Genomic DNA, 57218 nt, shown 5'->3' with positions numbered 1-57218 from the left:
GGGCATGAGCGAAATGAATGAACTGCCAGAAGAATATGTTCAATACCTTGAAACTCTGGATGAGCGTCACTCGGCAATGGTGCTTCCTGTCATGCTCGAATCGGTGGCAGAAGGTATGCATGGTGTACATGTCCGTGGATTAGGGCACCACTCGGAACAAGCTCTCGTTGATGAGACAGTTCCTTTTGGTAAGGTCAAGATCACGACGATTTGAACCATTCAGCCGTCAAATTTGACGCTAATAGTTCAAGGAAGGAAACCATAGTGATTCCCTTCCAAGAGCAACGCTTCGAAGGCGCGACGCTGCCAGCTGATCTTGTATGGGAAGCATTGCCAGATGATTGTTGGCGCCTGCGTAGCCCCGGGTTTGAGATGAATAGTGGGCTGATCGTTGGCACTCGTAGCTCTTTGCTCGTTGATACTGGCTCCGGGCCTCGTGAAGCAGCGGCCATCCACCGTGCGGTTAGACGCATTACCGATACGCACCTGATTATTGCTAATACTCATGCTCACGGTGACCATTTTCTAGGCAACGACTACTTTCGTGCGCAAGGTGTTACCGACTTTTACGCGGGCACGCTCGCGATCGAACACATGGAACAAACCGAGTCTCAACAGCGCGAACTAGTAGCAAGCATCGAGCCAGAAATGGCCGCCGGTGAAGGTGAATGCACGAGGCTTCATATTCCAGAGCATCGCGTGGGAAGCGCACCGGTGAGAATCAATCTTGGGGACAAATTTGTCACTCTTCAACAACTGGGCAACGCACATAGTCCGGGAGATATCAGTGTCCATACCGGACGAGTGCTTTTTGCTGGAGACGTAATCGAACAAGGTGGTCCACCAAACTTTGAAGATTCAATACCCCTACGCTGGGTAGCTGTCTTGGATGAACTTGTCACCGGTGAGGCGCTAGACACCGTATATGTTCCGGGACATGGTGGAACCGTTGACCGTGACTTTGTGCTCCACCAACGCGATCAAATACGTGAGGCGATTACCACCTGCCGCAAAATAGCAGCTGTACAAAAACCCGGCTCCGAGCCAACCGATCATGAACTACGTGTGTTGCCCTTCGGTCCCGTTGAATCACGAAACTTGTATCAAAGAGTGCATGCCACCTGACCTTGGAATGTCATCTTTGCGAATCTGCGTAGGATAAAGCAATGGGTGAAGAAAATTTCAGGGTTCGCGACAAGGCACTGAAAATCTATTCACCCTCATTGCTCTACGGTCTGGGGCTGGGCGCCGTTGCCCCGATCATCGCCATAGCCGCGCGAGAACGTGGTGCAGATATTGCCACAGCGGCACTGATCGTGACCCTCGTCGGTGTGGGCTCATTGATCTCCAATGTCCCCGCGGCGTTGCTAATCTCTCGCATTGGTGAACGCTTCGCCATGGTCATCGCTGCTGGTTGGGCAACAGTCGGAATGAGCGTTGGACTGTTTCCCTCAAGTCTTACCCTCTTTGCAGTGGGTGTGACCATGTTGGGCATGGCAGGTGCCGTCTTCAACCTCGCCCGGCAAAGCTATCTAGCCGAAGCAATCCCACAGCAATATCGCGCTCGAGCCATGTCCACCCTGGGCGGGGTGATGCGTATCGGGGTGTTTGCCGGTCCATTTATTGCAACTCTGGCCATGAAATGGTGGGGGATTGCCGGGGCCTATTGGGTAGGCACATCATCGATGCTTATTGCGCTCGTCGTCTGTTTTGCAATCCCCGAGCTGCCCTCACGCACGCTCAGCAGCCTAGAGTACTCATCCGGTTCCTCAACGGAATCGATGATGAGTATTGCCAAAGAAAACTGGCGGGTACTGTGTGGGGTCGGACTCGGCGTTTTTTGTATTGCGGCGGTTCGTTCGACCCGACAAGTGGTATTGCCCTTGTGGGGAGACAGCTTGGGGCTGAGCGTTGAAACAATCTCCTTGGTCTACGGACTTTCCGGCGCGATTGACATGCTGATTTTCTATCCGGCTGGGAAAATTATGGATATCAAGGGTCGGGCGTGGATTGCTGTCCCATGCATGGTTTTCATGGCCTTGGCGTTGGGACTTCTACCGTTGACGACAGGAGTTGGAACATTCGCTGCGGTTGCCATGTTGCTGGGGTTTGGCAATGGAATTGGATCGGGAATTGTGATGACCCTTGGAGCAGATTATTCACCGGTTCAAGGGCGGGCAAAATTCCTAGGACTGTGGCGTCTGATGGCGGACACCGGGGTGATGAGTGGGCCCATAGTGCTTGCCGCGATGGTCGCGTTCGCAAGCCTAAGTGTGGGAATTTGGTCCATCGCTGCGGTTTCACTACTGGGCGCAGGGATCTTTGGTTATTTCATCCCGCGTTCAGCCCGGAATCTGATAGCAGAACCAAAGTGAGTGAAGAGTTTGAGTACCAAGAAACCAAGAACGAAAGCTGAACCCACAATCATGACAAGCCCGGCGCCCAAAAAAACTAGAAGCCCGGCTTCGGATACGCCGCTGACCTTTGGGTGCGGCAAGAGCAAAACCAAAATCATGCTGGCACTTACTCCTAGGGCACCAAGGGCCGCAAAGCTCGCGAGTATTCGTTGGCAGAGACCTGATTTGAGGGATTTCAGAGAATGTTCTTGATCGGTAGGGCCGTGCCAGTGACGCAACAAAAGTCCAGCTAGTAGCACCCAAAACGCCGACACCAAGTAAGCCGCAACTACATCGCTGGGGCGGTGCCATCCCAACACCAATGTTGAAGCTCCAGCGATCGCCGCGTAGCTCCATCCGATCAATGCCACGAAAGGACGTTGGGCAATTGGTGCCACCAGAAATAGTGACATCATTGCCGCTGCAGCAAAGGTTGTATGCCCGGAAGGGTACGAGTTACCCGTTGCTGCAGAAATATTTAGATCTGGGCGCTCCAAGAGCACATGTTTGAGCAGCTGAGTTGTCCCTGCAGCCCCCAGAATACTGAGTCCGGCAATGATTGGTCGGGCAAAGTCTTTCCTCCTAATCAAGGCCAGGAATAAGACGATTGCAGCAATCCCGGCGGAGACCGCTGGCATGTAATCAAGAAATGCTAAGGCGGGCTTGCGAGTTGTATCCGCTGCGAGGAACGCTTGACCACCCAGGAGTGCGGCTTCATCGATCCATTGGCCAACTCGCGAGTGCACAAAGAATAAGTAGCAAGCCCCGAATGCTGTCACCAAGGCTGCCATTGAGGCATACCAAGGAAGCAGACCGGATATTTCCCGGAGCGTTGTTCGAGGCTGGTGCGTGTAGCTCATCCTTTCAAGCGTTTCACATCTGTGCAGAAAATGGAGGCGACTGTGGTGTGAATCGCCCACAACACTCTATTGACAAATTTATTTGTCAGTGCAATTCTTGACTCATGTTAGACCTCTCAGTGATTGAAGACCCACGAGCGGCGGCCGCCACACTAGACCCGATACGCCGGAATTTCTTAACCGAACTTCGTGAGCCCGCTTCGGCAAGCATGCTAGCTACGCGACTGCGGATTCCACGTCAGAAGATTACCTACCACCTGAACCAACTCGTTGAACTTGGGCTTCTTCAAGTAGTAGAACAACGGCAAAAAGGCATCATGACCGAACGCTTGATGCAGGCAACTGCCGCTTCGTACATCATTTCCCCGGAAACCATGGGTGAGCTTTCCCCGCAATCTGGATCATTGCGTAACGAGTTCTCAGCGGTATGGATGGTGGCCCTAGCCGCACGAACCATGCGAGAAGTCGGGAAAATGATTCTTGGAGCCAGAGCCGCCAAGAAACCACTGGCAACCTTTGCGCTGGATACGGAAATAGTTTTTTCCAGCGCCAAAGACCGCGCCGAATTCAGCAAGGAACTAACCCAAAGCGTGAGCGCCTTGGCCAACAAATACCACAAGCCTGCGGAAAATGGCCGCGCCCACCGTCTGGTCATGACCCTGCATCCAACATTGAAAGAACAACTCTGATGAGCAAAGAATTTGAAATCCACCAGGACATAGATCTCCCGGGAACCCCGGAACAGGTTTGGAAAGCCGTTACCGACGATACCGCAGCATGGATGTTCCCCACCGGAGATTGGAAAGCATTCGTCAAGGTTGAAGAGTTCCCCACACATTTGGTGACCCGGATGGAAGGCCCCGATGGGTGGTTCAACCAACTTGAACACCAGCTCACCGAAGGCCACCAAGGCACTATCCTGCGTTACGTTCATTCAGGAATATTCGTTGACGACTGGGATAACCAATATGACGGTGCCTCAAAACACACGGCATTTTACCTACATACGCTGGGCCAATATCTGGCTCACTTCAACGGTAGGCCGGTAACCTTCAGCGATATTCAAGGACCTGACGCGGCCACCGCTCCGAATGCACTAGATATGTTCCTCACCTCTTTGGGACTGGAAAACGCCAAAGAGGGCGAGAGTCACAGCGTGAATCTTCCCGGAAGCGGACTTTCAGAAATTGTTGTAGATTTCCGTAATGAGAATTTTGTGGGGCTACGCACGAATTCCTCAATGATCCGAATCTTTGGACGCAACGCCTTCGGCCACCGAGTCGGTCTTACAGTTCATGATTTTGCTCCAGATGCCGATGCACAAGAAAACACCAGTCTCTGGCAGCAAGCAATCAACGAAGCCTATGCCCAGAACTAGAAAATTGGTTGGCTGCTCAACTGGCAGCCAACCAACCAAAACACTTGAGATCCGGGCCGGAGCCGCAATGAACGGGCGATAGGGTGGAACCATGTTTGAACTGCCCAGCCTTGCCGATTTGACCCAACGAGCACGCATTGTCTCGATCCCCATGAAGGTTAAATTCCGTGGGGTTGAACATCGTGAGGCATTGTTATTCGAGGGACCAACGGGTTGGGGAGAATTCTCCCCGTTCATTGAATACGGAGCAGAGGAATCCTCGGCCTGGCTGGCCTCGGCCATAGAAGCTGCATGGGCAGGATTCCCCGAGCCGGTACGTGAGCATATTCCTGTCAACGCAACGCTGCCTGCCGTGGGAGTCGAACGAGTTGCTCAGGTGCTGAGCAACTACGACTCCATTCATACAATCAAGGTCAAGGTAGCCGAACAAGGGCAAGACCTAAGCCAGGATCTTGCCCGTCTCACCGAAGTCCGCAGGCTGTACCCACAAGCCCACGTACGTATTGACGCTAACGCAGGGTGGAGCTTGGATGAAGCAAAGATAGCGATGGGGGCCCTGGCCAGATTCGGTTTGCAATATGCCGAACAGCCCGTGGCAAGCATTGAAGATTTGGCTTTGATTCGAGAATTCATTCGAACCGAGAATCTTGGAATTCTCATTGCCGCAGATGAATCGGTGCGTAAATCCGAGGACCCGTTGGCAGTTGCACGGGCCGGAGCCGCCGACCTGATCATTATCAAGGCCCAGCCCTTAGGCGGTGTGCGCAAAGCACTACAGATTGTTGCCGATGCGGGCCTTCCGGCTGTTGTCTCTTCGGCCTTGGACACCTCGATTGGTTTGCGTCAGGGTGCGGCGCTCGCGGCCGCATTGCCAGAACTACCGTATGCCTGCGGGCTTGCCACCGGATCATTACTGAGCAGCGATATCACTCACGATCCATACCTAGCAGTCAATGGAGTCTTGAACCTTCGCACTATTGCTGCGGATCCGGCCTTGCTCAAAGCGCATGCCGTAAGCGCACAGCGCCGGCAATGGTGGTTGGAACGACTAAAGGCTAGCTACCAAGTGTTGAGTCGAAAGCTTTCCTAGCCGCTCCGGTATTGATCAGCAGCAAGACAGTCTCAGGAGTTTATTCCTATTTCTGCGATGAGCTTGCGGTGACAAGATCTCGTTCAGCCGGATTACCATGTAGGGCTTCGATATCGGTATCTGTCTCAACAGACACGGGGTCCTGGCTGAATACAAAGAAACGATAAGCAAAGAATCTGAAAATCGTTCCAAGGATCAAACCAATGACTCCACCCGCAATGAAATCCGCACTAAACGAAGTGAAGCCAAGAACATAGCGGGACGTGAATTGGCAAAGAACAACGATTCCGAGCCCGACGCCGTTCATCGCTAAGAAGAGTAGGAATTCCTTCCAAGGGCGGTCAGAGCGTCGGTGCCTGAAAGTCCAATACCGGTTGGCAAACCATGAGAAGAGCGTTGCTATGCCCGTTGAAACGATTCTTGCCTTAATGGTGCTTTCGGACATTGGGCCGTGCCATAAAAGCGCGTAGATGCCGTTATCGATGAACCAACCAAGCCCACCAACAACACCAAACTTGGCGGCCTCTCGCCATAACATCAGGAACATGTTTCGAACTGTGGTGAAAAGTCGCATTGCAGCTTTCGCATGGTGGGTTATCTGCGGGTCATCAAGATTTTGAGCGGGCCCCGCATACGGCACAAACGCAATGTACCTTCGTTTAACGAAAACTGCGGGCAGAAAAGCTCAACGCCAACCTTCTCACGTTAGGCCGGTCATCGGTAAATCTTTGGTCACGACTTCTTCTTGGACCCCCCACCCGAGCCAGCACAATGATCACGTCACTGGAGCCACGTGATAAACGAACGCATTAATTTTGGCCAAATATGTCAGGAACTGGCGCATATCGGAAATAGATAGTGTGAACCACAAACCAACATACCTTTAGAGGGAGGCCCATGCAGCCCGAACTCAAACTGCTGGAGGATACCGTCAGACCCCCACAAACTGTTGAGGAGCGCTTCAGCACGTTCTATAAACAGCACTATTGGATGGTTCTCCGGTATGCCGAGCGGCGTATTAGCAGCCACGAAACGGCACGTGATCTGGCAAGCGAAACCTTCCGCGTGGCCTGGGGTAAATTCGCAGAGGCAGAACCAGCAGGACTGGCCTACCTGTACCAGACCTGCAAGAACCTCATCGGTAACGAATACCGACGCCAATTACGTGTAGCAGCACTTGAGGTCAAACTCCGGCACTGCCCCGACCGCAGCGCAGGGGACGAACACTCGGTGCAGTTGCGTGAAGCCATGCTTTCAATGCGTGAAGCCGAACGAGAGATCCTCTACCTGACCTACTGGGAAGAGCTCTCGGCCCAGCAGCTCGCCAAACTCCTAGGCTGCTCTCAAGAAGCAGCCTGGGCGCGGGTCAGCAGAGCACGGAAGTCATTGAAGCACATTCTGCGAAACGGAGGACACCATGTCTAGGAACATTCTCGACGATGAAAACATGCTGGAGAGCAGCCTACGCAAGGCCAATCCTTTCCCTAACGATAAGACTCCGGAGCTAGACGAACGTGCACTAAGAGACCTCGCCGCTATCCTCGGAGACAATTACTCCTCCACGGTCCCCGAAACAGAACCTGCTTCTGGCAATCCGCTTCCGGAAACAACCAACGTGGTGCAGCTCCAGGGACGTTCTCGTAAGTCCACGCATACCCGCCGCTGGGTACTCGGTGCCGTTGCTGCGGTTGCGGCGGGCATTTTGGTGGCAGGACCATTGGGATCCTCATTGAACGGGGCAGGCAAGGCCGTTGCTTCACCGCTGGCCCTGACCAACATCAAACCCGCGACCATGAGCACCGAAGAAGCCATTGCGGCGCTGCTTGAAGCTGCCGAGCAGCATCCAGACCCTGCCAATTTCAACCCTGGCCACCTCAAAGTTGAGCATTGGGAAGAAAACTCCTTGTTCATCCCCGACAAAGAGCAAACCTCGGAACCTTTCTACCCTGAGGATGGTTCCGAGCCCATCACCATGATCCAAGGCACAAGCGACGAACGAGTGTCCATTCCCACGGTCTCGGAAACCCTACGCGAGAAAGATCTGAGCGGAAACACCACCATCACGGTGGGTGACCCCTACTCAACGACAGGTGAGGACGTGAAGTTCGTTCCAGCGGTAGGAAACCAAATACCCGGCAGCGTAGAGACACTGAAATTCAAGGCCGGTGAGATGCAGCTATGGTTCAAGAAGGAGCCGTCCAAGGACCCTAGCCAGCTTTTCAAGCAGATCCAGAAATTTCAGAAGTCCAACAACGCGGCAGTGGGTGACGGCTCCGAAGGCTTCATACAAAGCGTGGGGTTCATGCTAACCGACTGGAAACTGAGCCAAGCTCAAAGCAAAGCGCTGCTTCAAACACTGCTGATGGTCGAAAACGTTGAGTATTTGGGAACCGCTACGGACAGATGGGAGCGGAAGACCATGGTTTTTGGGGTGAAGACCCCCACCGATAGTGGAACCAACCAAACCATGCTGATGTTCAATCCGGACACCGGACGCCCCATCGACTATGCACAGGAATTCACTGTTGACCGGGACTTTACTTTGCAGAGCTTCAATAAGCACGATTACGTGATGCGCTACCTGGCCTTCTCCGAATAGCCAGAAGCAGTTATAACTGGGGGCGGAATTAGGATGGAAGGTATGCCAGCTAATTCCGCCCCCAGTCTCACCTCCATGGATGCAGCAAGGAAACTTGTTTCAACACTGCAAACATCAGGAGTCCGCGATGTGGTGATCTGCCCAGGATCCCGCAGCGCGCCCTTGGCCTACGCGCTCGCCGAAGCCGAAGCCGTCGGAATGATGCGACTTCACGTGCGTATTGATGAACGTGCCGCAGGCTTCACCGCTCTGGGTCTAAGTCTTGCCAGCGGTGTGCCGGTACCGGTTCTCACAACATCTGGAACTGCCGTGGGGGAGTTGCTACCCGCTGTCATGGAGGCTAACCACGCCGGGGTGCAACTCGTGGTGCTGTCGGCTGATAGGCCCATTGAACTGCACGGCACTGGAGCAAATCAAACAACAAGCCAATTTGCTCTCTTCGGTACCCATGTGAGGGCAAGCGTAAATATTTCCGTAGGAATTGACCCGAGCAAGTATGCCCAGCGGGCCTTGCACGAGGCATCCGGATCTCAGTTCATAGCTCCGGGGCCCGTACAAATCAACGTGGCATTTAGAGACCCATTGATACCGGCAGACGAAGACTCTTTGCCCGATTTTGGAACCAACGTCTCATACCCAGCTGTGGCCCGGGAAACTCCCTCCACGATCCGCTGGGATGTACCAGTTGGGGTCAAAATTAGGCAAACTGTTGTCGTTGCAGGACATGGTGCCGGCGCTGAAGCTTCCGAATTTGCTCACGCGTTGGGATTACCGCTTTTTGCCGAACCTAGCTCGAACGCTCGCCACGGAGCTAACGTTATTGCTGCCTACAGAACGCTCATAACAAAGCATATGAATCGCATCGAGCGCGTAGTTCTTTTCGGCCGCCCAACCTTGAGCCGGCCAGTAGCCAAATTACTTGGCAATGCCGCAATCAAGGTAGCGCTTTGGAACCCTACCCCGGCATCATGGTTTGAAAAAGGGAAACGTACAGAGACTCTCATTGATAGTGCAACGGAGCTTTCTTCGTTCGCTGGAGTGGGGCCATCCGGCTGGCTCGAAGCATGGCAAACCCTAGATGCGCAGGCAACAAAGATTATCGATCACGCTATCGAAGCTTCCGGTGAACTCAACGGACCACTTATTGCTCAAACGGTCTGGAAACGTGCTGTAGGGAATCTTGTATTTGGTTCCTCAAACGTCATCCGGGACGCAGACTTGTGCGCGGTCCCGGGTGCTGCTGCCAGGAGTAAGGTGTTTGCCAATCGAGGGCTGGCCGGTATCGATGGAACCGTCGCTACTGCCACAGGCATTGCCCAAGTTCGGCCCGGCATCAAAACCACGGTGCTGTTGGGGGACGTGACATTCCTGCATGATGTTGGATCGATGCTACTGGGGGCCGGCGAGCCGGAACCCGATCTTGACGTGATAGTGCTCAATGATCGCGGAGGCGCAATCTTCTCGACACTTGAACATGGTGCTGTTGAGGCATCTGGACGTTATGCCAACACGGTTGAACGTCTCTTTGCTACACCACATGATGTGCGACTTGGGCCGTTAGCCGCCGCCTACGGCTGGGAATACGTGGCGGTCGGGAACCTCGCTGAGCTCAACCATACGCTCGTGGCGAAGGCTAGCCGTCGCAGGCTAATTGAAGTCGTTGTAACTCGCAATGAACTACGATCTCTGCACCAAGACATTGCCCAGAGTGTTAATTCCTTGGATTGGCCGGTAGCGGAATAAAAGCAGAGAAATCGTTTCGTGTCTGGCTTAAGAAACGTCTTGAGCCAGACACCAGTCGTCAACGCTACGTATCCTGTTGCCTGCTACCGAGATGCTAGCGGTGCCGAACCTTATCCCAAATTTGGTTCAGACCTGATCCATAGGCAAGCTCCCGGAGCTCCATCGAGTTCAAATATCAGGATCTCATTCACACCGGCGCGTACTACCGGAGCAGGCACATAGAGAGATATGCGGGGTCCTTGATCCCAGAAGCGGCCAAGACAGAAGCCATTGACCCATACGTAGCCCTTTCCCCAGCCCGTCATTTCAAGGAATCCATCAGCGGATCGCTCCGAGGTAAAGACCAGAGCATGGAACGCTGCGTCAGTTGCACTAACGTTGCTGGCGGCACCGGCCTTTTTCACTATTTCGGGCGAGGGCAATTGGGGTAGTTCGAGCGCCGTCATATTCCAACCGTGAAGTTCTTGGCGTTCATGTAATACCCCGCCAAGTATTCCCTTGCGTTCGCCTACCAATCTTCCGTAATTTACTCGGCCCATGGACTCAACTACTAGTTGATTTGTCATTCCCTCGGCCGGAACATCGAGCCCTTTTGTCTAGAGACGACTGCGAGAAAAGAAATCCTACGAGCTTCTGGCCGCTTCCAGAACTCGTAAGTTGCCTAGAAATGGGTGGGGGCGGTGGGCCAAGAAACATCGGCCCACCGCCCCCACCCATTTAGAACAAAGAACTAATCGCTGATCTCCACATGCGTTGGATCAAGTACTCGCTTGAGGAAATCCTGGGTACGAGTCTGCTGTGGGTTCCCAATGACGTCCTTAGCCCGGCCTTCCTCGACCACTACTCCACCATCCATGAAGACCACTCGATCCGCTACTTCCTTGGCGAAGGACATTTCGTGCGTGACCACAAGCATGGTCATACCGCCCTTGGCAAGTGAACGCATGATTGAAAGAACTTCACCGACGGTTTCCGGATCCAGTGCAGAAGTCGGCTCGTCAAAGAGCATCAGCGTTGGATCCATGGAAAGCGCACGAGCAATAGCCACGCGCTGTTGCTGACCTCCGGAAAGCTCGTCTGGATAGCGTTCCCCAAAATCTCCCAGACCCACACGAGTGAGATTCTTGTGAGCGATTTCCTTGGCTTCGGCGGCGGGCCGTTTCAAAACCTTGGTCTGGGCAACTGTGCAGTTCTGTGTCACGGTGAGGTGCGGGAACAGATTGAACTGTTGAAAGACCATGCCTACCGTGCGGCGCATCTTATCCAGATCGACTTCGGGATCAGTGGCTTCAAAACCACCTACATGAATGGTTCCAGCATTGGGCTGTTCGAGGATGTTTACACATCGAAGTAGCGTTGATTTGCCCGAGCCGGAAGGCCCAATCAGACAAACTACTTCGCCGGGCTTGACCTCAAGGTCGATGCCCTTAAGTACCTCGTTATCACCGTATGACTTGTGCAACCCCGTGATTGAGACACCGGATGCTTTGAATGTAGAAGTATTAGTATTCATGATTTCGCCTATCGCTTGGTCCGCGCCGAGCGGGATTCGAACTTACGGGCCACGAGGCTCAAAGGGATAGTAATGATCAGGTAGAGCAGACCTGCCATGACCAAGGGGGTCAGACCGGCATCAATGGCAGTAATTCCATCACGACCGAATTTTGTCATTTCGTACTGCGCAATCGAAGCTCCCAAGATGAAGGCCAAGGACGTATCCTTGGTCAGCAAAATGACCTCATTGGTCATCGGCGGCAAGACGATCTTAAAAGCCTGCGGAATGACGATGGTGACCATTGCACGCCATGCGGGCATACCTAATGAGCGGGCAGCTTCGGTCTGTCCCTTGGGAACGGCCTGGAGGCCTGCACGTAAGGTTTCTGCAATGTAGGCAGAAGAAACCAAACCGAGTGCCAGCATGACATTTACCGGTTGAGGCCATGAAGTTCCGAATGCTTGGGGGATGCCAAACCCGAACGCCAGCAGCACCAAGATTGCCGGGATGCCTCGGAAAAACTCGATGAACCCTGTGGCAAACCAGCGATAGGGGGCAAAGGAAGCCATCTTCATGAGCGCGAGTAGCAGACCGAGTACCAGGCCGAATGCGAATGAGATCACCGTGTAGAACAACGTGTTCCTCAACCCGATAATGATCAAGTCGGGGAACATGGGCCCGAGCTTCTCAAAGGAGAAGAATGCGTACCGAGCCTTCTCCCAATCTAAGGAGAAGAGGAGCAGCAGGATTACCGCGACAAAGACGACAATCTGAATGGTTTTACTTAGGCGGGCGCGCTGACGCGTGGTCATAGCCATGCTTATTTGCCTCTCAAAATAGCGGAGGTCTGAACTGCCAGTTTGCAAACCCACAGTTCAGACCCCCGCATGGTAATAGATCTTTACCGACGTGGACTTACTTTTCGCCGAACCACTGCACAGTAAGTTCCTTGAGCTTGCCCGAATCTTCAAGACGCTTCAGGGTGCTGTTAACCAGTTCTAGGGTCTTGGGCTGATCCTTCGGAACAGCAACTCCCAGCTTCTCACCGGTTTTGAATTCGCCCACCACCGAGTAGCCTGGCTTACCTTTGACTGCGTAAAGCATGACCGACTGGTTGCCCAATAATGCCTCAACCTGGTTTGCCAGCAATGCCTGGGTCTGCAATCCTGCATCCTCGTAGCCAATTACCTTGGTCAAGCCGTTTTCCTTGGCGTACTTTTCGCCGGTCGTGGCCTGCTGGACACCAACCTTTTTGTCCTTTGCCGTAGCAAGATCCGTGATTCCCGTGCCATCCTTGGCGATCAGAACCAAATCATCATCCATATAGGGTGTGGAGAAATTCATTTTGGCCTTGCGCGCATCGGTGATCGAAATCGAAGAAATTGCGATATCGCACTGCACGTTGAACAGACCCGATTCGATTGAATCGAACCCGGCATCGATCACGTTGAGCTCAAGCTTTGCATCGGTTGCAATTTCTGCAGCGATGTCCATGTCAAAGCCTACGTTCTTGCCGTCTTTAACAAATTCGAACGGCTCGTAAGGGATGTCGGAGCAGACGGTGAGCTTACCTGCATTTTTGAGCTGCAGTGCATTTGCATCGGCCGGAGAAGAAGCAGCTGGGATGTCGTTGCTTCCGCAAGCGGTCAGCGCTAGTGCGCCAACGGCCGCAATAGCCAATGACTTAAGTACGGTTGAGGTGATCCGCATGGAGTGTGATCCTTCGTTAGTAATCGCTTGCAGACTTGTGTCGATGTTCATTCTAACCGGCATTGCCTCAAGTGAAGAGATGTGCATCACACGCTACATTCGTTTCCTATAGGTATACAAGTTCTTTTGAATGGTGCCGACAAAGAACCCCAAATCGTTATTAATGAAAGACGCCTCGAGCAAAATTGCTCGAGGCGTCTGAAAAATGAGTTTTAGGTGTATTGCTAGATTCCTAAGGCTTCGCGCATGGGCCTCATTTTGGCCCAAGACTCAGCAAGTTCGGCATCCGCATCCGAAGCCGCTACGATGCCACACCCGGCGTAGAGACGAATGCTGGTGGGGGATTCGATCACCCCACCACGCAGTGCAATGCCAAACTCTCCATTGCCATGGGTATCGATCCACCCAACTGGACCGGCGTAGGGGCCGCGGTCCATGCCTTCAAGTTCGCGCAGGATACGTCCTGCTTCTTTGGTTGGGGTCCCGCATACCGCGGCGGTTGGATGGAAAACCTCAACCAAATCCAACACACTAGGAACCGATCCATCATTTCGGTGCGCCAGCGAGGCTTTGACATCCGAGGCTAGGTGCCAAACATTGGGTAGCTGGAGTACGAATGGTTCCGCAGGCGCGTCCATTCCTGATGCCAGTGGTCCTAGCTGTTCGGTGAGCGAATCAATGGCTAGCTGGTGTTCATGGCGCTGTTTCTCGTCATCGACCAGCATGCGGTGGGCATATTCGGTGTCCCCGGCGGGGGCCGTTGCCCGATCGAGTGTGCCAGCTAATACGCGAGCCTCGGCAATTTCGCCACGTACACGGACCAGCATTTCGGGGGTGGCACCGATCAGTCCATCTACCGAGTAGGTCCAGCAGTCGGCATAGCGTAGGGCTAATTGACGCAATACCTGAGCCACCGCGATTGGAGCACCCAGCTGAGCTACCGCATCGCGGGCCAGCACCAGTTTGGTAATGGCGCCAGATTCAATGATTTCAACGCCCTTACGGACGGAATCTTTGTAGTAATCTTCGCTAATCTGGCCGGTGATCAGCTGGTCAATGCCGGTACTTAGTTCTTGTTCTGCAGAATAATCATCGAGCAGTTCGGCAAGTTCACTCTCCGCGGCTTCAAGGGTGAGTATCGCGTGCGGATCTGTGACCGTGTAGGTGATCCAACTAAATTCATCGTTTCGTCCCACCACGATTTTTGGCACGATCAGTCGGGATGCGTAGCTGCTGGAAAATGAGAAAGAAAAGGCTCCAAAAGCAATCAGACCGGTGCCTGGAACCTCCAGGTCATCTTGTACCGCGGAAGCAGAGGTGAGGTCGCCCCACCACTGACGAGCCAAAGCGAAACGCTCTCGGCCGGTGGCCTCAAAGCGTGCGATCTGCCCAAATCCAATGACACCTTCACCCTGACGGGACCACATCAGTGAGTCATCTCGAGTCGCGTAATCAAGAAGTCCGTGGTCGCTCATGGCCGGGCGTTTAAAGGTGACGCTACGCAGTTGTGGCACAGAAATGGGCGCGTCTGGTCCCGGACCGGCAGAAAGTTGGGAAGTCATGATGAGCTAAGCCTACCGCTGTAGGGACGTCGCATAGGCTCCCACGTGTCCGCGCTCACTCACTGTTGGCGGCCCAAAAGTTTTCCTCTTGTGCGCTAACTTTGCAACAATGATTCAATGAGCCGTGCGTCGATGGATAAACACACTGATGAAGTCCAAGCCATGTTTGATGAAGTGGCCCCGCGTTATGACGTGGTCAATGACATCCTTTCGTTGGGTCAGACACGCCGCTGGCGCAAAATAGTCTTTGACGCGGTAGGCGCTCAACCAGGACAACGTGTCCTTGACGTCGCTGCCGGAACCGGAACCTCGGCCGAGCCCTTTGCCGATGCGGGAATCGCCGTTGTTGCGTGTGACTTTTCCCAAGGAATGCTTAAGGTTGGCAAACGGCGGCGCCCGGATATTGATTTTGTTGCCGGGGATGCAATGAATCTTCCCTTTGCTTCGAGTAGCTTTGATGCAACAACAATTAGCTTTGGGCTGCGCAATGTCGAAGATCCACAAGCCGCAATCGCTGAGATGCTACGGGTTACTAAACCCGGTGGATCTTTGGTGATCGCGGAATTTTCGCACCCAACTTTTGCCCCATTCCGTACCGTGTATAGCGAGTATCTGATGAAAGCGCTTCCGCCCATCGCGAAGAAGGTTTCATCTAACCCAGCGGCCTATGTTTATTTGGCCGAGTCCATTAGAGACTGGCCAAACCAGGATGGTTTAGCCGCCTGGATTGATGCCGTTGGCTGGGAAACGGTGCGCTACCGTAACCTCAGCGGAGGAATTGTTGCGGTACACAGAGCCACCAAACCACATTCCAAGACACCATAAAGAGTTAGTTGTATTGCGCAAAAGCGAGGGTGCGACCTGCCGAGTGGAATCGCCCATGGCCCAGCTTGTCCCGAATGGCGATAGAGTGAAGCCTGTACTTGAGCAGCTGGCACCCATCTACCAGCAACCAGAATCGACCTTTTGGGTCGCACGCTGGAACCGCCCGTCGAGAGATAGTAAGTCTTAGAACTGTGACCGATTCCCAGACCAACTGGACCGCTGCCGGACACGGCGTGCCCGAATCCTTCGATCTGAACCCGGAGACCAGCGTGCTGGCAGCCGCGGTAAACCTTCCCGGCGGCTTTGCCGCAATTGCGCAGGACCCGGAATACGGTCCCGCCATTGCCACAGGCCTTGCCCGGGTTGAGAAACTCTTGCGCGATGCAATCGCGAACTCAGATCCGCTCATTGATGCCACCAGCCGACACCTGGTTGAAGCCGGCGGCAAACGTATTCGTCCGCTGCTAGTGGTTCTTTCATCATTGTTGGGCGATGGTCCCACCGAAGAAATTATCAAGGCAGCAGCCATTGTTGAGCTGACCCACCTAGCGACGCTCTATCACGATGACGTGATGGATTCCGCTCCACTGCGCCGTGGTGCACCCACCGCCCATGAGGTGTGGGGCAACTCGGTTGCCATCCTCACCGGGGACCTGATCTTTGCCCGTGCTTCGGTCATTGGTGCAGAGCTTGGCCCGGAAGCGGTCTCAATGCAGGCGCGCACCTTTGAGCGCTTGTGTCTGGGCCAGCTGCACGAATCGATTGGTCCACGTGAAGGCGACGATCCAATCGAGCACCACCTGAACGTGATCTCGGATAAGACGGCTTCGCTGTTAGCAACCTCGGGTGCCTTTGGCGGACTATTTAGCGGCAAGCCGGAATACGTTGAAACTCTGCGTACCTATGGCGAAAAGGTTGGAGTAGCCTTCCAAGTTGCCGATGATGTTATCGACGTGACCGGCGCACAAATCCGCTCGGGCAAGACTCCGGGCACCGACCTGCGCGAGGGCGTTCCAACGCTGCCAATTCTGTTGATGCGTAATGCAGCGGCGGAAGGCGATACCGAGGCCGCTCGGGTCCTTGAATTGGTTGATGGTGACCTCACCGAAGATGCAGCTCTGGCACTTGCCGTTGAGGCAGTCGCTGGCCACCAGGCTACCGCCGAGGCTTGGGCAGTGGCCCGGGCATGGGCCGATGAAGCAATTGCTGCGCTGACTCCACTGCCTGAGGGACCGGTCAAGGATTCCTTGGCAGCTTTTGCTGATGCGGTTGTTACCCGCGAACTCTAAACTCAAATGGTTGTGGCCCCAAAGAAATTTGGGGCCACAACTTTTATGAAATAAATGAATATTTAGCACGGATCGTTGGGACTTAGTTGTCCCAGAGCCCTGCTTCATCGAGGGCCACCCGTAACTGGGTGGCCTTTTGTGCGCGTTCTTCAACCGGGACGCGGTGACGCAGATGCCGATAGAGATCATCATCGCTAAAACGCGGAAAAACATGTTGATGGTAGTGCCACACATGCTGATTCCCGGCCGGTTCATTGTGCTGCCGAGTGCTGGTTCCCTGCGGAGACCACGCATATTTCATGGCTAGGGCAATGCGGCGCGTTTCGAACATGATCTGGGCCGCAACATGATCGGGCAGATCGTAGAGCGCCTCATGATGAGCCGTGGGAATGACCATTGCATGCCCACCATGCGGACCAAAGCCGTCGCAGGCCATGATGACGGCTACGTGTTCGGTCCGATAGATCAAATCACTTGGGGCACAGAGATTGTCTGGGGAAAAGGTGACGCCGGCCAGGAGCTCACAAAATGGGCAACTGTAGTTAGCAGGAGCATGTGAGTTCCAGAGCCGGCGCAGAGTCATGGGTGGGACCGAAAATCGATTAGTTGTTCAGCTCGGGGGAGAGCTCTTCGAAGACCCAGGTGAACATGTCTAAAACGTATTCGCTAAAGGTGCCTTCTTCGCTCTTCCACGTTCCACGCGCATTCTGTCGCCGGTAAACAATTGGGTCTGGAACATCAAGCTGATCGGTACGGAAGCCCCAAACATACTTTTCTTCCTCGTCTTCAAGGAAGAGCAGGTAGCCATCTTCAACCTCCAGCTCGTCGGGGTCGAAGAAGTAGTGGTAAGCCTCCATGAGGTCTTCACAGCCACCCAAAGCCATGTAGAACTCGCGCAAAACCAGCGGGACCGGAACTGCCAAGGAGGCTGTTGCTTCGGCGAGTTCGCTCGCGGTTAAACCATCTTCGTTTTGCCAGTCGTCCTCGAGGTACAACGGAACCAGCGAACGGAACTTCTCAAGGAACATATCAGACATGGAATCCATTCTAAGCGCTAAGAATTTTAAGTAACGTCTTTGGCCGTGAGCGCAAGCCACAATTGGACTCGGTCGGCCGTGGTTGTTGGATCGTAACCGCTAAGCTCACTGATCTGTTGGAGCCTATATCGCACGGTATTTCGGTGTAAGCCAAGTGTTTCGGCTACCGCACCAACGCTTCCATCCAATTCAAGATAGTGACGCAACGTACCCATCAACTCCGCCGAATGCTTCTTATCGAAAGCCTCCAGCGGCCCCAATGCCTCCTGCGCAAGTGCCTGGAGGGGAACATCGCGAGCAGCTAGCAGTAGGGAAGTGAGTGAAAGCCGAGATGGAGTATTGATGCGCTCCCCATGTCTCAGTGCTTCAAGGCCCTCAAAGAAGCTCCAACGTAAACCGTTGGCCTGAGCATAATCCCCACCAAAACCAACCCGCGCGCCAATCCCGGCCCCGTCCAGATACGCATCGATCTGATCGGCAAAGGTGCTGGCGCCCGCTCCCGTGATGATCAAGGCGAGGCGGTCTTCAACGATTGCCGACACCGCGTGTTCAAGCTGTGGGGGGATCGGCAGGGTACGCAAGGCCTTTTCATGTCCCACTGATGCTTGAACTAGAACCACCGAGTGTGCTTGTTGTGGGCTCACGCCGATTCCCTGTAATCGGGCAGTTGCCTCGGATCCGGTCAAGGAACCGGCAATAAGATCGGCAAAGGCCTGTCCTGCGACCAGCCGGTTAGATTCCCGAAGCCGTGCCTGGTTTGCTAATTCGAGACCGATCAGGCCCTGAGCATAGTCAACTAGTCCATCTCGAACATATGGTTCGGCCAAATACAGGGTGCATCTGTCTTTGAGCCCGGTGGCAATGGGGACCGCTTGCCACCGTTCTTCTCCTAATTCTGGTCCATGAACACGGGCACCAAATTGGGTCAGGGATACGGCACTACCTAGCATGCGTGAAAGCTCACGAAGCATGGCACGTAATCCACCGGTGAGCAATGTCGAGGCAAGCTGCTGGTGCCCCTTGAGTAGGCGTTCAAGGCGGGCGAGGTGATCGGCGTTCAAGGCATCGGCAATCATCTTGGTGATTGCAACAAATGGGGTTTCATAGGGAACCTCAAACACCGGTAATCCAAGCTCACCGGCCTTGCGCAGAACGGCTGCGGGAACACTGCGATGGCTCAATCCGGTTCCATAGCCCAAAGCTAAGGCTCCGGCACCATGGACTGTCTCAACGAATGCTTGCTGGTTTGCAATGGTGGTTTGGCGAAGTCCCGTGGTCAGCACAATTTCTCCACCGCTGAGGAACGGGGAGGGGTCGCGTAACTCGGTCACCGCTGCCCACTCGATGGGAATATCCGCTGCCGCGGAAATATCGTTCAACGAACGCAACGAAAGCGCGGTCGACCCAAGAAGTCGTGACAATGTGATGGCCATGCACTAATTGTAGTGAACTTTTTGTGCACTCGAACGACGAGTTCTCATAGGAAATCCACGAAAAGCGGCTAAAATCACGCGACGTACATCACTTGTGGGTTAATGTTGGCTCATGACCACTGCACCTTCAGGCCGAGGCGGACAAGCCGCCCCGGCCAAGCGAGAGACATTCTCTTCGCGAAAACTTTTCATACTCTCGGCCATCGGTTCCGCCGTAGGCCTGGGTAACATCTGGCGCTTCCCGTACGTTGCCTACGACAATGGCGGCGGAGCCTTCCTGATTCCGTACCTCGTTGCCCTGCTGTGCGCAGGTATCCCGCTGCTCTTCCTTGACTACTCGGTGGGCCACCGCGGACGCGGTTCCGCACCGCTTTCCTACCGCCGTCTGAGCCGCGCTGCCGAGCCGCTTGGTTGGTGGCAGGTGCTAATTTGTTTCGTGATTGCCGTGTACTACGCAGCAATCATTGCCTGGGCAGCCATGTACGCATGGTTCTCAATCACCAAGGCTTGGGGCGATGATGCCGGAGCATTCTTCGACAGCTACCTTAAAACTGCACCCGCAGACGAAATCGGACTCTCATTCGATTTCGTTTCCGGGGTCTTCTTCCCAATGCTTGCGGTATGGATTGTCACCATCGTGATTATGGTTGCTGGCGTGAACAAGGGGATTTCGCGTGCAAACGCCATCTTCCTGCCACTACTTGTTGTCATGTTCGTCATCCTAGTCATCCAGGCAGTACTGCTGCCGGGCGCCATGGAAGGCCTGAACGCCTTCTTCACGCCTAACTGGGAAGCGCTACGGAACCCCGGGGTGTGGGCGGCTGCCTTTGGCCATATTTTCTTCTCGCTCTCGGTGGCCTTTGGCATCATGGTTACCTACTCCTCTTATCTCAAGCGCAAGACCGACCTGACCGGTTCGGGCATGGTCGTTGCCTTCGCCAACTCCGGCTTTGAGATCCTTGCCGGCATCGGCGTCTTCGCTGCCCTTGGATTCATGGCGGTAGCCTCCGGGCAGGCCGTATCCGATGTTGCCGGAGGTGGCATTGGGCTGGCCTTCGTTGCCTTCCCAACCATCGTCTCCGAGGCACCGTTTGGTGCAATTCTCGGTGTGTTGTTCTTCGGATCGCTCGTTTTTGCCGGATTGACCTCCTTGATTTCCATTCTTGAGGTTATTGTTGCGGCGTTCCAAGACAAGCTGGGCTGGAGCCGTAAGGGTGCAACCCTGATTGTTACCATCCCGGTTGCGCTGATTTCAATGGTCCTGTTCCCGACCACAACCGGGCTTTACCTGCTCGATACCTCGGACGCATTCGTCAACCAGTTCGGCATCTTGGCCTGTGCGCTTGTTACGGTGATTGTGCTAAGCGCCGGTTTGACGGCACTGCCGAAGCTGCAGAGGCACCTGAACCGTACTTCCTCGCTCAAGATGGGTACCGGCTGGCGCATCCTCGTTGGAGGTATCGCACCTGTTGCCCTGGGCTACATGCTGATCAACGAAATTCAGACCAAGAGCACCGAATCCTATTCCGGGTATCCCACCTGGTTCAACGGAGTCTTTGGTTGGGGCATGGCCGGAGCACTTATCGTTGGAGCAATATTGCTCTCGCTGATTCCATGGAGCGATAAATCAAAGCTCAAGGACCCCGAATACGACGAATTCGATGCCGCGCTTTCTGCAGAAGAAGCAGCCGAAGCTGCACAGGAGGTGAAGAAATGACCCCGGTAGCCATCACCATGATGATCATCGCCATGGTCACCGTTTGGGGAGGCTTGGCCCTTGCCATGTGGAACCTTGCCCGTCACCCAGAAGATGAAGAATTACTTCCAGAAGAAATGCCTCACGAACTCTAACTAGTTACCTATTTAGAAGGCCTTGAGGATTTCCTCTAGATAAGGGTGTGTGGTTCCCAGACGCTATTCACATGGCATCTGGGAACCGCACATCCTTTTTTCCATCATGCGCAGGCGCCAGCGGCTTCTGTGCACATGCACTGTCCGCTTGAATGCTCACTGTGCCAAATTCACTAGCGTGCCGTCTCACCTGCAACATAGGCTCAATGCAGTACACATCACTAACACTCCGGGGTTTCTTCTGGTGAGCGTTTCTGTCCTGCCACTAGTGCGGGTTGAGAGACGCGGAGCTAGCCGAAAGGGCCGGGAAAGGAATGAACGTTCATGGACGTCACTTACCGCATTGAACAGAAGCGCCAGATCAATGGTGCTTTCCCCGGCCCGAAGTCAGTTGAGTTGGCGGCTCGCCGCAGCGCAGCTGTGGCAATGGGCGTTGCCTCCTCACTCCCGGTTTACGTCGCAGACGCCGATGGTGGCGTCATCGTTGATGTCGATGGCAACTCGATCATCGACCTAGGCTCGGGTATCGCAGTAACTTCCGTTGGAGCATCCAACGAAAAGGTTGCAGCGGCCGTTGCTGCTCAGGCAGCTCGCTTCACCCACACCTGCTTCATGGTGACCCCCTACGAGGGCTACGTCGAGCTGGCCGAAAAGCTTGCCGAAATCACCCCCGGTGACCACGCCAAGAAGGCTGTCTTCTTCAACTCCGGCTCCGAAGCCGTTGAGAACGCTATCAAGGTTGCTCGTGTAGCAACCGGCCGCCAGGCAGTTGTCGCCTTTGACCACGCCTACCACGGCCGCACCAACCTCACCATGGGCCTGACCGCCAAGGCAGCCCCGTACAAGCGCGGCTTCGGCCCGCTGGCACCGGAAATCTACCGCATGCCAATGAGCTACCCGTACCGCGAAGAAAACCCGAACATCTCGGGCAAGGAAGCCGCCGAGCGCGCCATCTTGGCGATGGAGAAGCAGATTGGTGGCGACCAGATCGCAGCCATCATCATCGAACCGATCCAGGGCGAGGGCGGCTTCATCGTTCCGGCCGAGGGTTTCCTGCCACGCATTGCCGAATGGGCCAAGGAACAGGGCATCGTCTTCGTTGCCGACGAAGTACAGGCCGGTTTCTGCCGTGCCGGTGCATGGTTCGCCTCGGACATTGAGGGCATCACCCCGGACATCATCACCATTGCCAAGGGCATGGCCGGTGGCATGCCGCTGTCGGGCATTATCGGCCGCGCCGAACTGCTTGACTCGGTTCACCCAGGTGGCCTGGGCGGCACCTACGGTGGTAACCCGGTTGCAGTTGCCGCAGCACTGGAAACCATCAAGTTCATGGAAGAGCAGGACCTCGCAGGCCGTGCCCGCGAGATTGAAGAGCAGTTCTTCACTCGCATGCGCAAGCTTCAGTCCGAGGTCTCCGTCATTGGTGACATTCGTGGCCGTGGCGCCATGGTTGCCATCGAGCTGGTCAAGGCCGGCGGCACCGAGCCGGACATGGATATCACCAAAAAGATCGCCGCAGACTGCCTTGCCGAAGGCGTCCTGATCCTTACCTGTGGCACCTACGGAAACGTCATCCGTCTGCTGCCTCCGCTGGTCATCAGCGACGAGCTACTTGCAGATGCATTCGAGGTACTGGAAGGCGCTATCCGCGCCAACGCCTAGTCACCGCGCTAGCACAGAGCTAGGGAAGGGGCCGAAGAAAATTGTTCAGGGCTTTGGACAATTTTCTTCGGTCCCTTTCTTTGTTATCCATAACTGCCGGGAGCTAATCCACGCCAAAGATTCACTCCCGAGACAAACTCTGCTGTGAGTGTTTTACCCGGCTAAGGGTAACTGAAAGATATTTACTTGCCGGTGCGCTCGGCAACGGCAATCGCTGCCCGGTCTCTACGTGGTTGGGCAACCATATCGATGCACAAGAGAATGACAGCAACCCACACGAGACAGAAGCCAATGAGGCGTTCGACCGGCATTGGTTCATTAAAGACCGTCAAAGCAATAATGAATTGCAAAATGGGAGCCAAGAATTGCAAGGTTCCCACGGTGGTCAATGGCAGGCGCCTGGCCGCTGCACCAAAGAGCAAGAGTGGCACAGCGGTGATTACGCCACTGGCAAGCATGAGCCAGAGGTGCGTGGCTCCCGAAGAAAAGACGGTGTCTTTACCCGTAGCCACCAGCCAAATCATGAATCCTGCGGCAGGAATACTAAGAATTGCGGTTTCCATGCTCAGTGACGTCAATGCGGTGACGGTTCGCCCCACGCGATTTTTCATAAAACCATAGAAACCAAAGGAAAAGGCAAGGGTCAACGCGATGTAGGGGACCTTGCCATAAGCAAATGTCAGCGTCATGACCGTGGCTAGACCAAAGCCCATGGCGGTCCATTGCAAGGGACGTAATTTTTCTTTCAAGAAAATGACACCGAGGGCTGTGGAAACCAGTGGGTTAATAAAGTATCCAAGGGATGCTTCTACCGCATGCCCGTTGAGCACCGCGAAGGTATACGTGAGCCAGTTGATGGCTATGAGCACCGAAGCGACGGTCAATCGTCGCATTGCCTGTTTGTTGCGCCATAATTCGGCCATGTGTAGCCACTGGCGGGTCACGGTGAGCAAGATGGCGCAAAAGACAAGTGACCAAACAATCCGGTTGGCAACAATTTCTAAGGGCGAGGCAATGCTGATTGTCAGGAAATAGAGAGGCAACAAGCCCCACATGCCATAAGCGCTCAGACCCTGAAGCAATCCGGTGTTGCGTTGGGCGGTTGCCGAGGCCGGTGCAGACAGAGCCGTTGGCTGTGTTGAACGTGTCTGGGTCATAGCGTCTCTAACAGGAAAAACATGGAATCCATTCCGTGGCGTACCTCAAGCAGCTCAAAAGTTCTGCTGGTTTAGCAGGCAATAAGTCCCGATGACACGTTTCAACACGAATGATCTCAAAGCGCTCTAGGAGGACCGGACACCTGCATATTCCACAGTACAACCGATGCCAAGGTGGTGTTGGGCACCTAGATGACTGCTTGTGATGAATTTGAGGCATCAAAATCAGCTGTGGGACGTGAGCATCAGCACAAGGGCTCCCAACTGCGTCGGAATTCCAATTAGACTAGGGAGTTGTGCGTTATTACGTGCGCTAGTAAACACCCCCTTTGGGAAGGAACCCCTCTCGTGTCTGAAACAGCAAAACGTCCGCTCCGTGTCGCCATTATCGGGGCCGGTCCGGCTGGCGTCTATGCTGCCGACATTCTCACCAAGGCGGAACGTGAATTCGAGGTAAGCATTGATCTGCTCGATGCCTACCCGGCACCCTACGGACTGATCCGCTACGGCGTTGCCCCAGACCACCCGCGCATCAAGGGCATCGTCAACGCCCTGCACAAGGTTCTGGACCGCGGTGATATCCGTTTCCTAGGTAATATCACCTACGGACGTGACCTAAAGCTGAGCGACATCCGTGACATGTATGACGCTGTCATCTTCGCCACCGGTGCCATCAAGGATGCCAGCATGAGCATCCCGGGCATCGAGCTCGAGGGCTCCTATGGAGCGGCCGATTTTGTCTCTTGGTACGACGGCCAGCCAGATGTCCCGCGCACCTGGCCACTTGAAGCCAAAGAAATTGCCGTGCTCGGCAACGGCAATGTGGCCTTGGACGTGGCTCGGGTGCTCTCTAAGCACGCAGAAGATCTGCTGGTTACCGAGATCCCCGAGAACGTCTTTGAGGGTCTGAAGGATTCGCCCGTCACCGATGTACACATCTTCGGTCGCCGCGGCCCGGCCCAGGTGAAGTTCACCCCACTGGAGTTGCGCGAGCTTTCCCACAGCCGTGATGTGGACATCGTGCTATACCCGGAAGACTTCGAATTCGACGAGGCTTCCGATGCGCTGATCAAGTCCAACAACCAGGTCAAGACCATGGTTAACACACTGACCAACTGGATTGTGGAAGAACAGGACACCGGCGCATCGCGCCGTCTGCACCTGCACTTCTTGCACAACCCGGTAGAAATTATGGGCGAGGACGGCAAGGTTTCCGGGATTAAGTTTGAGCGTCAGGAGCTTGATGGAACCGGCAACGTGAAGGGCACCGGTGAATTCATTGATTACCCGGTTCAGGCCGTTTACCGGGCTATTGGTTACTTTGGTTCCGAACTTACCGAGATTGAATTCGACCATAAGCGTGGAGTCATTCCCAACCATGGTGGTCGTGTGCTCGATGCAGAAGGCACCCACGTACCGGGCCTCTACGCAACGGGTTGGATCAAGCGTGGTCCGGTGGGATTGATCGGTCACACCAAGGGGGATGCCTTGGAAACCATTGGCAATCTCCTTGAAGACCGTTTGTCGTTGCCCGCAGCAGAGCACCCGAGCGAAGACGCAATCATTGAACTGCTTGAATCACGTGGAGTCCAGTACACCACGTGGGAAGGCTGGAAGAAGCTCGACGCTCATGAAATTGCGTTGGGAACCGTGGCAAGCCCCACCGATACTTCAAATGGCCCCATTGATCGTGCACGAATCAAGGTAGTTCAGCGCGAAGAAATGGTAAAGATTTCCCGAGGCTAAGCGCGTTGATTTCCGCTTTTAACTGATGCCAGTACACACTCTTCACCGAGTATGTACGGGCATCAGTTAATTCATGGGGAGTCTTTGCGGGACTACTAGTTTGATGGCTTAGCTCCACAAGCTTCCCAGAACCCGTTGAATTTCCTTGGCATCCTGTGGCAACGGTTCAAGATCAATTCGTAGGCTATCTCGCGGTAACTTGTAATCCTCAAGTACATCTTCGAGCGAGCGGCCTAGCTGCGTTAGTCGACTTCGAACCGCCATCTCGCGCGGCAGCAACAACGCCAAGCGGTTTCCTCGGTAGGTGGCAACAGCCTCGGGAACCGACTGAGCAACTTCCTGACCGATCTCTGCTGCCATCATGAAGGTGCTCATGTCATCGAGGTCGACATGCAGATGTTTAAAGAGAGCCAGCAAATATGGTTCGTTTCGTGTCATTGGATTCTCCCGTAGCTCGTAGACTCGGCGCTCAAAATGTTGGCGGTTTGAAAGTCCAGTTGTTGCATCCGCACAGGTAAGCCGATGGCTGAACAAATCCGTGGCTTCTACCCAAGCGTCGGCAAAGGAAACCAACAATTCATCACGCTTGGGATGTGGATACACGCCAAAGAGTGACTGAATGTCTCGCAGTGACTCGGAGATTCCGACTCCTTGAACGGCTCTTCGGGAAGCGAGTGAACGAATCACCACGCTCGGTTCATCGCCAGCGCACAACGTTACAGCTACCGAACGCGCCGCATTGCAAAACCAGTCCGATTCTCGAATCCACCCCGAGGCTTGTGATAGGGCACACCACTGTTCAAGCAGCATCGAGGCGTCTTGCGCGGTGCGGTTGGGACGGGAGAAGAACTTCATGTCAATTGAGAGTGCACGAAGGCAAAATCATGACGCGGATATTTGAGAAATTAATTCATTCAGTTCGCGTCATGAAAGGCTGAGCTGGTGCTCTTATCTTTTAAGCCAAGCGGGGCGATTGCACACGATGCGATAATCTGAAGGATGCTGGCATCTATTACGTGCCTTCATTGCAGTGAAATGAGTATTCTTGTGGAACCCAGTGCAGAATCCCTTGAACCGAGCGACTCCGAGCTAATTAGCCAGGTACGCGCGGGCGATCAGCATGCCCAAGAGATGCTCTATGCACGGCACTACGATGTAGCGCTCAGGGTTGCGTACCGACATTCAAATAGTCCTGCCGAGGCCGAAGATCTAGTGGCCACGGGCTTTGAAAAAGTCTTTTCTATCTTACAAACCGATAATGGTCCCGAAGCATTTTTCAGGGCTTATCTGTGTACCACCGTTTCTCGCCTAGCTTTCGCCTATAACAATCACGAAAAACGCCAGACATTGACCGACGACTTCAGTGTCTTTGAACGCGGTACCGAACATGCCGACCCCGTGATGAATCAATTTGAATCCGGGGTTGTGGGGGAAGCCTTCCGCTCACTTCCCGAACGCTGGCAAGCAGTGCTCTGGTATACGGAAATCGATGGGCTAAAACCAGCTGAAGTAGCACCAATGCTGGGCCTTTCACCCAACGGTGTATCTGCTTTGGCCGTCCGAGCTCGTGAAGGCCTACGCCAAGCATACTTACAAGGACACATAAAGGTTTCAACGGGGGATCAATGCCAAGCATTTTCACGCCAGCTCGGGGCGTATGTTCGCGGTGGACTCAGCGCTCGTAACGAGGCAAAAGTTGATGAGCATCTGGCCGACTGCAATAAGTGCACTGCGATTCTTCTGCAGATCAACGACGTAAGTTCTTCGATGCGTGGCATTATTGCCCCACTATTCCTCGGCGGCATCACAGCCTTAGGAATCCCTTCGGCCGTTACTTCTGGGGCAGCGCTGAGTATTTCTCTGGGGAAGGCAACGCATGCAGGTACCGGAACTTCGCTTGGAACCGCACCTGCTACAGGTGCCACGGCGGGAACCACAACCACCTTTGCGGGGGTTGGCAGTAGCAGTCTATTTGGAGGAATTGGGGCTTTTGCCGGTGCAAATGCTCTAGCCATTGCCGTCACGGGCGTCGCGCTTGCTGCTGTAGTTGCAGTTGCTGCGGTCGGAGGCGCTGAACTTGGAAATAAATCAAAGCCCAAACAAGCCGACGGAGAAATTACCAACGGCCTAGTAGCACCAAAACAAGAAATTGCTGTGCCTGGTACTCAACCAATGCCGGGAATTACAGATCAAGACACCCTATTTTTCGACGAAGCTGTAGTGAGTTCTCCCACCGCAACAAGCTCATTAGGTACAGCCGAGCTACCGCCTGACACAGATACCGTTCAGGATTCAAAGTCTTCTGGAGTATCAACAGTTCCGAAGGGGCTAGCTCCAGTTCAAATCCCTCCCGCGGGAATCAATTCATTGGTACCTCAACAACCCGTGGACTCTGGGATTCCAGCGCTACCAGCCCCGACGGATGACCATGTTCCATCGCAAGCACCGCAAATCTCCGAAACGCCAGCTGTAGGTTCGAATCCTGCTCAGAAGCCGGAAGCATCGGTTTCGGGACAACCCTCGGAAACCGTCAAGCCAACTTCTCCAGTAAATCCATCAGAATCTTCTAGTGCGCCGGCATCACCAAGTACTGAGACTTCGGCGGTGCCTACGGTAACGCCGACGGACCCGACTGTGGAACCGACTGAGCCGACTGTTGATCCGACTGAGCCGACTGTGAGCCGACTGTTGATCCGACTGAGCCGACTGAGCCGACTGTTGATCCGACGGAACCGACTGAGCCGACTGTTGATCCGACTGTGGATCCGACCACCGAGCCGACTCCGCCGATCGATATCGAACATGGCGATACCTCAAGCACCATCACGATTGATACTTCGTCATTTGGGTTCATTAATTTGCTGCGTGCGGAATTTGAAAAAAGATCCGGACCGGGTTCATCTGATGTGACGGTGAGCAGCCGAGCGTGGTGCAGTTCCGACGGTTCACTTACCACTCCGGCGGTGTTTAATTGCTTACAGTTGGGGAATGGAAAGTTCACTTTCGACGTGAAGAAGACCGATCTCGAAGCGATCGAACCAACGACGATACACGTAAAGATCTCTGGATTTGGTGGGCCTGCAATTTCGAAAGACTTCATCATCGAATAACGCAGGCGTTGGTACCTGGCGGTGCCGGTACGCAACTGCCTTAAAGGTAAAAATAGCAGAAGAGGGACCCCACCTACTTCACTAGCGTGAAAATAAGTGGGGTCCCTCTTTGCTACGTATGCGTGCTGGTTTGCTGGCCACCTAGCCTTGTGGAACGGTAGTCAGCAAACCAGCGGCGTAAACCCTATTTAGAGGCTTGCCTTGTATGCATCGCGCAGGATCGCACCGAGATTCGCATCAACGTTGGTCCAGTACTGGAAGAAACCTTCGCGGATTGACTCGATGGTGATCCCCTGGCACTGACCCAGCAGGGTCGCGTGGAAGCGTTCCTTGGACTCGGCGGTGAAGACGTCGCGGTACAAGGTACCGGCCTGACCGAAGTCATCGTCTTCCGAGCGCAGGGTCTGTGCGGCGCGAACCAGTGCACCGTCGTTCTCCCAGCTGCCTTCGCCGGCGCGTGCTGCGTCGGCTTCCGGGCCACCGAAGGAGTTCGGGGTGTAGACGCGTGCGTCGGCATCGTTGAAGTGGTACTGCATGGCACCTTCGTGCATGTAGGTACGTACCGTCGATGCGTGCGGCTGGTTGACCGGCAACTGGTTGTAGTTGGTGCCGATGCGGTTGCGCTGGGCATCCGGGTAGGAGAAGACGCGAGCCATCAGCATCTTATCCGGGGAGATGTCAGTGCCCGGAACCATGTTCGACGGCGAGAAAGCAGCCTGCTCGATCTCGGCGAAGAAGTTCTTCGGGTTGCGGTTCAGCGTGAAGTGGCCAACCGGGATCAACGGGTAATCCTTGTGCGACCAGGTCTTGGTGATGTCGAACGGGTTGAAGCGGTAGGTCTTGCCCTCTTCGTACGGCATGATCTGGACCTTGACGTCCCAGGTCGGGAAGTTGCCTTCGGCAATGTTGTCGAACAGGTCGCGACGGTAGAAGTCGGCGTCCGAGCCGGCAAGCTTCTCAGCTTCCTCGGCACCCATGTTGTGGACGCCCTGGCGAGACATGAAGTGGTACTGAACCCAGAAGCGCTCGCCTTCAGCGTTGATCCACTGGTAGGTGTGTGAGCCGTAGCCGTTCATTTCACGCCACGAGGTCGGCAGACCGCGATCGCCCATCAGGTAGGTGACCTGGTGTGCGGATTCTGGGGAGTGCGTCCAGAAATCCCACTGCATATCGCCATTGCGCAGGCCCGAATCGCCCATGCGCTTCTGCGAGTGAATGAAGTCAGGGAACTTAATGCCATCGCGGATGAAGAACACCGGGGTGTTGTTACCGACGATGTCGTAGTTGCCCTCGGTGGAGTAGAAACGAAGTGCGAAGCCACGCACGTCGCGCCAGGTATCAGGGGAGCCCTGCTCGCCGGCAACTGAGGAGAAACGCAGCAGCGTCTCGGAGGTGGCGCCCGGCTGGAAGACGGCTGCACGGGTGTACTTGGAGACGTCTTCGGTGACTACGAATTCACCGAAAGCGCCGCCGCCCTTGGCGTGCGGGTTGCGCTCCGGGACACGCTCGCGGTTGAACGAGGCAAGCTTTTCGACCAGGTAGCGGTCGTGCAGGGCGGTGATGCCATCCGGACCAGCGGTCAGCGAGTGTGCATCGCTGGCAACCGGAGCACCGGACTGAGTGGTTGTGAAATTCTCGCTCAAGAGACTCTCCTTCATTGTGGTTTGGTAACTCTTCTGCAGTGGATCCGTTATGCGGCTAGGCCGCGCCGGACTTCCTGCAGTCCTCACAGATGCCCTGATACAGGACATCAGCAATCTGTATGACCATGCCGTGGTCATCGGAGGGTGTCAGACACGGGGCATGGCCCACGGCGCATTCAACATCCTCGATCCGTCCGCAACTGGTGCAGATGGCATGGTGGTGGTTGTCATTCACGCGGGTCTCGTAGAGAGCCGGCGAATGTGGGGGAGTGAACCGGCGCAGGATTCCCTGCTCGGTCAGATCATTAAGCACGTTGTAGACCGACTGGATGGAAACATCGGGCAAATCCTCGTGGACTTTTGCCACAACAGTCTCGGCCGAGGAATGCGGGAGCTGGTCAAGGACCTCGAGCACTGCGAGACGGCCGCGGGTGACCCGGAGTCCCAAATCGCGCATCTGTGTCGAATGATCCATGTGTTCCATTTCATCCCCTTATTTTGATCTTGTCAAGATAGTCGATGATGTTGGCGTGGCGCGCGATGACTAGACTCTTGAAGTGGCCAAATTCCTTGCCGACCTGACACCCTTGCGCCAGAGTCCGGCGTTCAAACGCCTGTGGATCGGCAATGCCCTTGCCGCGGTGGGTTCCCAATTGACCTTGGTGGCCGTCAGTCTTGAGGTCTACGCGCTCACCGGTTCCAGTCTCCAGGTGGGGCTGCTCGGCGCCTTTGCACTGGTGCCGCTGGTCCTCACCGGGCTGTATGGCGGATCCATTGCCGATGCGCATGACCGTCGCAGGGTGGCGTTGATATCCGCATTGGTACTTTGGGGTGCCACGGCTGCCATTGCCGCCCAAGCCTGGATGGGTGTCAATAATGTGTGGGTACTTTACGGATTGGTGGCCATACACTCGGCAGCAGGTGGCATCAATCAGCCGGTGCGTGGTGCCATCATTCCGGCAATCGTGGGACTCAAGCTCCTGCCAGCTGCAAATTCGCTGAATATGGTTACCTTTGGCATCGCGCAAATGGTTGGTCCGCTATTGGGTGGAATCCTGGTGGCGCAGATTGGTTTTGGCTGGACCTATGGCATCGATGTACTTACTTACACCGCCGCGGTGTGGTCCGTCTACATGCTCCCTTCCCTACCTGCCGATAAGAAGGCAGCCCCGGCCGGATTCCGCTCAGTCATTGAAGGATTCCGCTTCCTAGGTACTCAACCCAATGTCCGTATGACCTTCCTGATTGATATGGCGGCCATGGTGCTTGCGGCGCCACGCGCGCTACTTCCGGCGATCGGTGCGGTGCTGATTGGTGGGGGAGAAATGACCATGGGTCTGCTACTTGCCGCAACGGCGCTGGGGGCTTTCCTCGCGGGATTATTCTCCGGACCGCTGGGCCGCATTCATCGGCAGGGAGTTGCGGTGTTTATTTGTGTTTCGGCTTGGGGGGCCAGCATTGCGGGATTCGGCGTAGTCGTTATGCTTGCCGCCGGGAACCCCATGCCCGCAGATGGAAATGTAAGCGCCTGGATCTGGCCGGCCGCTGCCTGCATGGCGATTGCCGGTGTCGCCGATGCAATATCCTCGGTCTTTCGCACCACCATCTTGCAAACGGCAACCCCTGATCATCTACGCGGACGGCTGCAAGGTGTCTTCATTGTCGTGGTTGCAGGAGGCCCTCGCCTAGGAGAAATGCTCTCCGGTTCGGTGGCACAAGGAATCGGTGAAGGAAAAACATTACTTTTGGGTGGCATTGCCTGCATACTGGCTGCAGCGTTGCTCATGCGGTTCCAGCCCGGTTTCCTGCGTTACGATTCTCGGCATCCAAAACCGTAATGCAGAAAAACTAAGTGTTTCTACAAAAACTGTTGGCCGTTGGGTATTTTGGGAACAACGTAAGAACTTCAGGCGTTGTTTAGAGTGGTAATACCTGCGACGAAAAATGTTGCAACCGGCTTTTCTAGGAGAAAACCACAGTGCATAATCACAACAATGGTCTAAAAACCGCCGGACTGCTTGGCGGCATGTTCGCCCTGCTGCTGGCCATTGGCGCCCTGTTGGCTTCGGGAACTGGCAGTAGTTCCTTCATTTGGATCTTTGCGCTCATTGGCGTGGCAACCACTGCTTACGGATATTGGAACAGTGACAAGCTGGCGATTCGTTCCATGCAGGCTTACCCGGTCACCGAGGCCGAGCAGCCTGCCATGTACAAAATTGTGCGTGAACTTTCGATCACCGCTCAGCAGCCCATGCCGCGCCTGTATGTTTCGCCGACCGCTGCTCCCAATGCCTTTGCTACCGGGCGTAACCCACAAAATGCCGCAGTGTGCTGCACCGAAGGGATACTGGGGCTACTCAACGAGCGTGAACTACGCGGCGTCTTGGGCCATGAGCTCATGCACGTGTACAACCGCGACATTCTCACCTCATCGGTTGCCGCCGCGGTAGCCGGTGTCATTACCTCACTGGCACAATTCATGCTCTTCTTTGGTGGTGGGGACCGGCGCAACGCTAACCCGATCGCGATGATCGCCATGTCGTTGCTGGCACCATTCGCCTCCATGGTGATCCAGATGGCCATCAGCCGTACCCGTGAATACGATGCCGACGAAGACGGCGCCAAACTCACCAACGATCCGTTGGCTCTTGCCTCGGCATTACGCAAGCTTGAGAGAGGGGTGCAACGTGCCCCGCTACCAAGTGATGATCAGCGCTTGGTCAATGCGTCCCACCTGATGATTGCCAATCCTTTCCTTGGCGGCGCCAAGAAGCTCTTTGCTACCCACCCGCCCATGGATGATCGTGTGGCACGCCTAGAAAAAATGGCCGGACGCTCCCTCGGCAGCTAGTGCGAACCCAGCCAAGACACATCTGAAAGCCGCCGCTGCTTCGAGAGAATTCTCGAAGCAGCGGCGGCTTTCTTTTGCCAAGTCACCTCCAGCTTTGCTGAGGTTCGACCTATCGCGAAACCAGTTCTTCTCCCATATACATGTGAAGTGGGAGGATCTGATCGGTAGCTAATCTGCGAAGAACGGTTCGGGCAGTGTCTTGGCTCTCAGTTTGCTGCCGAATAACAGTAGGGCGTAATCTCAATAGGCAACAGGTACATCACCTATTGGCATAAGTCACGCCTAACCGCCGAAGACTCCCCTCGCACGGGCGAACCCGATCGGTTGACGATGAACGGCGAAGGAAATCTATGACAGCGAACTTTCTGATCGGCCTACGCGAAGGGCTGGAGGCAGTGCTCGTTGTTGTGCTGTTGCTTGCCTACCTACAAAAAACTGGTCGATCCCAGCTGGTACCGCGCATTTTTGTGGGTGTCGGAATCGCTGTCGCCGTGTCACTGGCATTCGGTGCCTTGCTGACCTTTGGCCCGCGTGGTCTAACTTTTGAGGCACAGGAAGCCATTGGAGGCGGCCTGTCAATCATTGCCGTGGGGTTTGTGACCTGGATGGTCTTTTGGATGGCAAACGCCTCGAAACACCTTGCCGCGGATTTACGCGGCAAGGTCGACAAAGTTGCCGAAGGCTCCGCCATCGGCTTGGTACTGGTTGGTGCGCTTGCGGTGGGGCGCGAAGGACTTGAAACTGCGATGTTTCTTTGGGCGGCAACGCGTGCCACTGGCGGTACCTGGCAGCCACTATTTGGCGCAACCTTAGGTATCCTCGTCGCCATTGGGCTCGGGGTCTTGCTTAAGCGTGGCGTAGTGAAAATCAATCTTTCAAAGTTCTTCACGTGGACCGGAGCAGCACTGATCGTTGTTGCGGCCGGGGTGCTTGCCTATGGCGTCCACGATCTGCAAGAGGCCGGATTCCTGCCCGGTTTACACAATCTTGCCTTCGACGTATCACACGTGATTGCGCCCGGGGGATTCCTCGGAACTCTGCTCAAGGGTGTATTCAATTTCTCTCCGGCCACCACCTGGCTAGAGGCAATTATTTGGACCGCGTACGTGGTTCCGGTGATGTTTATCTTCATGATGCGTATCAAGAGCCCTCACAAGGCAACAGCTACAACACCCCTTACGAGCCCTGCTCACTAACCCCAAATGTCAAGGAAACCGCCAATGAAACAACTTCGCCCCTTGTACCTGAGCGCCGCCTTCTCGGTGGCGGTGCTGGCCCTCAGCGGTTGTACTACCAACGCACCTGATAGTTCAGCGGATGATTCAATCAAGGTCAACAGCACCGCTGACGCCTGCGCGCTTTCGGCGGCAACGGCACCTGGTGGAACCGTGAAATTTGAAGTCAAAAATGATGGAACACAGGTCACCGAGTTCTACCTGCTTGCCGAAGACGGGCTACGGATTGTTGGCGAAGTGGAAAACATTGGCCCGGGTCTCACTCGAGATCTCGTTGTCATGGCACCGGAAGGTAAATACATCACCGCCTGCAAACCCGGAATGGTCGGGGAGGGGATTCGTGCCGGCTTCGAACTCAGTGCCGCGCCCGAAGGACAAACCGTAAGTGCAGACCGGGCCGAACTGCAGAAGCAGGCAGTCACCTTGTATGCGGCCTATGTGAAAGATCAGGCCGAGCAGCTACTGGCCGGGACCAAGGAATTCGCTACGGCGTTTGAACAGGGCGATGAAGCCACGGCCCGTGCGCTCTACCCGCAGGTTCGCATGCACTGGGAACGCATCGAACCCGTTGCCGAATCATTCGGAGACCTCGATCCAATCCTGGATGCACGCGAGGCCGATCTTGAAGCGGATCAAGAGTGGACAGGCTGGCACCGAGCGGAAAAAGACCTGTGGCCACCTGCCAGCGGCTACACGTCAATGACCGCACCCCAGCGTGCCGCGTTGGCTCAGAAGATGGTTGCTGACACCGAAGAATTACAAGCTCGCGTACTTACCTTGACCTTTACCCCGGATAAATTGGCCAATGGGGCTAAGGAACTGCTCGATGAGGTGGCAACCGGAAAGGTTACCGGCGAGGAAGAGATCTGGTCGCACACTGACCTTTGGGATTTCCAGGCCAATGTTGATGGCGCGCGCATTGCCTACGAAGACCTCAAGCCACTACTTGGTGACGCCGACGCCGAACTGGATGCCGCGTTGGATGCCAAATTCAGTGCCTTGCAGAAAATCTTGGACACACACAAGGTAGGGGACGGGTTCACCTTCTACAACGATCTAACCGAGGTACAGGTCAAGGAATTGAGCACAGCTGTTGACGCACTGGCCGAACCACTGTCCAAACTCACCGCAGCAGTGGTGAAGTAGAACTATGAGCCAACCCCCAACCGCCGATAAGGACCCCTCTTCAACTTCACAACGAGGGTTCAGTCGGCGTGCCATGCTCGGTGCGCTCGGTGCCGGTGGGCTAGGGGTGGCTGCCGGGGCCCTGGGGCAGGGAATCCTTTCGGGTTCCCAAGCCGCAGCCGTCCCGGTAAGCGATGTTGTTGAATTCTATGGAGAACACCAAGCGGGGATCGCCACCGAGGCTCAAGATCGTATGCACATGGCCGCCTTCGACATCATCACCCAAGACCGCGCCGAGGTCATCGCGCTGCTCAAAGACTGGACCGATGCAATCGAGCACATGATGCGTGGTGCCGATGTTGGGGAATTTGGGGCGACCGGGGGTAGCTATGATGCACCGCCCGAGGACACCGGTGAAGCACTGGATTTGAGCGCAAGTCATTTGAGTGTGACGGTTGGTTTTGGTCGCTCTTTTTTCCTTACCAACTCCCAGCCTCGCTTCGGGCTCTCGGACAAGATTCCCGAAGCATTAGTGCAGTTGCCTCATTTTCCCGGGGATGCTTTGGAGGACGCTCGCAGTGGGGGAGACCTTGTGGTGCAGGCATGCGCCGATGATCCGCAGGTTGCGGTGCATGCCGTACGGAATCTGGCGCGCATAGCCTTTGGGACGGCTACCGTGCGCTGGTCGCAGATTGGGTTTGGGCGCACCTCCTCGACTAGCACCGCGCAAAAGACACCACGGAATCTCTTTGGGTTCAAAGATGGCACCGCGAACCTCAAGGCGGAAGAGCAAAAGGCGCTCGATGAACATGTCTGGGTCAGCGGCAAGACAGGTAACGAGGCGTGGATGAATGCTGGTAGTTACCTTGTAGCGCGGCGCATTCGGATGCACATTGAAACCTGGGATCGATCCTCACTGCGCGAGCAAGAGAATATCTTTGGACGCACCAAGGCACAGGGCGCACCACTTTCCGGTGGTACGGAATTCAGTGAGCCCGATTTTGCTATGGAAGGCAGGAGCGGCCCGATTATGCCCATGGATTCCCATGTTCGACTTGCGCACCCGGATACCAATGCCGGGGTTCGGATGCTGCGTCGGGGGTTTAACTACACCGATGGGTCCGATGGCTTGGGGAGATTAGACGCCGGGCTCTTTTTTATAGCCTTCGTAGTGGATCCGCGGACCCATTTTATTCCAATGCAAAACAACCTGGCCAAGAACGACGCGCTATCGGAATATCTCAAACACACTGGTTCGGGCCTCTTTGCCGTGCCACCTGGAATCAGAGCAGGGCAGTACCTGGGGCAAGGGCTATTTACGTAGTCGCGGAGTGCCATGGTGACGGGTCCACCGCCGCGGGTCAGCGAGCTACCGGGGAGCAGCGCAAGAGAGCCGGCAACCACATTGCATGGGTGCCGGCTCTCGGTGCGTTTTGATAATCCTTATTTAGCGGAAGTTCACAAACTGTAGGTCTGCATCTTCAAAGGCGCGCAGCAGTGCCATGGTGGACTGCAGATCATCGCGTGACTTTGAAGAGACACGCAATTCATCGCCCTGGATGGTGGACTTAACGCCCTTGGGTCCCTCATCGCGAATGAGCTTGTTGATCTTCTTAGCAATATCCTGGGCAATGCCCTCGACGATCTCGGCCTCGATACGGAATTCCTTGCCCGAAGCGAATGGCTCGCCTGCGTCCAGAGACTTGAGGGAAATGTTGCGACGAACCAGCTTGGACTGGAAGATATCCAGAACTGCCTTAACGCGTTCCTCGGAGTTCGCCTTCATGAGAATCTTTTCGCCGCTGAAGTCGATTTCTGCGCCGACACCCTTAAAGTCGTAGCGCTGTACGATTTCCTTCTGGGCCTGGTTCAGTGCGTTGGACACTTCTTGGCTGTCTACCTTGCTGACAACATCAAAGGTTGAATCGCTCGCCATATGGAGCCTCCTTGAGTAGTGATTGGCTTTACCTACAAGCCTACCGGGGGTGCGCAAATGCCCCGAAAGTAGGGTGTGGGGCAGCTCACGTACGATTCGATTGTATCTTTTGAAAAAAGTCGGGTAGAGTTTCTACTCGTTCCCAAGGGAACAGTTCGGCAGATTACCCGAGTGGCCAAAGGGAGCTGACTGTAAATCAGCTGGCATCGCCTTCACTGGTTCGAATCCAGTATCTGCCACCGAACTAAAGAAGCTCGCTTCCAAATCGAAAGATTTGAAAGCGAGCTTCTTTCATTTTCTGCGCGAACCCGGCATCCCAGCTAGTCTGAGGTGCTGGCAAGCCAAGTAGGAGATCCCGCAGCCAGAGCCACGTTAGTGACCCACTCAACTAACCGAGAACTGACTGCGGAAAGTTTTGACCAGGTATTTTTCCTCAGGCTGCCATGTGCTGATTCATAGGAACCACAAAAATATCCCAGAGCAACATCAAAGCATCTTCTGGTGCCTGCAACACCGCATTGTAGTGTGCCCACTGCCATGAGGTGGCTCCGTTGTCATCCAAAGGTTTGGGCGGACAGAATCCTGGGGTCAACCATTTCTTGCCATCCCAGATGGCCTGCAGCGGTCCAACGGCGGTAGCGGCCTCCGAAGCATCATCCAACTGTATTGGATAAGAAATGCGCTGTTGAATCCGTTGTGCCGGAGCAACGGCAAATGGAACGGAATCGGTAATAGCCAGATCGACGGGTAAACCGTCTACATACCGCTCGGCCAAAAGCATTCCTTCCGACATGGCTTTTCGGCCGGATTCACCGGTGGTAATCAGTAACAAAGTACAACGTGACATGGCTGGCTCCTTTCGCTTCAAACCCTCTCCAAAACGCTGTCATTCGAGGATAGGTTCGTTTGACCGATAGTGGGTCAGCGAGCGCGGGACTGTGGATAAACGCTGCGTTAGCCAAAGACCCGGTTGCTTCTGGGAGCTCAAAAGTGGGGCTTCAAAGACTCTTCGCGGTACCGTTGAGGTATGGCTACTATCAATATCACCGAAGCTGAGTTCACCGAGACACTTGAAGAAAATGACATTGTCTTCGTTGACTTCTGGGCCGAATGGTGCGGACCATGCCGCCAATTTGCGCCGGTTTACGAGCAAATGTCCGAAAAGTTCCCCGAGGTCAAATTCGCCAAGGTAGATACCGAAGCGGAGCAGGGCTTGGCTCGCGCAGCAAACATCACCTCGATTCCTACCTTGATGGCATTCCGTGACAAGGTCTTGGTCTTCTCACAGCCAGGCGCGCTTAATGCCTCGCAACTCGATGACCTTGTGGTCGCCGTTAAGGGGATCGATATGGAACAAGTGCACGCGCAGATTGCCGAGCAAGAAGCACAAGCCCAGTAATACAAGAGCTTTTCAGCGGTCTTTAGCGGCGACGATGATCCATCGGCGCCAGTCGGGGACCAAAGGCCTGCTTTCGCACGCCCGAGGCACCGAGCAAACGAACCACGCGTTGCCTATGCCCGTTATAGGGAGCTAACAGCTCTAGCATTGCCTCATCGTTGACCCGTCGTCCGGTGAGTACCTGACCAACAAAAGCAGCCAAATGGTAATCTCCGACCGAAATATGATCCGGTGAACCATGGGTACGTTGTAAGACCTCGGCAATGCTCCAAGGCCCAATACCCGGGATAGAACCAAGCGCGGCCTCAAGCGAACCTTCCCCCGGCACACCAGCACGGCGTGCGCCTAACGGTACCCCTCCCCACCGTTCAAGACTTTGCGCAAGCACCGCGGCCCGCACAGCAGTTGCGGCTCGTTTGGCATCAACACGCGCCTCGTGCCACTGCCATGGCTGAAGCGACCTGATGGACTCCGGAGATGGCGGGAGCCGCATGCCTTCGGGAGCGGGACCCGGCGGAATTTCGCCCACGAGTAAAGTCAAATATCGGTAGGCGAAGTGCGCCTCTATGACGGTGACCTTTTGTTCAAGGATTGCCGGTAGCAAGGCATCAAACATGCGCCCGGTGGTAGGAAACCGTAACCCGGGATGTGCCCGACGCGTTTGGGCAACAAATGGGGGAAGGCTTTCCCTAAACGTGGGCGCATCAAACTCATCCCACAGATCGGTGGCGCCCAGAAGCTCCAACCCATGCTCCACGGCAGCATGAGCCCCGGGCCCCCACGCTTCAAGGAGCACCGGTGAACTGATCCCACCACCACGTGAGACTCGCACGGTCACCGGACCGCTACTGGTAACAAAACATAACCACGCCTGCGCGTTCCCCACCGTGGTGCTCGGATCTTGAGGTCCACGCTGCAAGATCCCCAGGGTTGAGCGCAACGCATAGGGTCCACCCGGCTCCCACACCAAGTGGGCGTCGCTTGGCGGGAGCCTGTGGGCCGGTTCGAGGAGCATAGTTCCATCTTCCCATCTAGCCCATACAGTAAACCGATCGCTACGGCGCTCACCTAAGACTCCTCATGACTCTTCATGAAGATTCACTACAAACCACGGCATCATTCGATATCTCCGGCGGTAGAGTTTCGGCCATGAAGTACGCACATACAGTCCTTGATTTGATTGGTAACACCCCACTGGTTCGGCTCAACTCCGTGACGGCCGGAATCAAGGCAACGGTGCTACTAAAACTCGAATACCTCAACCCCGGCGGGTCAATTAAAGACCGCATTGCCCTGAAAATGGTTGAAAACGCAGAATCCAGTGGACAGCTCTTACCCGGGGGAACCATCGTGGAACCCACCAGCGGTAATACCGGGGTAGGACTAGCTATGGTTGGCCAACTCAAGGGCTACAAAACTATATTCGTCACCCCGGACAAGGTTGGCGAAGAAAAGCGTGATGTGCTGCGCGCCTACGGGGCCCAAGTAGTAGTCACTCCCACCGCTGTGGCACCGGATTCACCCCAGTCCTACTACGGTGTCTCGGATAAGCTGGTACGCGAAATTCCCGGAGCCTACAAACCAGACCAATTCTCAAACCCCGCAGCCCCGCAAAGCCACTATGAGAGCACCGGACCAGAAATCTGGAACGATACCGATGGGAACCTCACCCATGTGGTCATTGCCGCCGGAACCGGTGGAACCATCACCGGCACCGGACGCTATCTCAAAGAAGTTTCGGCAGACCGCACCGGCGGGGCCGTACGTGTCATTGCCGCGGACCCCGATGGCTCGGTCTACTCCGGGGGTAATGGACGTCCCTACTTCGTTGAGGGAGTTGGCGAGGACATGTGGCCGGGAAACTACGATCCGACGGTTCCCGATGAGGTGCTTCCGGTACGCGATGCCGAAGCCTTCGCCATGACCCGACGCCTAGCCAAGGAAGAAGGCCTACTGGTGGGTGGATCTTCCGGGATGGCAGTAGTCGCGGCCCTACGCGTGGCCAAGGACCTACCCGAAGATGCCCTGGTAGTTGTCATCGCCCCGGATGGGGGACGCGGATACCTGGGCAAGATCTTCAACGACTCCTGGATGCGCTCCTACGGCTTCTTGGGTACCGATGACTCAGATACTGTCGCCAAACTCCTGGGCACCAAGACTACCGAACTACCGGCACTGATCCACACGCTACAAAACGAGACGGTCCGTGATGCAATCGCCACCATGAACTACTACGCGGTCTCCGCACTACCGGTTCTCAGCACCCAACCGCCGGTACGCCTAGGTGAAGTTCGCGGGTATATCGACGAACGCACGCTGACCGATAAACTCTTCCGTAAAGAAATCTCCCTCACCGATCCGGTGGGTCCATTGGCCACCACAGACCTACCCAAAATCGGTATCCACGAATCCATCGACACGGCCCGTACCCGCCTTGCAGGTAACGATGCACTGCTGGTAACCCAAGACGGTGAAGCAATAGGCGTGATCACCCGCCACGACCTGCTGGCCTACCTCACCAACTAACCACCTCAACGCAGAACCTCACAGCGTTAGTCAGTAAAGGACTCCCACACCATGAGCGAGAACACCCAAAACACCCAAGGCTTCAACACCCGCGCAGTACACGCAGGCCAAGGATTCGAACCACGCACCGGCGCCGTCGTCCCACCCCTACACTTCTCCTCAACCTACGCCCAAGATGGAATCGGAAACCTACGCGCCGGCTACGAATACGGACGCGGTGGAAACCCCACCCGCGACGCACTCCAAGAACAACTAGCAGCCCTAGAAAACGGCACCCACGCCTACTCCTTCTCCTCGGGCCTCGCCGCGGAAGACTCACTGATCCGAGCGCTCACCGCACCCGGGGATCACATCGTTCTAGGTAACGACGCCTACGGAGGAACCTACCGACTGATCTCCCGCGTCTTGGGCAGCTGGGGAATCGGAAACACTGCAGTGGACATGGAAGACCACACGGCGCTCGCCGAAGCCATCAAGGCCAACAACACCCGTCTGGTGTGGGTTGAAACCCCGTCTAACCCCATGATGCGGGTGACCGATATCCGCGCCGTTGCGCAGATCGCCCATGAGGCCGGAGCCCTGTTGGTTGTCGATAACACGTTCGCCTCGCCGTATCTGCAGCAGCCACTGGATCTGGGTGCCGATGTGGTGGTGCATTCAACCACCAAGTACATCGGCGGGCACTCCGACGTGGTAGGTGGCGCAATTATCGTCAAGGACGCCGAACTTGCGGAAAAGATCGGTTTCATCCAATTTGCCGTTGGTGCGGTCTCCGGACCCATGGATGCATTTTTGACCACCCGTGGGCTCAAGACGTTGGGGGTGCGCATGAAGGCACATTCGGCCAACGCGATGGAGGTTGCTCGTTGGCTGCAGGCCCGCCCCGAAGTTGAGGCGGTACACTACCCGGGGCTTGAAGATCACCCGGGCCACGAGCTTGCCAAGGCGCAGATGCGCGATTTTGGTGGCATGGTCTCGGTGCAATTCACCGGGGGAGAAGCAGCGGCTCGAACGGTTGCCGAAGCCACCCGCATCTTCACGCTTGCCGAATCCCTGGGCGGCATTGAATCGCTGATGAACTATCCGTCGGAAATGACCCACGCCTCTGTGAAGGGTACCGAACTTGCCGTACCGGTGAACCTTTTGCGCCTTTCGGTGGGTATCGAAGATCCCGAAGATCTCATTGCCGATCTCGAGCAGGCGTTTGCGAAGCTCTAAGCCTTACCGCGGGGACAGTCACCGCGCTAGCAGGTGGGTGGCTTACAAAGTTTAGGATGACGTGTCGGTCTGAGCTGCAAAATATTTGGCCCAGATACGTGGAGCCAGCCACAAGAGCACAATCCCCGCAACGCCAAGGAACAGCCCCAGAAGCAAGAGACCAGATTCAAGTGGCGTTGCGGGGCACCCCATTGCCGACTCTTCTTGTGCACAATGGGCCCAAGGCTTGAAGAGCGCTAAGAGAAAAACCGTAGCCGCGGCAGCGATGAGCACCAGTGTGCCGATGACGAACGTTGAAAACGAAATAGTTCGAGCCGGCCTAAACATACGATTCCATTCTGTACCGAAGAAGAATCTGGACCGAAGCGTGGAAGGCATGAAGATTTGATGAGCATAGCCGAGCCCACGAGAATTTGGACGGCAGGAGGACCTTAAAAACGTAGGAGCGCTTGACTAAACCGTGAAGGTATAGCCAAGCGCTCCAGCGTTATATCTGGAGGTATCTGCCCTCAAAGAGCACGAGCGGTTCCCGGAGAGAAGCTATCTGCCGTTCTTGCGTGCCAATCGTTCGGCCCTACGCACCTCACGGGCGGCCTTCGACTGCGGTGCAAAGTACTTAATGCTGCCCGGTGTCCATAACAGGGCAACGCCTATCAGAATCAGCGCAGCAAAGAACCCAAAGCGGAAGCCCCTGGTGAGCAACGGCAACCCAATGATCAGCCCGCACCAAGAAAGCGACAATCTGCCGGAAAGCTTGCCACGCCACAGCTGAACTACCGCGTAGCTGACTAGCAGGCCGAAGCCAACCAAGGCGATCCCGGCACCCACTAGACCCGGTGCCTCAGCGGCCGGACGCTTGGTCGAGTTAGCAAAGAAACTAGCGGCAAAACCGAAGGCCGCAAGGGCGGTAACCGCCCACCACCAACGCCCTACCAGCAGGGATTGCGGTACCGGCAAACGTACCGTGTTGCTATGTTGTGATTTCTCAGAATCCCGAGACCTATTAGAGAGCACGGCCTATTTCTTTACCTTGACCTGAACTGCTCGGTGGTCAAGAACATCGTCCTCGGTCCAGCACTCAATATTTTTTAGTTCGGGCAGCTGCGAATCGGTGAACGTGGGGTTCAGGCCTTGTTTGAGCTGCGCTGAATAGTTCTTAAGCATCTTGAATGCAACGGGTGAGAGCAAAGCAATGGCAATCAAGTTAATCAACGCCATGATGCCCATGACCATATCGGCAAGATTCCAGACAACATCGGCGGTAGCCATCGCCCCACCAAGCACCGCCAAAGTGACTAGCACGCGATAACCCATCATGACCTGCGGATTATTGGTAATAAAACCAATATTCGATTCACCGTAGTAGTAGTTTCCGATGATTGAGGAGAACGCAAGCAAGAAAATAATGATGGTCAGTAGTACTGCGGTCCAGGATCCCAACGAATCGCTCAGGGCTCGCTGTGTTAGTTCGATGCCAAGGCCGGCCCCGACAGGGTTTTCAATCGATACCAAGATGATGAATGCGGTAATAGAACAGATCAGGAACGTATCGAAATACACGCCCAGGGTTTGGACCAAACCTTGTTTGACCGGGTGTGTGACGGCTGCCGTTGCGCCAGCATTGGGTGCCGAACCGAGTCCTGCCTCATTGGAGAACATGCCACGCTTCACACCGATCATGATCACGGTGCCGAGCCCACCACCAATGACCGAAGAGAAATTGAAGGCCTCACCGTAGATTTTTCCGAACACCACCGGAACCTGATCAATATTGGAAATGACAACGGCAATACCCAACAAAAGGTAAAGCACCGCCATGGAAGGAACCAACGACTCGGTGACCTTGGCAATGCGTCGCACGCCACCAAAGACCACGGCCCCGGTGAGTAACGCCAAAACAATGCCAACACCCAAGAGCAGGCCAGAGTTGGATTCGCCCTCGGTGCCAAAAGCCCCAGCAACCGTTGCGCTGATGGTGTTTGCCTGCAGGGAGCTGAAAGCAAAGGGGAAGCACACAATCAGGATGACCGAGAAGGCAATTCCCATCCAGCGAGCGTTAAGTCCTTTTTGCATGTAGTACGCGGGCCCACCGCGGTAACCGTCTTTGGCCCGGACCTTGTATAACTGACCCAGGGTCGACTCAACAAAGCTTGAAGCGCCACCGATGAACGCCATGGTCCACATCCAGAACACGGCACCGGGTCCACCCAACGCAATTGCTGTGGCGACCCCTGCGATATTTCCCACACCCACGCGTGAGGCCGCGGAGATGGTAAAAGCCTGGAATGCGGAGATAGATTTCTTTTCACCTGCCTCGTTGAGCAGTGCCTTATCGGTGAGTGTTTTGAACATTGCCGGGATCATCCGGAGCTGCACTGCACCCGTACGTACAGTGAAGTAGATGCCCACTATCGCCACGATGGGCAACACCGCATAGGTCCAGAGCATGTCGCCTTGGTTTGCCAACCACGTGGCAAAGGCATCGTTTTCTAACAAGTTCATGTTCCGGAGAATACCCGAAAATGTGTACTTAGCAGAGGTCGCACACGGATTTCTTGCCTAATTAGTGGTGCACTGCTGCAAATGAAGAGAAAAGACCTCGCAACACCCAAGGGGGTTGGCCGGAGGTACCCCCGGGGGCATATTCTCTAGTTATGGAATTGGACCCAGTCGAACTTAAACCTGTTATCAATCGGCTCAAGCGTGCCCAAGGGCAACTCGGTGCGGTCATCCGCATGATCGAGGACGGCCAAGACTGCGCCGAAGTCATTACCCAACTTTCCGCTGCTTCCAAGGCCATGGACCGGGCAGGGTTCAGTATCATCGCCATCGGATTGCAGTCGTGCATGCGTGCCGAGGCCAACGGCGAGGCATCGGGCCAGCTGGATCGCGAAAAATTAGAAAAACTCTTTTTGTCACTGGCTTAGCGATTACGGCAGCCAAGACGCAACTGACTAGGATACTTCCATGGCTAAGCACGAAGACACCCAATTGACCAGCACTAGCGAATCGGCACTGGGGGTTTTTGGCAATACGGGTGTCATTGAGCACGTTTGTGTGGTTCATGCGCTGAAGCCGGACCGCAGCAATGGCGTCACCGCCATCGATAAACGGCCGGTCACCGGTCCGGTCAAGGTCAGCAAGATAGGCTTATTTGCCGATTTACAAGCGGACCGGATTCACCACGGCGGATTTGACCAAGCTATCTACGCGTATTCAAGCGAGGAAGCTGCGCGTTGGAGTACGGAGCTGGGCCACGAAATCCCGGCAGGATTCTTTGGTGAAAATTTACGTGTCAAAGGAATCACTACAAGCGATGCCATCGTGGGGGAGCGCTGGCGCATTGGCAAACACGTAGAGGTAGAAGTGACCCTGCCGCGGGTTCCCTGTTCAACATTTGCTAGGCACATGGATGACTCCGAATGGGTGAGCCGGTTTACTGAACGCGGAGATATCGGCTGTTATTTGAAGGTTATCCGGGTGGGCAAGATCAGTGCCGGGGACGAAATCCGGGTTATTTCGCGACCAACGCACACCGTGAGTATCCGGCAAGTCTTTACCGGGCCCACGCCCGAGCAAGCCAGTGCACTCTTAGCTGAAGAGCAACTTTCAGGATCCCTGCTACCTGAGAAAATTACCCGGAAACTAGGTCAATTAGGTTTCCTGTACGCCTAGTGAAAGCCCAGTTCTTGGGGGTCGCAGGCGTCCGGTACACGCTGGTGTGCACAGCCCTGTGCCCAAGCTCACCGGGAAAAAGACACCCATAAACACCAACGGGCGATAAGCTTAGGTGTTCACTGTATCCGGCTTCCCTCGCATTCTGCCCAATTTTTGAGGCAGGAGCTCGTCGTGTGTGAGCCCGCCAAGCTTTGCGGGATGTTTCTGTCATAGGGGAGTCGCCGGACCAAAGTGATTGAGTCCGATTGTGCTGCGGGGCCTCGTTGAAACGGGGTGTATCCGCCCCTATGAATGAGGAAATTCTCTTTGTCTTCTGACATGCCCGAAAACCAGAACACCGCCGAAACAACCAAGACCGAAGAGAACACTGTTCTTTTCAGCGATTTGGGTCTTGACGGCCGCGTTCTTGCCGCCGTCTCCGATCTTGGTTACGAAAAGCCATCGCCGATCCAGGCCGCTACCATCCCGCTGCTGCTCGAAGGCAACGACGTTGTCGGCGTTGCCCAGACCGGTACCGGTAAGACCGCTGCCTTTGCTCTGCCTGCCCTGTCCAAGATGGCAGAACTTGCCGACCTGCACGGCACCGCCCGCAAGACCCAGGTGCTGGTTCTTGCCCCGACTCGTGAGCTTGCGCTCCAGGTCGCCGAGGCCTTCACCTCCTACGCCAAGCACATGGGCGACTTCACCGTCCTTCCCGTGTACGGTGGCTCCGCCTACGGCCCGCAGCTCAACGGCCTGCGCCGTGGCGCTCAGGTAGTCGTCGGTACCCCGGGTCGCGTGATCGACCACATCAACAAGGGTTCACTTGACCTTTCGGACCTGCAGTACGTGGTTCTTGATGAGGCCGACGAAATGCTGCGCATGGGCTTCGCTGAAGAGGTCGACAAGATCCTCGAAGCTACCCCGGAAGACAAGCAGGTTGTGCTGTTCTCGGCCACCATGCCTTCCTCGATCCGCCGCATCTCCAAGCAGTACCTTCGCAACCCGAAGGAAATCTCGGTCAAGTCGAACACCTCGACCGGTACCAACATCCGCCAGCGCTACGTACAGGTCATGGGAGCTCACAAGCTCGATGCCATGACTCGTATCCTGGAATCGGAGTCCTTCGACGGTGTTATTGCCTTCGTGCGCACCAAGATGGCCACCGAGGACCTTGCCGACAAGCTCAAGGCTCGTGGCTTCACCGCCGCAGCCATCAACGGTGATATCCCGCAGCAGCAGCGCGAGCGCACCATTGAGAACCTTCGCGATGGCAAGATCGACATCCTTGTTGCAACAGACGTTGCAGCTCGCGGCCTTGACGTTGAGCGCATCTCCCACGTCGTGAACTTCGACATCCCGCACGACACCGAGTCCTACGTGCACCGCATTGGCCGTACCGGTCGTGCAGGGCGTACCGGTGACGCGATCCTGTTCATGACCCCGCGCGAAAAGTACTTGCTGCGTGCCATCGAAAAGGCAACCCGCCAGTCCGTTGAACTGATGCACCTGCCAAGCGTTGACGCAGTCAACGACAAGCGCCTTGCCAAGTTCGCAGACAAGATCGGCGAGACCATCTCCTCGCAGGACCTGACGGTCTTCCGCAACCTGGTTGAGAAGTTCTCCGCAGAACACGAAGACATCGACGAGGTCGAGATCGCTGCGGCTCTTGCGCACATGGCACAGGGCGGCCGCCCACTGCTGATGCAGGAATTGCCGACCCCGCCGGCCAAGCAGGCTCGCATGTCCAGCGGTGGACGCGATGGATTCAACTCCCGTGGCCCGTCCCGTGCACTGACCGAAGGCAACGCTACCTACCGCATCGCGGTAGGTCGTCGCCAGCGCGTCATGCCAGGTTCCATCGTTGGTGCACTTGCCAACGAGGGTGGTCTGACCTCCGCCCAGATCGGTGGCATCGACATCCGTGCCGATCACACTCTGGTAGAACTGCCAGCAGATCTTTCCGGCGAGCAGCTCAAGTCGCTTTCTCGCACCCGCATTGGTGGCGAACTGATCCACCTCGAGCTTGATAACGGCCGTAGCCCGAAGTCCGACCGTGAAGGCGGCGGCGGTGGCGGTTACCGTGGTGGTCGCGAAGGCGGCGGCGGATACCGCGGTCAGGGCGGCGGCGGTGGCGGCTACCGTGGCGGCCGTGAAGGTGGCGGCGGCGGATACCGTGGCGGCAACGATCGTCGTACCGAAGGTGGCTCCTCAGAAGGCGGCCGCGGCGGTTACGGTGGCGAACGCGGCGGCGAACGTGGTGGTCAAGGCGGCGGCGGTGGCTACCGTGGCGGCCAGGGCGGCCAGGGCGGTGGCGAGAACCGGTTCGGTGGCGCGCGTAAGCCACGCACCACTGGTGGACCGCGTCGTCGCGACTACTAAACATTAATTTGAGGTAAGCCTCGGTTGGATCTTCTGCACGGAAGATCCGACCGAGGCTTATTTTGTTAATGCCGCAGGAGGCGGGAGGCGCCGCGAGGGCGCCAAGTCAGCATCAAGAGGCCGCCATGCTCCGCAGTGCCGACGGCCCCGCACACTGGGTCCCAGTGGCAGCTGAGTGTGCGCTACAGGCCTGCCGCAACGAAATGGAAGTGGGTGTCGCCTGACGGTCACTTGGGCCGTTACCCGTCGATTCGTTAAAGAGCAGGCCACCCACGAGTTATGAGCAATTGCCCCAACGGTAATGTTGGTGACTTACGTCTCTGAATTTAGACGATTTTTCGAGGTATCCGGACAAAAATGGTGAAGATTTGTGCTCTCTGCCACAAAAGTGCCGCCTGATTTCACAGCGCCCAAAAATGCTGGTAGAGTTTTTACTCGTTGCCCCCCTAGCTCAGTGGTAGAGCGCGTTCTTGGTAAGAACGAGGTCACCGGATCGATTCCGGTGGGGGGCTCTGAGTGGAATAGCTCGTGTTCAGCCTACCCGTAAGGGAATCAGTGGTTGGAGTCGTGTTTTACCATTCGTGGCGGCTTAGCTCAGCTGGTTAGAGCGCACGACTCATAATCGTGAGGTCCCGGGATCGAGTCCCGGAGTCGCTACACAAGGAAAAACCCCGGAAGCTCAATGTTTCCGGGGTTTTTTTGGGCCCAAAATATAGTCATATTTTGCTTCACTGTAGCCATTGCTGTACCCCAATGGGCCAAAACCATAATGCGAACCTTCATCATGATTGGAACTGGCTATTCAAGATGCTGGTAGCTGTCCGCCGGATCGTTGCCTTCAAGGCGAATAGTCGAGCGCTGCGTCCCAGCGGCTTAGGCTAGGCACATGACCGAGGCCCTAAAATGACCAGGTCCAGCCGCCGCTGCGCTTTTGCTGGGCATCAAGAGGGTTGTAGACAAGTTCTCCGCGTGCGGTCTTGGCATCTAGTACAACTTGGCCGGTAACGGTGTCCCCGGCACCTACAGCGATGTCCAGTGGCTTGCGAACTTCGCAACCGTAGGCTTTCTCCGTATTTAGGTTATAAGAAATCTTGTCGCTGGATCCGTTTGAGACCCCGAACGATGAAGCATCTAGCGGCATGATTGCCTCATCTTCGCGAACTACCGCATTTGCCGATTTAGCCAGTGATGCTTGCACCTCAACGATGAGGAAATGACCATTGTCCGGAGCAATAGTGGTACCAAACCCGCGAACTGCACACGATTTTTTCACTTGGACATTCTTGACGATGATCGAGAAAGTCGGTTTTGATTCGCCTTCGGCCGTGAGTTTTCCTTCTTCGCCGAGTTCCTTGACTACCTGTGCCTGTGCATCCACTCGAACTCGCTTGCCGGTCTGAGGATCAACCTTAGCGACATCTGCAGTCTCAGCGGCTTTTCCTGGACTGAGTGCTCCAGCATCGGCCGTTTGAACCGGGGCAACGGTGCCTAAAGCAGCCACAATGCCAATAACTAACGCGGTAGTCGCGAGGGCACCCAATGAAATGAGCCCAATCTTGTAGTTCTTACGCTTTTTCATGATCTACTTCCTTTGAGCAGCATGGGTGAAGGTGTTCTTACGAGCGTTTGAGGAAGTCGCCCGACGAAACTAGATTGCCCGAGGACTTCGCAACTTTTTCTCCCGTTGGAGTTGTCTTGTAGGCCCATGAAACGGAGCCATCGGCCATCGTCACACGTTGTCGGGAGTACATGTTTTTTCCTTTGTACTTCAACTGGCCTTCGTAAATATCGAGCCTTTTCATCATTGAAGCTCCGTTAGACGCGCCGTATTGGAACTGTTCGGCAACGACAGTCTTGGGCCCGCTGGTGAGGAACGTCCAGTTTCTATTCCACAGCTGGTACAACGAGGACTCGGCGATTCGTTGGTTGACTGTCTTTTGCTGGAACTTGCCCATAACGGAGTAAGCAGATTGGCCAGTCCGGAGTGTGCCGTACACAGCCACCGAATGCTGCCCAGCTTTGTTCAGATAAGCACCGGAAAGATAACCTGACTGCGAACCGTGCCTGACCTTGACCCAGCCGTTCACGGAGGCATGATGGGTGACAGTGACCTTGTTGCCCAAGGGAACACGAGTCAAGGATTTGTGTTGAGTCCCAGGACCTTGACGAAGATTCAAATTTGCTGTGACGAAACGACCGTAATCGGCAACATCTTTGTCCTGGTTAGCGGGCTTGGGAGCGGGCTTTGGTTTTGTTTCGGCCGGCTTTGTTGCAGCTGGATTGTTCGGTGCGGTGATGTCGGTCCAGACCCATTTTCCGTTGACTTTGACTTCGTCGCGGCGGTTGCCCGAATCCCACGTGCGCCACTCGACTCTGGTGCCTTTGGTGAGGGTTCCGATCGCTTTCTTGTCGTTTTTGGACGCAGATTTATAGATGTTGCCGTTGCGTTGGGCATATCGGTACTGAATCTTCGGTACTGGGGTTGCGGCTGGTTTGTTCGGTGCGGTGATGTCGGTCCAGACCCATTTTCCGTTGACTTTGACTTCGTCGCGGCGGTTGCCCGAATCCCACGTGCGCCACTCGACTCTGGTGCCTTTGGTGAGGGTTCCGATCGCTTTCTTGTCGTTTTTGGACGCAGATTTATAGATGTTGCCGTTGCGTTGGGCATATCGGTACTGAATCTTGGGCGCTGGGGCTTTGGCGGTTTTTAGATAGTCCGATGAAGCCCATCCCGTTTTGGTACCGAATCGAAGCTGAACCCACTTTCCAGACTTCCTCCCGGTGAGCTTAACCGTTGAGCCCTTCTTCATGATTCCTAAGGACTTAGAAGAGGTTGCTGCCTTCTGGCGCAGATTTAGGTTGGCAGTGGTTTTCGTTATTGACTGAGCCATAGGAAGTACAACCGCGTGCGGGATTCCGGGTTTCTTAGCTAGTTTCACGTCGGAAACGCGTATTGGTGACACACTATGGGTATTGCTCTTGGGCACGGACTGCACGGTCATTAAGGATGATGCGTGGGCTGCAGCCGGAGAACTCGTGAGCGGGAGCAACACTAGGATGGCTACCGCAGCTGCAATATTGTTCCTCACGTTCACCCACGAGGAGATAGGAGCAGTCAAGGTGTGTTCCTTACCTATTAGTGTTACCTGGTTTGAAAAGCCAAATCGGAGCGTGGCAACGGCCCGAAACCTTATTCTGACTGGTAAACCATAATTAGGCACCTTTATTTAGCTAATAATGTTCTGCATGGCACAAGCGGTAGGAGATGTGGCACTCTTACCGAGTCCGGTCACGACTACGCTTCTTAGAACATCAGGATCGGGAAATTCCAGAAATATCGTTGTGCGTGGTAGCTGGTTCGATGCCGAAGTTATGCCGTGTTTCCGCTGGAATCGCTCTCGCCGGTCGTGGGCTGAAGAACAATCATTGGTCAATGTCATAGCGTTATGGATCCGCTTATCGATCGAAAAGAGGGTTAGAAACCGATTGAGAGCACTAGCGACATAACACGAAAAAATTGAGTTCCGCTCTACAAACGTGCAGCGTAAAGGAGGCTTTCTCCGCAGTAATCCCACGTGGCTACGGTAATCTAAACGGACGACTTCACAGGCTTTACCTTGGTCCCCTAGTAGATGGACGGGATATTCATAAATGCAATTCAGGCGAATTACGAGGCTAATGGTGTTCGCCGGAACAGCTGCCCTGGCTTTGAGCGCTTGCGGATCACAAGTTCCGGAGGCTGCTCCATATCTGCAGGCCGAACACGAGAACTTGCGGTGGTCCGATGGGAGCAAGGTCAAGCTCAATCGGGTTGACCTGCAAGATGCCAACAAGGCCATTGCTGGAAAAGACTTCACGGAAGTCTCAAATACACAGCAATGGGCGCTAGGCGATTCTTCTTTCGGAGCCATGGGACTGGATGCCAATGGGAACCTTTTTGGCTCAATGGTGAGAAACCAAGGTATCGATCCTGCAACGAATGCGCTCACCGCTGGCTCGATGGTGGGTACCGTGAAAAACGGGAAATTCGATGCTTTTCCACTTCAAGTCGAACCTCCGAACAATGAATCATTTCGCCAAGTCATCGCGGGAGATAGCGATGGAAAAAACTTTGTGTGGGTGGAGACCGCAGATACAAGTATTGTTGCCAGTAGTTGGGTCCTTTACAGCAAACCTGCCAAATCTCATGAGCCGATTCGCCTCGCATCATCAGCGGATGACAGCAAATCCCAAGTGCCGCCCCTGGGCGCCAGCGATATTCAACCTGTGATTCGCAAAGATCGTGTCTACTGGCATGAGACGGTTCAAACCGAAGCAGACAGTCCTATAACTTCCAGAATGCGTTCCGTTGACTTAGCCGGCACAGAATCCCCTCGAGACGAAGCCAACGATGTTGCTTACCCTGCCTCGCTCGATGTATCCATGGCAGTATTCGCAATGACACCGGACACTGAACAAACGCAAGATGAATTCGCTGAAAGCCTCTTCCCACAACCGTCGGGAATCTCGTTGGTTGACGAGCTTGGGAATACGACAGAGCTTTTGAAAGTCGCTGCTGACTCACCGGAGGACAGCCACTTTGGCATGATGCGGGGATCTGGCAACACGGTGGTGTTCTCCTACAACGGAGAAACGCTGATAGTGGATACCTTGAGTAGGCAGGTAACTTCTTTCGAAGAACCAACGGACTCAAATATTACGGGCCTTGCTCAATGTGGCGACTTATCGACGTGGGCGTATATGGACGTCAGTGGTGAACTTTTGGGGAAGCAGTACGTTTACAACGTCAAAGACCAATCCCTGCGTGCTGTGGAGGAGCCTAAGCTCTTTGGCACTAGTGTCTGTCACGATAATTACCTTGCGTGGTCGGTCCATGACGTAGAAAACGATGGAGCGTTCGCAACAGAAATAGTTACCGAATGGAAGCGGTAGTGAATGCCACCTGCGGGAAACACAATGAAACTGCCAAGCTCACGCACAGGATACTTTTGATGGCTTGGGCATAGTCTCGAGCAGGGAAAGCAATTTTGCTAGAGACTGACTATTGCAGTCTTCCTTGAGAATCGAGATGACAGGAATTTCATAGATTCCGTAAGTCTTCTCAACGGCTGGTTTCCAGTATGTGTATGGATTCTGGGTGGTATCGGAATGCTGTTGCTGTTGTTTCCGCGGAAGCGACCTAAATGGTTACTCAAAGCAGCAGTAGTCCTCATCGCAGCGTTCGGAATAGCATATGCGGTTCAGTGGCTGCTGGTGTGGGTTCTGTACATCATCGGGGATCAGCTGCCAACATCGGTGGTTGTTTGGGGATCCGTTGGCTTTTCTGCTGTGCTGTTGGCATGCGAGGAATAAGTCTCTGGCGCAAGATCTCGACACCGATTGCCGTCGTTGCCGTTCTCCTGCTCAGCGGCCTACAAATCAATGCGTACTTTGGCCAGTATGAGACCATCGGTAGCTTCTATAATGCCGACACCGCCGCTATACCTGCGCTTAGTACACAGGAAATGCGTAACACCCAAGTGTTTAAAGCTCAGGTGAATAAGTTGGAACCTGCAGTGACAGAGTGGAATGCGCCTGCGAGCATGCCGCAGACGGGAAAGCTTGTAACAGCGAATATTCCGGGGAGTATTTCGGGTTTCAACGCTCGAGAGGCGATTATTTATCTTCCACCGGCTTATCTCACTTCTCAACCACCCGAACTACCAGTCCTGGTTTTGGTAGCTGGACAGCCCGGTGGTCCACAACGATGGGTAGGTGCGGGGAAGCTCGAAATGATTATGAACCAATTTGCCCTGGCGCATCAGGGGCTGGCACCCGTGGTGGCAGTCGTTGACCCCAATGGAAGCACCCTGGGGAACACCATGTGTATGGATAGCCAGATAGCTAACGCGGGAACATATCTATCTGTTGACGTTCCGATATGGATCAAAAGGCACCTTAACATGCAAACCGATACATCCCGCTGGGGCTTTGGTGGCTTTTCCTTCGGAGGAACATGCGCATTACAAATGGGTACGGCCCACCCGGATTTGTATCCGAACATTATTGACTTATCGGGCCAGATAGAGCCGGCACGGAGCGCCAATCGAAACCACACTATTCAGCAGGCCTTCAACGGAGATGTTCGAACATTCGACGCAATCACACCGCTTCATCTGTTGAAGAAAAATTCCTACCCGGATAGTTTTGCCTACATTTCTGTGGGTGCCAATGACGCTCATTATGGGCCAGGTGCACGCATAGTTTCTAAGGCTGCCAAGGCCGCGGGTATGCAGGTGGTTGAGGCGCAACTGGCTGGAGACGGCCACTCGTGGGCTTCGGCGAAGACAGGGCTAGGCCAAGCTTTGAACCTGCTCGCTCCAAGGATGGGTCTGAGCCGCTAAATTTAGAGGTACTACTACCTGATTTTGCTAGCGGGGAATTGGCTGGGAGTTTGGTGATACATCGTCTGAACACGCAAATTTCGTTGGGCATTATCGTATGGTTGGTCGGTGATTTCATTGGTAAATATGCAGACGGCTGTTGCCTCCACGGTGGTGCTACCGCCCACCGCAAGTTTTCTTCCCGATTGGTTGAACCCCGATGTTTTCCTTCGGGATCCGGCCCTGGGCCCATGGGTCATTCTTTTAGTTTGCGGAATCGTGTTTGTAGAAACCGGTTTGTTGGTGGGGTTTTTCTTTCCCGGGGATTCGATGCTCTTTACCGCTGGATTACTGGTGGCAACGGGAGCTCTGGATGTAAGCCTTCCTATGTTCGCCTTATTGATCTGTATTGCAGCATTTGCTGGAGACCAAACTGGCTACCTAATAGGGCGCAAGGCCGGACCCGCGATTTTCAACCGAGAAGATTCACGGCTTTTCAGACAGGAATATGTCCAAAAGGCCCATGCCTTCTTTGAGCGTTTTGGTGGACGCGCGGTAATTCTTGCGCGCTTCGTTCCAATCGTGCGAACCTTCGTCCCGGTCATCGCGGGGGTTGCTCATATGCACTACCGTTTCTTCGCATTTTATAACCTCATCGGTGCAGTATTGTGGGGAGCGGGGGTAACGCTGTTGGGGTTCTGGCTCGGACAATACGAATGGGTCGGAAAAAACCTTGATGTGATCTTTATTGTGATTGTGTTGATCTCGGTCATCCCCATTGGTATAGAGCTGGTCAAAGTGCGTAAACGGAATCCACGAGAAACCCAATAATTCCTTGTTTAGAGCTAGGAAGCCCGAGAAAAGTCCCGCAAAATGCGACCTTCGTCACTTATTGAGTGTTTGATGTGCACTTTGAGTTGAAAGTTGTGTAGAGTATTTTCTCGTTGCCCCCCTAGCTCAGTGGTAGAGCGCGTTCTTGGTAAGAACGAGGTCACCGGATCGATTCCGGTGGGGGGCTCAGAGAAAAGACCGCGGTCATCTTCGAAGTTTTGAAGAAGGCCGCGGTCTTTGTTTTTCCCATGGCAAGGGCCTAGGAGTGGGTGGGCTGGCTATTTGCGCAGTGATGTATTTCCACTGGCCTTTGAAACGATGCGGTCGATAAGGACGCCCAGAGCCATCGCGCCTATGACGGCAACAACCATGCCAAGTAGGTGGTGGTCTTGGAACCATTGACCGGCCAGCATCCCGATAAGTACCGAATATGTCGCCCATCCCACACTTGAAAAGCATGTAAGAAAAACAAAGCGTCGATGCGGGTACTGGGTAGCGCCGGCGACAAGATTTACTGCGACACGACCAATGGGTACAAAGCGAGCCACCAGAATGAGTGAGACAGGCCGCAGCCGAAGTTCGTAGCCTGCCCAAGCGAAAGCATGTTGGAAGCGTTTCCGTCGCATCCATGAGTATTTGTCGGTGCCGATGGAGCGCCCCATGAGGTACGCGAGATTATCTCCAACAAAAGCCCCTAGAGCCGCAACAATCCCCAAAAACCACGGGTTTGGCATGCCCTTGTTTGGAATCAGCGATGAGAGGGCCACTACCAGTGATTCGCTGGGTACCGGCGGAAAAAATCCATCAATTGCGCAGAACAAGAAAATCATGAGATATGACAGTGGATGTCCGGCAGCGGAGATGATTGACGCACTAAGCGCGTCCATGGCTGTGGAAATGAAATCCAAGAGAAGTCCTGTCCCGTCGAAAGGCCTACAGCACCAAACTTGATGGTGTGTCTGCCATAAGGCTAGCTAGCGATGAACCCAATTCATATTCTTGCTCGATGTGAATCACACCAGCAAATTCGACGCCTTGAAATGCTTTGCCGATATGATGGGCAAAGTGCGAAGTTTGTGGTCATAGGTGTCTTATCGATCTATGGGG

General features: G+C 55.0%; 53 protein-coding genes and 4 tRNA genes. 34 read left to right on the top strand and 23 right to left on the bottom strand.

The features are described from left to right. The first annotated feature begins 4 nt into the window (after positions 1-4). Genes CQ018_RS02730 through CQ018_RS02720 form a run of 3 tightly spaced genes read left to right on the top strand, consistent with a single transcriptional unit; the run spans position 5 to position 2375 of the window. Positions 5-214 (top strand): hypothetical protein, encoded by a 210-nt coding sequence (locus tag CQ018_RS02730; protein ID WP_146111800.1) that lies wholly within the window; start codon positions 5-7, stop codon positions 212-214. 50 nt (positions 215-264) lie between these two features. Beyond that, a complete protein-coding gene (locus tag CQ018_RS02725; RefSeq protein ID WP_105548410.1) occupies positions 265-1125 on the top strand; it encodes an MBL fold metallo-hydrolase in 861 nt (286 codons plus the stop codon). 41 nt (positions 1126-1166) lie between these two features. Further along, positions 1167-2375 carry an MFS transporter gene (locus CQ018_RS02720; RefSeq protein WP_105548409.1) on the top strand — a complete coding sequence of 403 codons (1209 nt, stop codon included), beginning with the start codon at positions 1167-1169 and terminating at the stop codon, positions 2373-2375. Here CQ018_RS02720 and CQ018_RS02715 read toward each other — a convergent pair. Continuing rightward, positions 2327-3256: a phosphatase PAP2 family protein gene (locus CQ018_RS02715; protein WP_105548408.1), complete on the bottom strand. Its 930-nt coding sequence runs from the start codon at positions 3254-3256 to the stop codon at positions 2327-2329. The two genes, CQ018_RS02720 and CQ018_RS02715, sit on opposite strands and share 49 nt — an antisense overlap. Before the next feature lie 104 nt (positions 3257-3360). On the opposite strand from CQ018_RS02715, the gene CQ018_RS02710 reads away from it, so the two are divergent. From CQ018_RS02710 to CQ018_RS02700, 3 genes are all read left to right on the top strand, one after another. After that, positions 3361-3945, top strand: coding sequence for a helix-turn-helix domain-containing protein (locus CQ018_RS02710; RefSeq protein WP_105548407.1), 585 nt, complete (start codon positions 3361-3363; stop codon positions 3943-3945). Continuing rightward, positions 3945-4634 (top strand): ATPase, encoded by a 690-nt coding sequence (locus CQ018_RS02705; RefSeq protein WP_105548406.1) that lies wholly within the window; start codon positions 3945-3947, stop codon positions 4632-4634. The genes CQ018_RS02710 and CQ018_RS02705 overlap by 1 nt, the downstream gene beginning before the upstream one ends. Positions 4635-4725: 91 nt before the next feature. Further along, on the top strand, positions 4726-5724 hold the full coding sequence (locus CQ018_RS02700) for an o-succinylbenzoate synthase (RefSeq protein ID WP_105548405.1): 999 nt from the start codon (positions 4726-4728) through the stop codon (positions 5722-5724). A 46-nt stretch (positions 5725-5770) separates the two neighbouring features. On the opposite strand, the gene CQ018_RS02695 is transcribed toward CQ018_RS02700, so the two are convergent. Then, a complete protein-coding gene (locus tag CQ018_RS02695) occupies positions 5771-6271 on the bottom strand; it encodes a GtrA family protein (protein WP_258142369.1) in 501 nt (166 codons plus the stop codon). Positions 6272-6621: 350 nt separating this feature from the next. Between CQ018_RS02695 and CQ018_RS02690 the strand changes: the two genes are divergently transcribed. Genes CQ018_RS02690 through menD form a run of 3 tightly spaced genes read left to right on the top strand, consistent with a single transcriptional unit; the run spans position 6622 to position 10066 of the window. Beyond that, positions 6622-7149: an RNA polymerase sigma factor gene (locus CQ018_RS02690; RefSeq protein WP_105548404.1), complete on the top strand. Its 528-nt coding sequence runs from the start codon at positions 6622-6624 to the stop codon at positions 7147-7149. After that, a complete protein-coding gene (locus CQ018_RS02685) occupies positions 7142-8323 on the top strand; it encodes a hypothetical protein (protein WP_105548403.1) in 1182 nt (393 codons plus the stop codon). Before CQ018_RS02690 ends, CQ018_RS02685 begins: the two co-directional genes overlap by 8 nt. Before the next feature lie 42 nt (positions 8324-8365). Then, positions 8366-10066, top strand: a complete 1701-nt coding sequence (gene menD / locus CQ018_RS02680; RefSeq protein ID WP_105548402.1) for a 2-succinyl-5-enolpyruvyl-6-hydroxy-3-cyclohexene-1-carboxylic-acid synthase — start codon at positions 8366-8368, stop codon at positions 10064-10066. A gap of 110 nt (positions 10067-10176) precedes the next feature. Here the strand turns inward: menD and CQ018_RS02675 are convergent, their stop codons facing one another. The 5 genes from CQ018_RS02675 to CQ018_RS02655 all read right to left on the bottom strand — a co-directional run bounded on the left by CQ018_RS02675 (position 10177) and on the right by CQ018_RS02655 (position 14833). Continuing rightward, the gene (locus CQ018_RS02675) at positions 10177-10632 is read right to left on the bottom strand and encodes a hypothetical protein (RefSeq protein WP_146111799.1); all 456 of its coding nucleotides are present in this window, start codon (positions 10630-10632) and stop codon (positions 10177-10179) included. A 164-nt stretch (positions 10633-10796) separates the two neighbouring features. Continuing rightward, entirely contained in the window at positions 10797-11579 is a 783-nt protein-coding gene (locus tag CQ018_RS02670) for an amino acid ABC transporter ATP-binding protein (RefSeq protein WP_105548400.1), read from the bottom strand. A gap of 8 nt (positions 11580-11587) precedes the next feature. After that, complete coding sequence (locus CQ018_RS02665; protein WP_105548399.1) at positions 11588-12379, bottom strand: amino acid ABC transporter permease; 792 nt, start codon at positions 12377-12379, stop codon at positions 11588-11590. A 97-nt stretch (positions 12380-12476) separates the two neighbouring features. Then, entirely contained in the window at positions 12477-13271 is a 795-nt protein-coding gene (locus CQ018_RS02660; protein ID WP_105548681.1) for an ABC transporter substrate-binding protein, read from the bottom strand. Positions 13272-13495: 224 nt separating this feature from the next. Continuing rightward, complete coding sequence (locus tag CQ018_RS02655) at positions 13496-14833, bottom strand: isochorismate synthase MenF (protein WP_105548398.1); 1338 nt, start codon at positions 14831-14833, stop codon at positions 13496-13498. 117 nt (positions 14834-14950) lie between these two features. On the opposite strand from CQ018_RS02655, the gene CQ018_RS02650 reads away from it, so the two are divergent. Continuing rightward, positions 14951-15658, top strand: coding sequence for a demethylmenaquinone methyltransferase (locus tag CQ018_RS02650; RefSeq protein ID WP_105548397.1), 708 nt, complete (start codon positions 14951-14953; stop codon positions 15656-15658). Positions 15659-15849: 191 nt separating this feature from the next. Further along, positions 15850-16947 (top strand): polyprenyl synthetase family protein, encoded by a 1098-nt coding sequence (locus CQ018_RS02645; RefSeq protein WP_105548396.1) that lies wholly within the window; start codon positions 15850-15852, stop codon positions 16945-16947. An 82-nt stretch (positions 16948-17029) separates the two neighbouring features. On the opposite strand, the gene CQ018_RS02640 is transcribed toward CQ018_RS02645, so the two are convergent. The 3 genes from CQ018_RS02640 to CQ018_RS02630 form a co-directional block, all read right to left on the bottom strand. After that, on the bottom strand, positions 17030-17416 hold the full coding sequence (locus CQ018_RS02640; protein WP_308728906.1) for an HIT family protein: 387 nt from the start codon (positions 17414-17416) through the stop codon (positions 17030-17032). Positions 17417-17549: 133 nt separating this feature from the next. Beyond that, the gene (locus CQ018_RS02635; RefSeq protein WP_105548394.1) at positions 17550-17984 is read right to left on the bottom strand and encodes an SMI1/KNR4 family protein; all 435 of its coding nucleotides are present in this window, start codon (positions 17982-17984) and stop codon (positions 17550-17552) included. 26 nt (positions 17985-18010) lie between these two features. Then, the gene (locus CQ018_RS02630; RefSeq protein ID WP_105548393.1) at positions 18011-19417 is read right to left on the bottom strand and encodes a PucR family transcriptional regulator; all 1407 of its coding nucleotides are present in this window, start codon (positions 19415-19417) and stop codon (positions 18011-18013) included. Between the two features lie 112 nt (positions 19418-19529). Between CQ018_RS02630 and CQ018_RS02625 the strand changes: the two genes are divergently transcribed. From CQ018_RS02625 to gabT, 3 genes are all read left to right on the top strand, one after another. Continuing rightward, the gene (locus CQ018_RS02625) at positions 19530-21134 is read left to right on the top strand and encodes a sodium-dependent transporter (protein ID WP_105548392.1); all 1605 of its coding nucleotides are present in this window, start codon (positions 19530-19532) and stop codon (positions 21132-21134) included. After that, entirely contained in the window at positions 21131-21268 is a 138-nt protein-coding gene (locus CQ018_RS02620) for a methionine/alanine import family NSS transporter small subunit (RefSeq protein WP_105548391.1), read from the top strand. The genes CQ018_RS02625 and CQ018_RS02620 overlap by 4 nt, the downstream gene beginning before the upstream one ends. Before the next feature lie 324 nt (positions 21269-21592). Then, on the top strand, positions 21593-22933 hold the full coding sequence (gabT, locus tag CQ018_RS02615; RefSeq protein ID WP_105548390.1) for a 4-aminobutyrate--2-oxoglutarate transaminase: 1341 nt from the start codon (positions 21593-21595) through the stop codon (positions 22931-22933). 182 nt (positions 22934-23115) lie between these two features. Here the strand turns inward: gabT and rarD are convergent, their stop codons facing one another. Beyond that, positions 23116-24090 carry an EamA family transporter RarD gene (rarD, locus tag CQ018_RS02610; RefSeq protein ID WP_105548389.1) on the bottom strand — a complete coding sequence of 325 codons (975 nt, stop codon included), beginning with the start codon at positions 24088-24090 and terminating at the stop codon, positions 23116-23118. A 348-nt stretch (positions 24091-24438) separates the two neighbouring features. Here rarD and CQ018_RS02605 point away from each other — a divergent pair, with 348 nt between their 5' ends. Then, entirely contained in the window at positions 24439-25836 is a 1398-nt protein-coding gene (locus CQ018_RS02605; RefSeq protein WP_105548388.1) for an FAD-dependent oxidoreductase, read from the top strand. Between the two features lie 108 nt (positions 25837-25944). On the opposite strand, the gene CQ018_RS02600 is transcribed toward CQ018_RS02605, so the two are convergent. Continuing rightward, positions 25945-26691 carry a hypothetical protein gene (locus tag CQ018_RS02600; protein WP_105548387.1) on the bottom strand — a complete coding sequence of 249 codons (747 nt, stop codon included), beginning with the start codon at positions 26689-26691 and terminating at the stop codon, positions 25945-25947. Between the two features lie 180 nt (positions 26692-26871). Between CQ018_RS02600 and CQ018_RS19765 the strand changes: the two genes are divergently transcribed. Continuing rightward, a complete protein-coding gene (locus CQ018_RS19765) occupies positions 26872-28746 on the top strand; it encodes a sigma-70 family RNA polymerase sigma factor (protein WP_219843982.1) in 1875 nt (624 codons plus the stop codon). A gap of 388 nt (positions 28747-29134) precedes the next feature. On the opposite strand, the gene CQ018_RS02585 is transcribed toward CQ018_RS19765, so the two are convergent. Continuing rightward, positions 29135-30589 carry a catalase gene (locus CQ018_RS02585; protein ID WP_105548386.1) on the bottom strand — a complete coding sequence of 485 codons (1455 nt, stop codon included), beginning with the start codon at positions 30587-30589 and terminating at the stop codon, positions 29135-29137. 55 nt (positions 30590-30644) lie between these two features. Then, positions 30645-31073, bottom strand: a complete 429-nt coding sequence (locus CQ018_RS02580) for a Fur family transcriptional regulator (protein ID WP_105548385.1) — start codon at positions 31071-31073, stop codon at positions 30645-30647. Between the two features lie 73 nt (positions 31074-31146). On the opposite strand from CQ018_RS02580, the gene CQ018_RS02575 reads away from it, so the two are divergent. The 5 genes from CQ018_RS02575 to efeB all read left to right on the top strand — a co-directional run bounded on the left by CQ018_RS02575 (position 31147) and on the right by efeB (position 37124). Next, positions 31147-32427 carry an MFS transporter gene (locus CQ018_RS02575; protein ID WP_105548384.1) on the top strand — a complete coding sequence of 427 codons (1281 nt, stop codon included), beginning with the start codon at positions 31147-31149 and terminating at the stop codon, positions 32425-32427. A 140-nt stretch (positions 32428-32567) separates the two neighbouring features. Further along, positions 32568-33440 carry a zinc metalloprotease HtpX gene (gene htpX / locus CQ018_RS02570; protein ID WP_105548383.1) on the top strand — a complete coding sequence of 291 codons (873 nt, stop codon included), beginning with the start codon at positions 32568-32570 and terminating at the stop codon, positions 33438-33440. A 350-nt stretch (positions 33441-33790) separates the two neighbouring features. Beyond that, positions 33791-34636: an iron uptake transporter permease EfeU gene (efeU, locus tag CQ018_RS02565; RefSeq protein WP_105548382.1), complete on the top strand. Its 846-nt coding sequence runs from the start codon at positions 33791-33793 to the stop codon at positions 34634-34636. Positions 34637-34660: 24 nt separating this feature from the next. Continuing rightward, positions 34661-35821: an iron uptake system protein EfeO gene (gene efeO / locus CQ018_RS02560; RefSeq protein WP_105548381.1), complete on the top strand. Its 1161-nt coding sequence runs from the start codon at positions 34661-34663 to the stop codon at positions 35819-35821. A 4-nt stretch (positions 35822-35825) separates the two neighbouring features. After that, on the top strand, positions 35826-37124 hold the full coding sequence (gene efeB, locus CQ018_RS02555) for an iron uptake transporter deferrochelatase/peroxidase subunit (RefSeq protein WP_105548380.1): 1299 nt from the start codon (positions 35826-35828) through the stop codon (positions 37122-37124). A gap of 123 nt (positions 37125-37247) precedes the next feature. Here efeB and CQ018_RS02550 read toward each other — a convergent pair whose 3' ends face one another. After that, positions 37248-37736, bottom strand: a complete 489-nt coding sequence (locus CQ018_RS02550; RefSeq protein WP_105548379.1) for a YajQ family cyclic di-GMP-binding protein — start codon at positions 37734-37736, stop codon at positions 37248-37250. A 157-nt stretch (positions 37737-37893) separates the two neighbouring features. Here CQ018_RS02550 and CQ018_RS02545 point away from each other — a divergent pair. Then, positions 37894-37975 (top strand) — tRNA-Tyr (locus CQ018_RS02545). A 194-nt stretch (positions 37976-38169) separates the two neighbouring features. Here the strand turns inward: CQ018_RS02545 and CQ018_RS02540 are convergent. Next, positions 38170-38583 carry a hypothetical protein gene (locus CQ018_RS02540; protein WP_105548378.1) on the bottom strand — a complete coding sequence of 138 codons (414 nt, stop codon included), beginning with the start codon at positions 38581-38583 and terminating at the stop codon, positions 38170-38172. 180 nt (positions 38584-38763) lie between these two features. Between CQ018_RS02540 and trxA the strand changes: the two genes are divergently transcribed. Continuing rightward, the gene (trxA, locus tag CQ018_RS02535) at positions 38764-39135 is read left to right on the top strand and encodes a thioredoxin (protein ID WP_105548377.1); all 372 of its coding nucleotides are present in this window, start codon (positions 38764-38766) and stop codon (positions 39133-39135) included. Between the two features lie 22 nt (positions 39136-39157). Here the strand turns inward: trxA and CQ018_RS02530 are convergent, their stop codons facing one another. Continuing rightward, on the bottom strand, positions 39158-40150 hold the full coding sequence (locus tag CQ018_RS02530) for a DNA-3-methyladenine glycosylase (protein WP_105548376.1): 993 nt from the start codon (positions 40148-40150) through the stop codon (positions 39158-39160). A 134-nt stretch (positions 40151-40284) separates the two neighbouring features. On the opposite strand from CQ018_RS02530, the gene CQ018_RS02525 reads away from it, so the two are divergent. Both CQ018_RS02525 and CQ018_RS02520 read left to right on the top strand, forming a co-directional pair. Next, positions 40285-41661 carry a cystathionine beta-synthase gene (locus CQ018_RS02525; RefSeq protein WP_105548680.1) on the top strand — a complete coding sequence of 459 codons (1377 nt, stop codon included), beginning with the start codon at positions 40285-40287 and terminating at the stop codon, positions 41659-41661. Positions 41662-41712: 51 nt separating this feature from the next. Next, the gene (locus CQ018_RS02520) at positions 41713-42879 is read left to right on the top strand and encodes a cystathionine gamma-synthase (RefSeq protein ID WP_105548375.1); all 1167 of its coding nucleotides are present in this window, start codon (positions 41713-41715) and stop codon (positions 42877-42879) included. Positions 42880-42930: 51 nt separating this feature from the next. Here the strand turns inward: CQ018_RS02520 and CQ018_RS02515 are convergent, their stop codons facing one another. The 3 genes from CQ018_RS02515 to CQ018_RS02505 all read right to left on the bottom strand — a co-directional run bounded on the left by CQ018_RS02515 (position 42931) and on the right by CQ018_RS02505 (position 45381). Beyond that, entirely contained in the window at positions 42931-43257 is a 327-nt protein-coding gene (locus CQ018_RS02515; protein ID WP_146111797.1) for a hypothetical protein, read from the bottom strand. A 162-nt stretch (positions 43258-43419) separates the two neighbouring features. Further along, positions 43420-43893: a hypothetical protein gene (locus CQ018_RS02510; protein WP_146111796.1), complete on the bottom strand. Its 474-nt coding sequence runs from the start codon at positions 43891-43893 to the stop codon at positions 43420-43422. 3 nt (positions 43894-43896) lie between these two features. After that, complete coding sequence (locus CQ018_RS02505) at positions 43897-45381, bottom strand: sodium:alanine symporter family protein (protein WP_105548372.1); 1485 nt, start codon at positions 45379-45381, stop codon at positions 43897-43899. A 152-nt stretch (positions 45382-45533) separates the two neighbouring features. Between CQ018_RS02505 and CQ018_RS02500 the strand changes: the two genes are divergently transcribed. The 5 genes from CQ018_RS02500 (at position 45534) to CQ018_RS02480 (ending at position 49575) form a co-directional block, all read left to right on the top strand. Continuing rightward, positions 45534-45806 carry a metal-sensitive transcriptional regulator gene (locus CQ018_RS02500; RefSeq protein ID WP_105548371.1) on the top strand — a complete coding sequence of 91 codons (273 nt, stop codon included), beginning with the start codon at positions 45534-45536 and terminating at the stop codon, positions 45804-45806. A gap of 40 nt (positions 45807-45846) precedes the next feature. Continuing rightward, complete coding sequence (locus CQ018_RS02495) at positions 45847-46554, top strand: MOSC domain-containing protein (RefSeq protein ID WP_105548370.1); 708 nt, start codon at positions 45847-45849, stop codon at positions 46552-46554. 321 nt (positions 46555-46875) lie between these two features. Then, positions 46876-48918, top strand: a complete 2043-nt coding sequence (locus CQ018_RS02490) for a DEAD/DEAH box helicase (protein ID WP_105548369.1) — start codon at positions 46876-46878, stop codon at positions 48916-48918. Positions 48919-49358: 440 nt separating this feature from the next. Beyond that, positions 49359-49430: transfer RNA gene (locus tag CQ018_RS02485), tRNA-Thr, on the top strand. A gap of 71 nt (positions 49431-49501) precedes the next feature. Continuing rightward, positions 49502-49575, top strand: a tRNA-Met gene (locus CQ018_RS02480). Between the two features lie 241 nt (positions 49576-49816). Here CQ018_RS02480 and CQ018_RS02475 read toward each other — a convergent pair. Next, complete coding sequence (locus CQ018_RS02475) at positions 49817-50497, bottom strand: hypothetical protein (protein ID WP_105548368.1); 681 nt, start codon at positions 50495-50497, stop codon at positions 49817-49819. A gap of 37 nt (positions 50498-50534) precedes the next feature. After that, entirely contained in the window at positions 50535-52037 is a 1503-nt protein-coding gene (locus tag CQ018_RS02470) for an SH3 domain-containing protein (protein WP_146111795.1), read from the bottom strand. 790 nt (positions 52038-52827) lie between these two features. On the opposite strand from CQ018_RS02470, the gene CQ018_RS02465 reads away from it, so the two are divergent. From CQ018_RS02465 to CQ018_RS02450, 4 genes are all read left to right on the top strand, one after another. Continuing rightward, positions 52828-53850: a hypothetical protein gene (locus CQ018_RS02465; protein ID WP_146111794.1), complete on the top strand. Its 1023-nt coding sequence runs from the start codon at positions 52828-52830 to the stop codon at positions 53848-53850. 407 nt (positions 53851-54257) lie between these two features. After that, positions 54258-55301, top strand: a complete 1044-nt coding sequence (locus CQ018_RS02460; RefSeq protein WP_181149695.1) for an esterase family protein — start codon at positions 54258-54260, stop codon at positions 55299-55301. Between the two features lie 126 nt (positions 55302-55427). Continuing rightward, a complete protein-coding gene (locus CQ018_RS02455; protein ID WP_105548364.1) occupies positions 55428-56111 on the top strand; it encodes a VTT domain-containing protein in 684 nt (227 codons plus the stop codon). Positions 56112-56226: 115 nt separating this feature from the next. Continuing rightward, positions 56227-56298, top strand: a tRNA-Thr gene (locus tag CQ018_RS02450). Positions 56299-56389: 91 nt separating this feature from the next. Here the strand turns inward: CQ018_RS02450 and CQ018_RS02445 are convergent. Continuing rightward, positions 56390-56998: a DedA family protein gene (locus tag CQ018_RS02445; protein WP_105548679.1), complete on the bottom strand. Its 609-nt coding sequence runs from the start codon at positions 56996-56998 to the stop codon at positions 56390-56392. Positions 56999-57218 lie beyond the last annotated feature (220 nt).

The organism is Arthrobacter sp. MYb227 (assembly GCF_002975435.1).
Taxonomy (GTDB): Bacteria; Actinomycetota; Actinomycetes; order Actinomycetales; family Micrococcaceae; genus Paeniglutamicibacter.
Note: the sequence above shows the minus strand (reverse complement) of the source record. Positions and strands in the feature narration are given on the sequence as shown.

Coding starts and splice junctions, on each gene's coding strand:
- CQ018_RS02675 (WP_146111799.1), bottom strand. CDS start 10,632: ATGACAAATCAACTAGTAGTTGAGTCCATGGGCCGAGTAAATTACGGA.
- CQ018_RS02580 (WP_105548385.1), bottom strand. CDS start 31,073: ATGGAACACATGGATCATTCGACACAGATGCGCGATTTGGGACTCCGG.
- trxA (WP_105548377.1), top strand. CDS start 38,764: ATGGCTACTATCAATATCACCGAAGCTGAGTTCACCGAGACACTTGAA.
- CQ018_RS02635 (WP_105548394.1), bottom strand. CDS start 17,984: ATGTCTGATATGTTCCTTGAGAAGTTCCGTTCGCTGGTTCCGTTGTAC.
- CQ018_RS02670 (WP_105548400.1), bottom strand. CDS start 11,579: ATGAATACTAATACTTCTACATTCAAAGCATCCGGTGTCTCAATCACG.
- CQ018_RS02500 (WP_105548371.1), top strand. CDS start 45,534: ATGGAATTGGACCCAGTCGAACTTAAACCTGTTATCAATCGGCTCAAG.
- CQ018_RS02460 (WP_181149695.1), top strand. CDS start 54,258: ATGCGAGGAATAAGTCTCTGGCGCAAGATCTCGACACCGATTGCCGTC.
- CQ018_RS02525 (WP_105548680.1), top strand. CDS start 40,285: ATGAAGTACGCACATACAGTCCTTGATTTGATTGGTAACACCCCACTG.
- CQ018_RS02710 (WP_105548407.1), top strand. CDS start 3,361: ATGTTAGACCTCTCAGTGATTGAAGACCCACGAGCGGCGGCCGCCACA.
- CQ018_RS02515 (WP_146111797.1), bottom strand. CDS start 43,257: ATGCCTTCCACGCTTCGGTCCAGATTCTTCTTCGGTACAGAATGGAAT.
- CQ018_RS02705 (WP_105548406.1), top strand. CDS start 3,945: ATGAGCAAAGAATTTGAAATCCACCAGGACATAGATCTCCCGGGAACC.
- gabT (WP_105548390.1), top strand. CDS start 21,593: ATGGACGTCACTTACCGCATTGAACAGAAGCGCCAGATCAATGGTGCT.
- CQ018_RS02505 (WP_105548372.1), bottom strand. CDS start 45,381: ATGAACTTGTTAGAAAACGATGCCTTTGCCACGTGGTTGGCAAACCAA.
- CQ018_RS02695 (WP_258142369.1), bottom strand. CDS start 6,271: ATGTTCCTGATGTTATGGCGAGAGGCCGCCAAGTTTGGTGTTGTTGGT.
- CQ018_RS02620 (WP_105548391.1), top strand. CDS start 21,131: ATGACCCCGGTAGCCATCACCATGATGATCATCGCCATGGTCACCGTT.
- CQ018_RS02720 (WP_105548409.1), top strand. CDS start 1,167: ATGGGTGAAGAAAATTTCAGGGTTCGCGACAAGGCACTGAAAATCTAT.
- CQ018_RS02700 (WP_105548405.1), top strand. CDS start 4,726: ATGTTTGAACTGCCCAGCCTTGCCGATTTGACCCAACGAGCACGCATT.
- CQ018_RS02650 (WP_105548397.1), top strand. CDS start 14,951: ATGAGCCGTGCGTCGATGGATAAACACACTGATGAAGTCCAAGCCATG.
- CQ018_RS02625 (WP_105548392.1), top strand. CDS start 19,530: ATGACCACTGCACCTTCAGGCCGAGGCGGACAAGCCGCCCCGGCCAAG.
- rarD (WP_105548389.1), bottom strand. CDS start 24,090: ATGACCCAGACACGTTCAACACAGCCAACGGCTCTGTCTGCACCGGCC.
- CQ018_RS02685 (WP_105548403.1), top strand. CDS start 7,142: ATGTCTAGGAACATTCTCGACGATGAAAACATGCTGGAGAGCAGCCTA.
- CQ018_RS02490 (WP_105548369.1), top strand. CDS start 46,876: ATGCCCGAAAACCAGAACACCGCCGAAACAACCAAGACCGAAGAGAAC.
- CQ018_RS02690 (WP_105548404.1), top strand. CDS start 6,622: ATGCAGCCCGAACTCAAACTGCTGGAGGATACCGTCAGACCCCCACAA.
- CQ018_RS02465 (WP_146111794.1), top strand. CDS start 52,828: ATGGGACTGGATGCCAATGGGAACCTTTTTGGCTCAATGGTGAGAAAC.
- CQ018_RS02495 (WP_105548370.1), top strand. CDS start 45,847: ATGGCTAAGCACGAAGACACCCAATTGACCAGCACTAGCGAATCGGCA.
- CQ018_RS02520 (WP_105548375.1), top strand. CDS start 41,713: ATGAGCGAGAACACCCAAAACACCCAAGGCTTCAACACCCGCGCAGTA.
- CQ018_RS02550 (WP_105548379.1), bottom strand. CDS start 37,736: ATGGCGAGCGATTCAACCTTTGATGTTGTCAGCAAGGTAGACAGCCAA.
- CQ018_RS02540 (WP_105548378.1), bottom strand. CDS start 38,583: ATGTCACGTTGTACTTTGTTACTGATTACCACCGGTGAATCCGGCCGA.
- CQ018_RS02475 (WP_105548368.1), bottom strand. CDS start 50,497: ATGAAAAAGCGTAAGAACTACAAGATTGGGCTCATTTCATTGGGTGCC.
- CQ018_RS02455 (WP_105548364.1), top strand. CDS start 55,428: ATGCAGACGGCTGTTGCCTCCACGGTGGTGCTACCGCCCACCGCAAGT.
- CQ018_RS02445 (WP_105548679.1), bottom strand. CDS start 56,998: ATGGACGCGCTTAGTGCGTCAATCATCTCCGCTGCCGGACATCCACTG.
- CQ018_RS02630 (WP_105548393.1), bottom strand. CDS start 19,417: ATGGCCATCACATTGTCACGACTTCTTGGGTCGACCGCGCTTTCGTTG.
- CQ018_RS02660 (WP_105548681.1), bottom strand. CDS start 13,271: ATGCGGATCACCTCAACCGTACTTAAGTCATTGGCTATTGCGGCCGTT.
- efeO (WP_105548381.1), top strand. CDS start 34,661: ATGAAACAACTTCGCCCCTTGTACCTGAGCGCCGCCTTCTCGGTGGCG.
- efeB (WP_105548380.1), top strand. CDS start 35,826: ATGAGCCAACCCCCAACCGCCGATAAGGACCCCTCTTCAACTTCACAA.
- menD (WP_105548402.1), top strand. CDS start 8,366: ATGCCAGCTAATTCCGCCCCCAGTCTCACCTCCATGGATGCAGCAAGG.
- CQ018_RS02715 (WP_105548408.1), bottom strand. CDS start 3,256: ATGAGCTACACGCACCAGCCTCGAACAACGCTCCGGGAAATATCCGGT.
- CQ018_RS19765 (WP_219843982.1), top strand. CDS start 26,872: ATGAGTATTCTTGTGGAACCCAGTGCAGAATCCCTTGAACCGAGCGAC.
- CQ018_RS02530 (WP_105548376.1), bottom strand. CDS start 40,150: ATGCTCCTCGAACCGGCCCACAGGCTCCCGCCAAGCGACGCCCACTTG.
- CQ018_RS02600 (WP_105548387.1), bottom strand. CDS start 26,691: ATGAAGTTCTTCTCCCGTCCCAACCGCACCGCGCAAGACGCCTCGATG.
- CQ018_RS02730 (WP_146111800.1), top strand. CDS start 5: ATGAGCGAAATGAATGAACTGCCAGAAGAATATGTTCAATACCTTGAA.
- CQ018_RS02655 (WP_105548398.1), bottom strand. CDS start 14,833: ATGACTTCCCAACTTTCTGCCGGTCCGGGACCAGACGCGCCCATTTCT.
- CQ018_RS02665 (WP_105548399.1), bottom strand. CDS start 12,379: ATGGCTATGACCACGCGTCAGCGCGCCCGCCTAAGTAAAACCATTCAG.
- efeU (WP_105548382.1), top strand. CDS start 33,791: ATGACAGCGAACTTTCTGATCGGCCTACGCGAAGGGCTGGAGGCAGTG.